The organism is Microbacterium sediminicola (assembly GCF_039531125.1).
Lineage (GTDB): Bacteria > Actinomycetota > Actinomycetes > Actinomycetales > Microbacteriaceae > Microbacterium > Microbacterium sediminicola.
Genome location: NZ_BAAAPL010000001.1, coordinates 917182 through 974852, shown reverse-complemented (window position 1 = coordinate 974852; position 57671 = coordinate 917182). Strand labels below are relative to the sequence as shown.

Annotated in this window: 56 protein-coding genes and 2 tRNA genes (2 of these 58 only partly in view); 25 read left to right on the top strand and 33 right to left on the bottom strand. The window is 67.0% G+C overall.

Annotation, left to right across the window (positions count from 1 at the left end):
- Both serB and glgC read right to left on the bottom strand, forming a co-directional pair.
- A protein-coding gene (gene serB, locus ABD206_RS04530; protein ID WP_344069848.1) for a phosphoserine phosphatase SerB crosses the window boundary here: on the bottom strand, positions 1 to 306 show its beginning. It extends 330 nt beyond the left edge of the window; only the first 306 of its 636 coding nucleotides appear in the window; the start codon lies at positions 304 to 306; the stop codon falls past the left edge of the window.
- 35 nt (positions 307 to 341) lie between these two features.
- Entirely contained in the window at positions 342 to 1583 is a 1242-nt protein-coding gene (glgC, locus tag ABD206_RS04525; RefSeq protein WP_344069846.1) for a glucose-1-phosphate adenylyltransferase, read from the bottom strand.
- A gap of 46 nt (positions 1584 to 1629) precedes the next feature.
- On the opposite strand from glgC, the gene glgA reads away from it, so the two are divergent.
- The 4 genes from glgA (at position 1630) to ABD206_RS04505 (ending at position 4884) form a co-directional block, all read left to right on the top strand.
- Positions 1630 to 2853: a glycogen synthase gene (gene glgA, locus ABD206_RS04520; protein WP_344069844.1), complete on the top strand. Its 1224-nt coding sequence runs from the start codon at positions 1630 to 1632 to the stop codon at positions 2851 to 2853.
- A 10-nt stretch (positions 2854 to 2863) separates the two neighbouring features.
- Positions 2864 to 3652, top strand: coding sequence for an ABC transporter ATP-binding protein (locus ABD206_RS04515; protein WP_344069842.1), 789 nt, complete (start codon positions 2864 to 2866; stop codon positions 3650 to 3652).
- An 82-nt stretch (positions 3653 to 3734) separates the two neighbouring features.
- A complete protein-coding gene (locus tag ABD206_RS04510; RefSeq protein WP_344069840.1) occupies positions 3735 to 3992 on the top strand; it encodes a type B 50S ribosomal protein L31 in 258 nt (85 codons plus the stop codon).
- 10 nt (positions 3993 to 4002) lie between these two features.
- A complete protein-coding gene (locus ABD206_RS04505; RefSeq protein WP_344069839.1) occupies positions 4003 to 4884 on the top strand; it encodes an alpha/beta fold hydrolase in 882 nt (293 codons plus the stop codon).
- Here the strand turns inward: ABD206_RS04505 and ABD206_RS04500 are convergent.
- The 3 genes from ABD206_RS04500 to ABD206_RS04490 form a co-directional block, all read right to left on the bottom strand.
- The gene (locus ABD206_RS04500) at positions 4881 to 5354 is read right to left on the bottom strand and encodes an Lrp/AsnC family transcriptional regulator (RefSeq protein ID WP_344069837.1); all 474 of its coding nucleotides are present in this window, start codon (positions 5352 to 5354) and stop codon (positions 4881 to 4883) included. The two genes, ABD206_RS04505 and ABD206_RS04500, sit on opposite strands and share 4 nt — an antisense overlap.
- Before the next feature lie 97 nt (positions 5355 to 5451).
- Positions 5452 to 6045, bottom strand: coding sequence for a histidine phosphatase family protein (locus tag ABD206_RS04495; protein ID WP_344069835.1), 594 nt, complete (start codon positions 6043 to 6045; stop codon positions 5452 to 5454).
- Positions 6042 to 6926, bottom strand: a complete 885-nt coding sequence (locus ABD206_RS04490) for a Sir2 family NAD-dependent protein deacetylase (RefSeq protein ID WP_344069833.1) — start codon at positions 6924 to 6926, stop codon at positions 6042 to 6044. Before ABD206_RS04490 ends, ABD206_RS04495 begins: the two co-directional genes overlap by 4 nt.
- Positions 6927 to 7045: 119 nt before the next feature.
- Here ABD206_RS04490 and ABD206_RS04485 point away from each other — a divergent pair, with 119 nt between their 5' ends.
- Positions 7046 to 7852: a TrmH family RNA methyltransferase gene (locus ABD206_RS04485; protein ID WP_344069831.1), complete on the top strand. Its 807-nt coding sequence runs from the start codon at positions 7046 to 7048 to the stop codon at positions 7850 to 7852.
- Here ABD206_RS04485 and ABD206_RS04480 read toward each other — a convergent pair whose 3' ends face one another.
- Positions 7853 to 8689: an SGNH/GDSL hydrolase family protein gene (locus tag ABD206_RS04480; protein WP_344069829.1), complete on the bottom strand. Its 837-nt coding sequence runs from the start codon at positions 8687 to 8689 to the stop codon at positions 7853 to 7855. It lies immediately after the preceding gene.
- 71 nt (positions 8690 to 8760) lie between these two features.
- On the opposite strand from ABD206_RS04480, the gene ABD206_RS04475 reads away from it, so the two are divergent.
- Positions 8761 to 10596, top strand: a complete 1836-nt coding sequence (locus ABD206_RS04475; protein ID WP_344069827.1) for a DEAD/DEAH box helicase — start codon at positions 8761 to 8763, stop codon at positions 10594 to 10596.
- A gap of 135 nt (positions 10597 to 10731) precedes the next feature.
- A complete protein-coding gene (locus ABD206_RS04470) occupies positions 10732 to 11814 on the top strand; it encodes a VIT1/CCC1 transporter family protein (protein ID WP_344069825.1) in 1083 nt (360 codons plus the stop codon).
- 202 nt (positions 11815 to 12016) lie between these two features.
- Here the strand turns inward: ABD206_RS04470 and ABD206_RS04465 are convergent.
- Positions 12017 to 12102 (bottom strand) — tRNA-Leu (locus ABD206_RS04465).
- 117 nt (positions 12103 to 12219) lie between these two features.
- Between ABD206_RS04465 and ABD206_RS04460 the strand changes: the two genes are divergently transcribed.
- Complete coding sequence (locus tag ABD206_RS04460; RefSeq protein ID WP_344069823.1) at positions 12220 to 13521, top strand: M20/M25/M40 family metallo-hydrolase; 1302 nt, start codon at positions 12220 to 12222, stop codon at positions 13519 to 13521.
- A gap of 14 nt (positions 13522 to 13535) precedes the next feature.
- Entirely contained in the window at positions 13536 to 14360 is an 825-nt protein-coding gene (locus ABD206_RS04455; protein ID WP_344069821.1) for an undecaprenyl-diphosphate phosphatase, read from the top strand.
- 22 nt (positions 14361 to 14382) lie between these two features.
- On the opposite strand, the gene ABD206_RS04450 is transcribed toward ABD206_RS04455, so the two are convergent.
- Positions 14383 to 15243 (bottom strand): PAC2 family protein, encoded by an 861-nt coding sequence (locus ABD206_RS04450; protein ID WP_344069819.1) that lies wholly within the window; start codon positions 15241 to 15243, stop codon positions 14383 to 14385.
- 94 nt (positions 15244 to 15337) lie between these two features.
- On the opposite strand from ABD206_RS04450, the gene ABD206_RS04445 reads away from it, so the two are divergent.
- The 9 genes from ABD206_RS04445 (at position 15338) to lnt (ending at position 25278) form a co-directional block, all read left to right on the top strand.
- A complete protein-coding gene (locus tag ABD206_RS04445; RefSeq protein ID WP_344069817.1) occupies positions 15338 to 16018 on the top strand; it encodes an HAD family hydrolase in 681 nt (226 codons plus the stop codon).
- Positions 16015 to 17031, top strand: coding sequence for a tRNA (adenine-N1)-methyltransferase (locus tag ABD206_RS04440; protein ID WP_344069815.1), 1017 nt, complete (start codon positions 16015 to 16017; stop codon positions 17029 to 17031). The genes ABD206_RS04445 and ABD206_RS04440 overlap by 4 nt, the downstream gene beginning before the upstream one ends.
- Before the next feature lie 60 nt (positions 17032 to 17091).
- A complete protein-coding gene (locus tag ABD206_RS04435) occupies positions 17092 to 18051 on the top strand; it encodes an FKBP-type peptidyl-prolyl cis-trans isomerase (protein ID WP_344069813.1) in 960 nt (319 codons plus the stop codon).
- 35 nt (positions 18052 to 18086) lie between these two features.
- Positions 18087 to 19091 (top strand): helix-turn-helix transcriptional regulator, encoded by a 1005-nt coding sequence (locus ABD206_RS04430; RefSeq protein WP_344069812.1) that lies wholly within the window; start codon positions 18087 to 18089, stop codon positions 19089 to 19091.
- Positions 19088 to 20056 (top strand): helix-turn-helix transcriptional regulator, encoded by a 969-nt coding sequence (locus ABD206_RS04425; RefSeq protein WP_344069810.1) that lies wholly within the window; start codon positions 19088 to 19090, stop codon positions 20054 to 20056. Before ABD206_RS04430 ends, ABD206_RS04425 begins: the two co-directional genes overlap by 4 nt.
- Positions 20057 to 20122: 66 nt before the next feature.
- The gene (gene tatA / locus ABD206_RS04420) at positions 20123 to 20389 is read left to right on the top strand and encodes a twin-arginine translocase TatA/TatE family subunit (RefSeq protein ID WP_344069808.1); all 267 of its coding nucleotides are present in this window, start codon (positions 20123 to 20125) and stop codon (positions 20387 to 20389) included.
- Positions 20390 to 20458: 69 nt separating this feature from the next.
- Positions 20459 to 21220: a twin-arginine translocase subunit TatC gene (tatC, locus tag ABD206_RS04415; protein WP_344071418.1), complete on the top strand. Its 762-nt coding sequence runs from the start codon at positions 20459 to 20461 to the stop codon at positions 21218 to 21220.
- Positions 21217 to 23679, top strand: a complete 2463-nt coding sequence (locus ABD206_RS04410) for a DEAD/DEAH box helicase (RefSeq protein ID WP_344069806.1) — start codon at positions 21217 to 21219, stop codon at positions 23677 to 23679. Before tatC ends, ABD206_RS04410 begins: the two co-directional genes overlap by 4 nt.
- Positions 23680 to 23703: 24 nt before the next feature.
- Positions 23704 to 25278, top strand: coding sequence for an apolipoprotein N-acyltransferase (gene lnt, locus ABD206_RS04405; RefSeq protein ID WP_344069804.1), 1575 nt, complete (start codon positions 23704 to 23706; stop codon positions 25276 to 25278).
- Here the strand turns inward: lnt and ABD206_RS04400 are convergent, their stop codons facing one another.
- The 4 genes from ABD206_RS04400 to ABD206_RS04385 form a co-directional block, all read right to left on the bottom strand.
- Entirely contained in the window at positions 25279 to 25656 is a 378-nt protein-coding gene (locus ABD206_RS04400) for an RNA polymerase-binding protein RbpA (protein ID WP_344069802.1), read from the bottom strand.
- Between the two features lie 94 nt (positions 25657 to 25750).
- On the bottom strand, positions 25751 to 26524 hold the full coding sequence (locus tag ABD206_RS04395; protein ID WP_344069799.1) for a glycerophosphodiester phosphodiesterase family protein: 774 nt from the start codon (positions 26522 to 26524) through the stop codon (positions 25751 to 25753).
- Positions 26521 to 27438 carry an SPFH domain-containing protein gene (locus tag ABD206_RS04390; protein ID WP_344069796.1) on the bottom strand — a complete coding sequence of 306 codons (918 nt, stop codon included), beginning with the start codon at positions 27436 to 27438 and terminating at the stop codon, positions 26521 to 26523. Before ABD206_RS04390 ends, ABD206_RS04395 begins: the two co-directional genes overlap by 4 nt.
- Before the next feature lie 2 nt (positions 27439 to 27440).
- Positions 27441 to 27929 (bottom strand): NfeD family protein, encoded by a 489-nt coding sequence (locus tag ABD206_RS04385; RefSeq protein ID WP_344069794.1) that lies wholly within the window; start codon positions 27927 to 27929, stop codon positions 27441 to 27443.
- Positions 27930 to 28077: 148 nt separating this feature from the next.
- On the opposite strand from ABD206_RS04385, the gene ABD206_RS04380 reads away from it, so the two are divergent.
- Positions 28078 to 28845 carry an SDR family oxidoreductase gene (locus tag ABD206_RS04380; RefSeq protein WP_344071415.1) on the top strand — a complete coding sequence of 256 codons (768 nt, stop codon included), beginning with the start codon at positions 28078 to 28080 and terminating at the stop codon, positions 28843 to 28845.
- 70 nt (positions 28846 to 28915) lie between these two features.
- Here ABD206_RS04380 and ABD206_RS04375 read toward each other — a convergent pair whose 3' ends face one another.
- The 3 genes from ABD206_RS04375 to ABD206_RS04365 form a co-directional block, all read right to left on the bottom strand.
- Positions 28916 to 29476, bottom strand: coding sequence for an HdeD family acid-resistance protein (locus ABD206_RS04375; protein ID WP_344069792.1), 561 nt, complete (start codon positions 29474 to 29476; stop codon positions 28916 to 28918).
- Between the two features lie 79 nt (positions 29477 to 29555).
- Positions 29556 to 30476 carry an AEC family transporter gene (locus ABD206_RS04370; RefSeq protein ID WP_344069789.1) on the bottom strand — a complete coding sequence of 307 codons (921 nt, stop codon included), beginning with the start codon at positions 30474 to 30476 and terminating at the stop codon, positions 29556 to 29558.
- A 36-nt stretch (positions 30477 to 30512) separates the two neighbouring features.
- Positions 30513 to 32063, bottom strand: a complete 1551-nt coding sequence (locus ABD206_RS04365; RefSeq protein ID WP_425561156.1) for an amino acid permease — start codon at positions 32061 to 32063, stop codon at positions 30513 to 30515.
- A gap of 51 nt (positions 32064 to 32114) precedes the next feature.
- On the opposite strand from ABD206_RS04365, the gene ABD206_RS04360 reads away from it, so the two are divergent.
- Positions 32115 to 32522 (top strand): hypothetical protein, encoded by a 408-nt coding sequence (locus ABD206_RS04360; protein WP_344069786.1) that lies wholly within the window; start codon positions 32115 to 32117, stop codon positions 32520 to 32522.
- Between the two features lie 17 nt (positions 32523 to 32539).
- On the opposite strand, the gene ABD206_RS04355 is transcribed toward ABD206_RS04360, so the two are convergent.
- Together ABD206_RS04355 and ABD206_RS04350 are read right to left on the bottom strand one after the other, a co-directional pair.
- Positions 32540 to 33064 (bottom strand): hypothetical protein, encoded by a 525-nt coding sequence (locus ABD206_RS04355; RefSeq protein WP_344069783.1) that lies wholly within the window; start codon positions 33062 to 33064, stop codon positions 32540 to 32542.
- Positions 33065 to 33372: 308 nt separating this feature from the next.
- Positions 33373 to 33684: a hypothetical protein gene (locus ABD206_RS04350; protein ID WP_344069780.1), complete on the bottom strand. Its 312-nt coding sequence runs from the start codon at positions 33682 to 33684 to the stop codon at positions 33373 to 33375.
- Between the two features lie 355 nt (positions 33685 to 34039).
- On the opposite strand from ABD206_RS04350, the gene ABD206_RS04345 reads away from it, so the two are divergent.
- The 3 genes from ABD206_RS04345 (at position 34040) to ABD206_RS04335 (ending at position 36781) form a co-directional block, all read left to right on the top strand.
- A complete protein-coding gene (locus tag ABD206_RS04345) occupies positions 34040 to 34342 on the top strand; it encodes a hypothetical protein (protein WP_344069777.1) in 303 nt (100 codons plus the stop codon).
- Positions 34343 to 34423: 81 nt separating this feature from the next.
- A complete protein-coding gene (locus tag ABD206_RS04340) occupies positions 34424 to 35356 on the top strand; it encodes a rep family protein (RefSeq protein ID WP_344069774.1) in 933 nt (310 codons plus the stop codon).
- 72 nt (positions 35357 to 35428) lie between these two features.
- A complete protein-coding gene (locus tag ABD206_RS04335) occupies positions 35429 to 36781 on the top strand; it encodes a D-alanyl-D-alanine carboxypeptidase family protein (RefSeq protein WP_344069771.1) in 1353 nt (450 codons plus the stop codon).
- 8 nt (positions 36782 to 36789) lie between these two features.
- On the opposite strand, the gene ABD206_RS04330 is transcribed toward ABD206_RS04335, so the two are convergent.
- The 4 genes from ABD206_RS04330 to polA form a co-directional block, all read right to left on the bottom strand.
- Entirely contained in the window at positions 36790 to 37542 is a 753-nt protein-coding gene (locus ABD206_RS04330; protein WP_425561174.1) for an SGNH/GDSL hydrolase family protein, read from the bottom strand.
- An 18-nt stretch (positions 37543 to 37560) separates the two neighbouring features.
- On the bottom strand, positions 37561 to 38583 hold the full coding sequence (locus tag ABD206_RS04325) for an LLM class flavin-dependent oxidoreductase (protein ID WP_344069765.1): 1023 nt from the start codon (positions 38581 to 38583) through the stop codon (positions 37561 to 37563).
- 80 nt (positions 38584 to 38663) lie between these two features.
- Positions 38664 to 40337, bottom strand: coding sequence for a DUF885 domain-containing protein (locus ABD206_RS04320; RefSeq protein WP_344069762.1), 1674 nt, complete (start codon positions 40335 to 40337; stop codon positions 38664 to 38666).
- A gap of 32 nt (positions 40338 to 40369) precedes the next feature.
- Positions 40370 to 43018, bottom strand: coding sequence for a DNA polymerase I (polA, locus tag ABD206_RS04315; protein ID WP_344069759.1), 2649 nt, complete (start codon positions 43016 to 43018; stop codon positions 40370 to 40372).
- Positions 43019 to 43068: 50 nt separating this feature from the next.
- On the opposite strand from polA, the gene ABD206_RS04310 reads away from it, so the two are divergent.
- Positions 43069 to 43512: a hotdog fold thioesterase gene (locus ABD206_RS04310; protein ID WP_344069756.1), complete on the top strand. Its 444-nt coding sequence runs from the start codon at positions 43069 to 43071 to the stop codon at positions 43510 to 43512.
- A gap of 14 nt (positions 43513 to 43526) precedes the next feature.
- On the opposite strand, the gene ABD206_RS04305 is transcribed toward ABD206_RS04310, so the two are convergent.
- Positions 43527 to 44147 carry an ANTAR domain-containing response regulator gene (locus ABD206_RS04305; RefSeq protein WP_344069753.1) on the bottom strand — a complete coding sequence of 207 codons (621 nt, stop codon included), beginning with the start codon at positions 44145 to 44147 and terminating at the stop codon, positions 43527 to 43529.
- 37 nt (positions 44148 to 44184) lie between these two features.
- On the opposite strand from ABD206_RS04305, the gene ABD206_RS04300 reads away from it, so the two are divergent.
- Positions 44185 to 44267: transfer RNA gene (locus ABD206_RS04300), tRNA-Leu, on the top strand.
- Positions 44268 to 44323: 56 nt separating this feature from the next.
- Here ABD206_RS04300 and pyk read toward each other — a convergent pair.
- The 11 genes from pyk to hisF all read right to left on the bottom strand — a co-directional run.
- Positions 44324 to 45772: a pyruvate kinase gene (gene pyk / locus ABD206_RS04295; protein ID WP_344069750.1), complete on the bottom strand. Its 1449-nt coding sequence runs from the start codon at positions 45770 to 45772 to the stop codon at positions 44324 to 44326.
- 72 nt (positions 45773 to 45844) lie between these two features.
- Complete coding sequence (locus ABD206_RS04290; protein ID WP_344069747.1) at positions 45845 to 47311, bottom strand: glutamate synthase subunit beta; 1467 nt, start codon at positions 47309 to 47311, stop codon at positions 45845 to 45847.
- A complete protein-coding gene (gene gltB / locus ABD206_RS04285) occupies positions 47304 to 51884 on the bottom strand; it encodes a glutamate synthase large subunit (protein ID WP_344069744.1) in 4581 nt (1526 codons plus the stop codon). Before gltB ends, ABD206_RS04290 begins: the two co-directional genes overlap by 8 nt.
- A 60-nt stretch (positions 51885 to 51944) precedes the next feature.
- A complete protein-coding gene (gene lgt, locus ABD206_RS04280) occupies positions 51945 to 52946 on the bottom strand; it encodes a prolipoprotein diacylglyceryl transferase (protein ID WP_344069741.1) in 1002 nt (333 codons plus the stop codon).
- Positions 52947 to 53020: 74 nt separating this feature from the next.
- On the bottom strand, positions 53021 to 53809 hold the full coding sequence (gene trpA / locus ABD206_RS04275; RefSeq protein WP_344069739.1) for a tryptophan synthase subunit alpha: 789 nt from the start codon (positions 53807 to 53809) through the stop codon (positions 53021 to 53023).
- Positions 53806 to 55014, bottom strand: coding sequence for a tryptophan synthase subunit beta (gene trpB, locus ABD206_RS04270; protein ID WP_344069736.1), 1209 nt, complete (start codon positions 55012 to 55014; stop codon positions 53806 to 53808). The genes trpA and trpB overlap by 4 nt, the downstream gene beginning before the upstream one ends.
- Entirely contained in the window at positions 55011 to 55787 is a 777-nt protein-coding gene (trpC, locus tag ABD206_RS04265) for an indole-3-glycerol phosphate synthase TrpC (RefSeq protein WP_344069733.1), read from the bottom strand. The genes trpB and trpC overlap by 4 nt, the downstream gene beginning before the upstream one ends.
- Before the next feature lie 2 nt (positions 55788 to 55789).
- Complete coding sequence (locus tag ABD206_RS04260; protein WP_344069730.1) at positions 55790 to 56020, bottom strand: DUF6704 family protein; 231 nt, start codon at positions 56018 to 56020, stop codon at positions 55790 to 55792.
- Positions 56021 to 56051: 31 nt separating this feature from the next.
- Complete coding sequence (locus ABD206_RS04255) at positions 56052 to 56645, bottom strand: Trp biosynthesis-associated membrane protein (RefSeq protein ID WP_344071412.1); 594 nt, start codon at positions 56643 to 56645, stop codon at positions 56052 to 56054.
- Positions 56645 to 57004, bottom strand: coding sequence for a phosphoribosyl-AMP cyclohydrolase (gene hisI / locus ABD206_RS04250; protein WP_344069727.1), 360 nt, complete (start codon positions 57002 to 57004; stop codon positions 56645 to 56647). The genes ABD206_RS04255 and hisI overlap by 1 nt, the downstream gene beginning before the upstream one ends.
- On the bottom strand, positions 57001 to 57671 hold the 3' portion of the coding sequence (hisF, locus tag ABD206_RS04245) for an imidazole glycerol phosphate synthase subunit HisF (RefSeq protein WP_344069725.1). 94 nt of this gene lie beyond the right edge of the window; the window shows 671 of its 765 coding nt (coding positions 95-765); its start codon lies beyond the right edge, outside the window; its stop codon occupies positions 57001 to 57003. The genes hisI and hisF overlap by 4 nt, the downstream gene beginning before the upstream one ends.

The window sequence follows — 57671 nt, the reverse complement described above, 5'->3', positions numbered from 1 at the left end:
AAAACCGCCTGAGACGACACCGGCCACGCCGCCGCGGGCGTGGACCCCGGCAAGGAACTCGGCCGCACCGGGCGTCGGCTCCACGCGCGCACGCACCCGTTCGAATGCCTCGAGGGGCACGCCTTCAAGTGCGGCCACGCGTGTGCGCAGACTCGTGGCGAAGTCCACCTCCCCACGCATCGCCGCCTCGGTCGCCGCAGCCACTTCGGCGCCGCGTCCCGCCTCGTCGGCGATCAGCTCAATGACTTCGTTGCGGAGCAGGGTCGAGTCGGCGTCGAGGACGACGAGGAAGCGCGGTTGTGGCACGCGACCACGCTACCGGCAGAGGACGAGCGCGCTGATCACGCCTCGACGACGGTGTTCTTGCCGACGACGGTGATGCCCGAGTCGGTGACAGTGAAACCGCGTTCGAGGTCGCGCTCCCGGTCGATGCCCACTGTCGCGCCCTCGGCGAGGACGACGTTCTTGTCGATGATCGCCCGCCTGATGCGCGCACCCGGTCCCACCCGCACATAGTCGAAGAGGACGGCATCCGAAATCATGGAGCCACCCGCTGCCAGGGTCCAGGGACCGACGACGCTGCGCTCGAGATGGGTGCCGGAGAGCACCGACCCGAGCGAAACGATCGAGTCGATGGCCGGGCCGATGCGCCCTGCGGCATCCCGCACGAACTTCGCGGGCGGCGAGTTCACGGTCTGCGAGTGAATCGGCCAGTCGGTGTTGTACAGGTTGAACACGGGCAGCGTCGAGATCAGGTCCATGTGCGCGTCGAAGAACGAGTCGATCGTTCCGACATCGCGCCAGTAGGCGCGGTCGCGCGCCGTGGCGCCGGGGACCTCGTTGAGCTTCATGTCGTAGACGGCGGCCTCACCGCGACCCACGAAGTAGGGGACGATGTCGCCGCCCATGTCGTGATTGGAGGTGGGCAGCTCGCCGTCGGCCTCGACCGCTTCGATCAGAGCGTCCGCGTCGAACACGTAGTTGCCCATCGAGGCGAGCACTTCGTGCGGCGCGTCGGGAAGGCCGGCAGGGTTCTGGGGCTTTTCGAGGAAGTCTTTGATCCGCACTCCATCCGACTCGACGTCGATGACGCCGAACTGGTTGGCCAGTCCGATGGGCTGGCGAATGCCCGCGACGGTCGCCCGTGCACCCGAGGCGATATGCGCGTCGATCATCTGCCGGAAGTCCATGCGGTAGACGTGATCGGCGCCGATGACCACGACGATGTCGGGCTGCTCATCCAGGATGAGGTTCATCGACTGGAGGATGGCGTCGGCGGATCCTGTGAACCACCGTTTGCCGAGGCGCTGCTGCGCCGGCACCGAGGTCACGTACGAGTCGAGCATCGGTGACATGCGCCACGTGCGCGTGATGTGGCGGTCCAGGCTGTGTGACTTGTACTGGGTCAACACCACGATCTGGTGCAGGTCCGAGTTGATGAGATTCGAGATCGCGAAGTCGATCAGGCGGTACTGCCCACCGAAGGGCACCGCGGGCTTCGCTCGATCCGCCGTGAGCGGCATCAAACGCTTGCCCTCGCCACCGGCGAGGACGATTCCGAAGACCTTGGGCGGGGTGCGCATACCCCCACACTATGACGCTCCGGCACCCTGTACTAGCGTTCGAATCATGCGCGTCGACATCGTCACCAAGGAGTACCCGCCCGAGATCTACGGCGGGGCGGGAGTACACGTCGCCGAGATCGTCTCGGCGTTGCGCGAACTGGCGCCGCAGGATGCCCCGGACGGTCTTCGGATGACGGTCAAAGTGCACGCTTTCGGGGCGCACCGTGACGCGCACGACACCGAGTCGTATTCGACGCCGGCGGGCCTCGTCGACGCGAACGCGGCCATCCAGACGCTCGGTGTCGATCTGGCGATCGTGGGGGATGTCGCGGGCGCGGATGTCGTTCATTCCCACACCTGGTACGCCAATTTCGCCGGTCATCTTGCGAGCCTGCTCCACGGTGTCTCTCACGTGATCACCGCCCACAGTCTGGAGCCCCTACGGCCGTGGAAGGCGGAGCAACTCGGCGGCGGGTATGCCGTCTCGAGCTTCATCGAGAAGACGGCCTACGAGGCGGCGGCCGCGATCGTGGCGGTGAGCGAGGGCATGCGGGCGGACATCCTGCGCAGCTACCCGAGCCTCGATCCCGGCAAGGTGCGGGTCATCTACAACGGGATCGACGTCGACCAGTGGTATCCCGAGGAGAACCCCGAGACATTGGCTGACCTCGGCATCGATCCGGCGCTGCCCGCGGTCGTGTTCGTCGGCAGGATCACACGCCAGAAGGGTCTGCCGTACCTGCTGCGGGCAGCCCAACTGTTGGATCCCGGTGTGCAGCTGATCCTCTGCGCGGGCGCGCCCGACACCCCGCAGATCCTCGAAGAGGTGCGCGGGCTCGTCGCAGGCCTGCAGGCGACGCGCGAGGGTGTCGTGTGGATCGACCGCCATCTCTCCCGGCACGAGCTGCGCGTGGCGCTGACGGCGGCGACGACGTTCGTGTGCCCCTCGATCTACGAGCCGCTGGGAATCGTGAACCTCGAGGCGATGGCGTGCGGCGCCGCTGTCGTCGGTACGGCGACGGGCGGCATCCCCGAGGTGGTCGTCGACGGTACCACCGGCCGACTGGTGCCGATCGAGCAGGTTCAGGACGGCACCGGCACGCCGTTGGACCCCGACCGATTCGTCTCGGATCTGGCTGCGACCCTCAACGAGGTCGTCCGGGATCCGGGCCGCGCGCGGGCGTACGGCGACGCCGGCCGGGAACGGGCGGCAACGGAATTCAGCTGGGCGCGGATCGCCGAGCAGACCGCCGCGTTGTACGCCGAGCTCGGCGGCGCGTCCCGATAGGCTGGAGCACATGGGTCACGTGCTCGAGTTCTCCGATGTCGTTGTCCGCCGAAGCGCTCGGGACATCGTCGATCACGTCGACTGGACCGTCGCGGAGGACGAGCGCTGGGTGGTGCTCGGGCCGAACGGCGCGGGCAAGACCACGATGCTGGAGCTTGCCGCCTCGCTGCTTCACCCGACGTCGGGTCGGGTCACGGTGCTGGGGGAGCGGCTGGGACGTACGGATGTCTTCGAGCTACGTCCGCGCGTCGGCTTCGCCTCCACCTCGATGGCACGTCGCATTCCGCCCGAGGAGACGGTGCTGGATGTCGTCATGACGGCCGCCTACGCCGTCATGGGACGGTGGCGCGAAGAGTACGACCAGATCGATGTCCGCCGGGCCATGCGTGTGCTCACCGAGTGGAAGCTCGACGGTCTGGCCTCGCGCACCTTCGGGACGCTCTCGGACGGCGAGCAGAAGCGCGTGCAGATCGCGCGCTCGGTGATGACAGACCCCGAACTCCTGCTGCTGGACGAGCCGACCGCAAGCCTGGATCTCGGCTCCCGCGAAGAGCTTCTGGGCCTGCTCGGCAGCTACGCCCAGGAGCCGACCACGCCGGCGATGATCATGGTGACCCACCACGTGGAGGAGATCCCGATCGGTTTCACCCATGTGCTGCTGCTGCGGGACGGGGCCGTTGTCGCCGCGGGACCGCTTTCCACGGCGTTGACGGAAGGGTCGCTCTCGACCGCTTTCGGCATGCCGATCTCGCTGTCCGAGTCCGACGGTCGTTACGCGGCACGCGCGCGGACCGCCTGATCGGCGTTTCTGCTCCCACCTGATAAGATTGACCCTTGGTGCCAACGCGCCCACGACTTTTCACCCTTCGCGAGGAATCCCCATGAAGACTGACATCCACCCCGAGTACCGCGCCGTTGTTTTCCGCGACCTCGGTTCCGGTGAGACCTTCCTGACCCGTTCGACGGTCTCCAGCGACAAGACGATCGAGCTCGACGGCGTCGAGTACCCCGTCATCGACGTCGAGATCTCGTCGGCATCGCACCCCTTCTACACGGGCAAGCAGCGCATCATGGACTCGGCCGGCCGTGTCGAGAAGTTCAACAAGCGATTCAAGGGCTTCGGCGGCTCGAGCAAGTAATCTTCCTCGAGTGAGCGCCCCGCACCCCTACGCTGAGCGCCTCTCGACGATTCGCACCGCCCGGCGAGAGGTCGCCGTGGGCGGCGGCGTCACCGCCTATTGGGAATACGGTGAACCGACGGCGACGACGACGATCGTTGCCGTCCATGGTTTCCGCGGCGAGCATCATGGCCTCGAGCCGGTGCTGGCGTATCTCCCTGACTATCGGGTGATTTCCCCCGACCTTCCGGGGTTCGGTGAAACCCCGCCCGTTCCCGGGCGCAGACACGACCTGGAGACCTACGCGCGCTGGCTGAGGGAGTTCGTGGCCGCTGTGGCGCCGGGAGCGATCATCCTGGGGCACTCGTTCGGATCGATTGTTGTCGCGGCGGCCGTGGCGGAGGGGCTGTCGACGCCGCGCGTGATCCTGGTCAACCCGATCGGCGCGCCGGCGCTGGAGGGCCCGCGCGGCATCCTGACCCGCCTCGCGGTGTTCTACTACTGGGCGGGGGCTCGGCTGCCGCAGCGTGTCGGCACGGCGCTGCTGCGCAACGGTCTCATCGTGAGGGTCATGAGCGTGTCGATGGCGAAGACTCGGGACCGAGAGCTGCGCGCATTCATCCACGACCAGCACGACACGTACTTCTCGCGGTTCGCCGATCGGGACGTGCTGCACGATGCCTTTGTGGCATCCGTCTCGCACGATGTGCGCGAGTTCGCCCCGCAGATCTCACAGCCGACGCTGTTGATCGCCGCCGACCGTGATGACATCACTCCGATCGAGCGAGAGCGCGAGCTCGCGGCACTGTTGCCCGACGCGCGGCTGGTGGAGATTCCGGATGTCGGGCATCTCATCCACTACGAGACCCCGGAGCCCGCGGCGGCGGCGATCAGGGAGTTTCTTGACCGCTAGCGATCCGATCGTGCCAGTTCCATGAGGGGACGGGTGCGGTATCCGATCACCTCACCCATCACGATCGAGGTCTCGGTGCGCTCGACGCCCTCCACCGAGAGGATGCGTGCGTCGACTTCGAACAGGTGTGCGGCATCCCGGCAGGCGACACGGACCAACAGGTCGACGGGTCCGCTGAGGCCGTGCACCTGCACGATCTCAGGGATGGTGAGAAGACTCTCGGTGATGCCCGGAAGCTGCTGTTGGTGCACGGTCACTGCGAGGTACGCCTCGATCGGGAACCCCAGTGTACGGGGCGACAGCGCCCGCTCGTACGCAGGCAGCGCGCCGGCACGCTCAAGCTTCGCCATGCGCGTCTGCACCGTATTGCGCGAGAGACCGAGCTCCTCGGAGAGCGACACCACGGTCGCGCGACCGTCGCGTGCCAGAGCGGAGATGAGGTCGAGATCTTGGGGGTCGAGAGCTGTCATCATGCGCGACGCTAGCAGATTCGACGCCGGCGCCCTTCCACATTGCGCAATAAGACGTGAGCATCCTGTGCGAGTTGCCACATCTGGACGGAGACGCTCAGCGGGGCAGACCCGATGCCGCGTAGTCCACGACGCGCCAGCCATCCAACTGTGCTTCCAGGGTGTGGGCGGACCCATTCTCCAGCCGCTCGCCCGGTGCGGGCACCGTCCCTTCGCTGGCGTGCTCGAGCACGGCGCGAATCAGCGCGCCGTGCGAGACGGCGAAGATCCGCCCCCGGTCCGGTGCCTGCGCGATGATCTGGTCGAACGCAGCGAACGCTCGTGCCCGCAGCTCGGCGCGGGACTCGGCCCCGGGAACGGCCTCGTCGTCGTGGCTCCAGCGGGCGGTGAACTCATCGATCGAGAGTCCCTCGGCCTGGCCGTATGAGCGCTCGCGGATCCCGGAGTGGACCATGGGTGCTTCTGCGCCCCACACCGCGGAGAGGATCTGTGCGGTCTCACGCGCGCGCGAGAGATCGCTGCATACGATGTGGGCGCCGCTGAGGTCTCCGAGTTCGGCTGAGAGACGCTCGGCGGCATCGCGGGCCTGCAGTCGCCCGACCTCATTGAGCGCGATGTCAGTGGTGCCCTGGATCCTGCGATCCCTGTTCCAGTCGGTCTGTCCGTGCCGGATGAGGGTCAGAAGAGTCACCTCTCGAGACTACTTGCCAATTCCCGGGAGTCGGTGCGGGGCACAAGCGCATCGGCGATGGCGACGAGCGCCTCAGATGCACCGCCGTCGATCTTGACGGTGGCACGGCCGTCCGCGCGCGTCGCACCGCGGTTGATGATGACGACCGGCAGCTTGCGGCGTCGCGCGCGCTCCAGCAGACGAATCCCAGAGTTGACGACGAGGGAGGATCCGGCGATCACGAGCGCCTCGCTACTCATGACCAGCTGCTCAGCCTCGCGGAACTTCTCGGCGGGGATGTACTCCCCGAAGAACACGACATCCGGCTTGAGCGTTCCCTGGCACACGGTGCAGGTGGGAACCACGAAACCGTCGCTGCTCTCCGGCGCGACATCACCGTCGGGGCCGAGCGGGATCTCCGCGGGCACAGCCAGCCAGGGATTCTCGCGCTCGACTCGCTCGGCCAGATCGCGGCGATCGAACACCTGTCCGCAGTGAAGGCACGACACCCGCCGCATCGTGCCGTGCAGCTCGACGACGCGGCGACTGCCGGCACGCACGTGGAGCCCGTCGACATTCTGGGTGATCACACCCGAAGCCAGGCCGTGCGCTTCCCACGTCGCCAGAGCGGTGTGGCCGGCGTTGGGCTGCGCTCCGGCGAAGGTCTTCCATCCGAGGTGGCTGCCGATCCAGTAGCGTCGGCGCGCGAGGTCGGACCCGAGGAACTGCTCGACCGTCATCGGCTTGCGCGTCGGCGCCCCCTGTCCTCGGTAGTCGGGTATGCCGGAATCGGTCGAGACACCGGCGCCGGTGAGGATGGCCATCTGACGACCTTCGAGAACCGAAATAGCGCGCGCCAGGGCCTCGTCGGAAGACACGTTGGTCGAGTCAACGAGAGACATCCGTACGCCCCTTTCGGACGAGCGTGCCGCGCGGCGGCCGTGTTCCCGATTGTAGGCGGGCGCGTTTTCGGGGATGTTACGGACAGCGGGGCGCCCGCCGGGAGTGCGAGGATCGAGACATGAACCTGGTCGAGATCACGGACCCCGCCGACCCTCGACTCGCGGACTACCGAGACCTCACAGATGTCGCGCTGCGTCGTCGGGCCGAGCCCGAGCGGGGCCTCTACATCGCTGAGTCGGCCAAGGTCATCTCCCGGGCGCTCCGCGCCGGTCACGAGCCGCGGTCGGTGCTGATCCAGGACAAGTGGCGGGCGGATGTCGCCGCACTGCTGGTCGACCATCCCGATGCGATCGTCTACCTGGTCAGTGCCGAGCTCGCCGAGACGCTCACCGGCTATGCCGTGCACAGGGGCGCGCTGGCTGCCATGCAGCGACCCGAAATGGTCGACCCCGCCGCCGTACTCGCAGCGGCTTCGCGCGTCGTCATCCTCGAAGACATCGTCGACCACACCAACGTCGGGGCGATCTTCCGCGCATGCGCGGGGCTGGGTGCCGATGCGGTGCTGATCACACCGCGCTGCGCAGATCCGCTGTACCGCCGCAGTGTCAGGGTCAGCATGGGAACCGTGTTCCAGGTGCCGTGGACCCGGCTGCCGGAGTGGTCACAAGCGCGAGAGTTGCTGCACGCGTACGGATACCAGATTGCCGCCCTCGCGCTGAGCGAGGAAGCGGTGCCCCTGGAGAGGTTCGCGCCGGCATCCAAGGTGGCACTGGTCCTCGGCGCTGAGGGCGACGGCCTGTCGGCGGCGGCGCTGAGTGCCGCGGACACCGTCGTGACCATCCCTATGGACGGCGGTGTCGACTCGCTCAATGTCGCTGCGGCGAGCGCCGTCGCGCTCTGGGCGCTCCGCTCCGCTGCCGGGTGATCAGCCGCCGGCAGAGGTGGTCTGGTCGCGGATGGGGGTCGGCGCCGGTCGCTTCGCGGTCACGTTGTCGCCGGAGGACTGGTGACGCAAGCGTCGCAGCACCCAAGGGACGAGGTGTTCGCGCGCCCACACCAGGTCGCCGGTCCGAGCTTTCCGCCACGTTCGCGCAGGATACGGCGCGGGCTGCATCGGAACGAGGGTGTTCGGCACATTGAGTGAGCGCAGCACCATGCGCGCGACCTCATGGTGTCCGAGCGCGTTCAGATGCAGGCGGTCGTCGTCGAAGAAGCGGGAGTCCTGGATCTCCTTGAGGGCCCACTGATCGGCGACGATGCAGTCGTAACGGTCGGCGATCGCGCGGATGTTCTCGTTGTAGATGGCCACCTTGCCTCGGAAGGTGCGCAGGACCGGCGCGAAACTCGTGTCGATCCCGGTGAAGACCACGACAGTGGCACCCGTGCTGCTCAAGCGCACGACGGCGTCCTCGAACGCCAGCGCGATCTCGTCGGGATCGGTGCCCGGGCGGATCACATCATTGCCACCGGCGCAGAAGGTGATGAGGTCGGGTTGGAGCGCGAGCGCGGGTTCGATCTGGTCGGCGATGATCTGGTCGATGAGCTTTCCGCGCACCGCGAGGTTCGCGTACGCGAAGTCGGGCGCGCTCTCACCGAGCACCTCTGCGACGCGATCTGCCCACCCGCGGTGATAGCCCGGGTTCGCCGGATCGGGGTCGCCGATGCCCTCGGTGAAGGAATCGCCCAGCGCGACGAAGCGGCGCCATGGGTGGGGCTGCGTGTTCTCGATGAAAGGACTGCGGTGGCTATCGCGCGTTGACATTGGCACTCCTTCTCGTCGTCTATCGTAGTCGGGCGGTCGGTGACGGGCGCGGAACGACGAGGCGGGGTGACGTGCAGGAATCGGCAGGGACGGCGGAGCCGCATCGGGGCAGTTTCGCCGCCGAGCACCTCTCGCCCTCCTACCCGCAGCGTGCCCCCTGGGGTACGGCGCAGCGGCTGCGGGCGTGGCAGGCCGAGGCTCTCGACCAGTACTTCGAGGCCGATGGGCCCGATGGTCCGGGATCAGGACCCCGCGACTTCCTCGCCGCGGCGACGCCCGGTGCCGGGAAGACGACCTTCGCGCTCCGGCTGGCCACCGAGCTGCTGCGGCGCGACGTGGTGGACCGGATCGTGGTGGTCGCGCCCACCGAGCACCTGAAGACCCAGTGGGCGGATGCCGCGGCACGCGTCTCGCTGCGACTGGACCCGCACTTCTCGAACCGTCACGGGCGTCCGGCTCGGCACTACCAGGGCGTCGCCGTGACCTACGCGCAGGTCGCCACGAAGGCATCCGTCCACAAGGACGTGACCGAGACAGCGCGCACCCTCGTCATCCTCGATGAGGTGCACCACGGCGGCGACGCGCTGAGCTGGGGAGACGCACTGCGTGAGGCGTACGGCCGCGCGACGCGGCGTCTGCTGCTGTCGGGGACCCCGTTCCGCAGCGACATCGCCCCGATCCCGTTCGTCGAGTACCACCCGACGGTCGAAGGCATCCGGATCTCACGCACCGACTACGACTACGGATATCGCCGCGCCCTCGAAGACGGCGTCGTGCGCCCGGTCATGTTCCTGGTCTACGCCGGACAGATGCGCTGGCGCACGCGCGCCGGTGACGAGATGGAGGCTCAGCTCGGGCAGGACAACACCAAGGACATCACGGCACAGGCGTGGCGCACGGCCCTCGACCCCTCGGGTGAGTGGATTCCGGCGGTGCTGCGCTCGGCCGATCGGCGCCTGAGCGAGGTGCGTGAGCATATCCCCGACGCCGGTGGACTTGTCATCGCGACGGATCAGACAGCGGCGCGCGCCTATGCCGAGATCCTCCAGGCCGTCACGGGGGAAGAACCCACTGTCGTCCTCTCGGATGAGGCCGCGGCATCCGCGCGTATCGAGGAATTCTCGGCATCCACGAGACGCTGGATGGTCGCCGTGCGCATGGTCTCCGAGGGGGTCGATGTGCCGCGACTGTCGGTGGGTGTCTACGCGACGTCCGCCTCGACCCCGCTGTTCTTCGCGCAGGCGATCGGGCGCTTCGTGCGTGCGCGTCGGCGGGGAGAGACCGCGAGCATCTTCCTGCCGCATGTTCCGCAGCTCATGGGTCTCGCCGGAGAACTCGAGCGCCAGCGCGACCACGCGCTGGACCGCAGCAGCGAGGACGACGACTGGAACGCCGAGGAAGATCTCCTGACCGCCGCGAACCGCGAGGAGTCGGGATCGGACGAGCTCACCGACGAGTTCGAGTACGCGGCGCTCGGGGCTGTCGCCCACTTCGACCGCGTCCTGTACGACGGCAAAGAGTTCGGTCAGCTCGCTACGCCCGGCACTCCCGAAGAAGAAGAGTTCCTCGGCCTTCCGGGACTGCTCGAGCCTGAGCACGTCCATGAGCTCCTGATGCAGCGTCAGGCGCGCCAGGGACGACATCGTGAGGCGCGCGAGGCCCGGGACGGGCAATCCACAGATGTCGCGGCGGCCAATGCGCCCCCCGCTCCGCTGCACCGTACGTTGAAGGAGCAGCGTCAGCTGCTGAACAGCCTTGTCGGCTTGTATGCGCGTCAGTCCGGCGAAGCGCACGGTCTCGTGCATGCGGAGCTGCGGCGACTTTGCGGAGGCCCCGCGGTCTCGCACGCCACGGTGGCCCAGTTGCAGGCACGCATCGAGCTGCTGCGCGCGCGCGTCCGGGCTTAGGGCGGGGTTCGGAGACCCGAAAAGCTGGCAAATGCGGTCTTCCGGCGGCTTTCGGAACGCCGAATCGCCTAGCGTTGCCGACGACGAGGACGAGTCGTTGACAAGGGTGTTGGCGCACACGACGAGGGAGAGCCAATGACCACGCAGCCGAGCGCGCGCGACCGCCGCGCGTGGGCGCAGTACCTCGTCGACGAGCGTGCGGAAGCGCAGGTCTACCGTGAACTCGCGGCTCGCCGCGCGGGCGAGGAGCGGGAGATCCTGCTGGCCTTGGCCGAAGCCGAGCGCCGCCACGAAGCGCACTGGCTCGCCCTGCTGGGCGGAGAGCCAGAGAAGCTGCCACACCCGAAGGCCTCCACACGACTTCTGGCATGGATGGCCCGTCACTTCGGCTCGATCTTCGTGCTCGCACTCGCCCAAAATGCGGAGGGCCGCTCACCGTACGACTCGGACCCGTCGGCGACCCCGCAGATGGTCGCCGACGAGAAGGTGCACCACGAGGTGGTGCGCGGACTCGCCGCGCGAGGTCGACGACGATTGTCGGGGACGTTCCGCGCCGCCGTCTTCGGCGCGAACGACGGGCTCGTCTCCAACCTGGCGCTGGTCATGGGCATCGGCGCGACCGGTGTCGCACCGCAGTTCGTGCTCTTCAGTGGGCTTGCCGGCCTGCTGGCGGGCGCGTTGTCGATGGGGGCGGGGGAGTTCGTCTCGGTGCGTTCCCAACGAGAGCTCCTGGATGCCACGCAGCCCAACAACTACGCGGACGAGGTGCTTGGCGATCTCGACCTGGACGCGAACGAGCTGGCGCTCGTCTATCGCACGCGAGGGATTCCGCATGCCGAGGCTCTCGAGCGCGCGCGGGCGATCATCGCCACGGCGCAGGCCGCGGATCGCTCGGTGCCGTATCGCCGCGCACCCGAGGCCATCGGTGATCATGAGGTCGTCGGCGGGGCCTGGGGGGCGGCCGGGTCGAGCTTCCTGTTCTTCGCCTCTGGTGCGATCATTCCGGTGCTGCCGTGGATTCTCGGCCTGTCGGGCGTTGCCGCCATCGTCACGGCGCTCGTTCTCGTCGGTATCGCACTGATGAGCACCGGAGCCATGGTGGGGCTGCTCTCGGGGGGGCCGCCGCTGCGGCGGGCGCTGCGTCAGCTCGCGATCGGCTTCGGTGCCGCCGCCGTCACCTACGGTCTTGGGCTCGCCTTCGGCATCTCCCTCGGCTGACCCCGGGGCGGCACCCGCCGCAGCACCCGCCGCAGCGTTGGCCGTGCACGTCGCCGAAGTAGGAGAAATCGCCGAGGTAGGACGGACACGCCGTACGTGGTCCTACTCTCCCGATATCTCCTACCCGCACGTGGAGGCGTCGCGGTGACAACGCCACGGACAAAACGAAAAAGGGCCCCTTTCGGGACCCAGTTTCGTTCTGTGCGCGAGGGGGGACTTGAACCCCCACGCCCTAATACGGGCACTAGCACCTCAAGCTAGCGCGTCTACCTATTCCGCCACCCGCGCAAAGTGGTTTCGGTTTCGCAACCGAGGATCGACACTATCACGTCCGGGGGCCTCTGGATAATCGGTCCGGAGGCGCTGGAAACATCCACGCCATCGGATGCGAGTAGGTTGGTCGGCGTGCTCGACCCGAACCGCGAACTCTCCGAGGTGGCATCGCTCGCGCGCGATCTCATCCGGTTCGACACGACCAATTGGGGTGGCGGCAAGGCTCGCGGCGAGCGCGAGGCGGCAGAGTACGTCGGGGCGTATCTGAGCGACCTCGGTCTGCGCCCGCAGTTCTACGAGCCCATCGAGCGGCGCACCAACGTCTGCGCCCGGGTACCGGGGAAGAATCGCGACAAGCCGGCGCTGGTGGTGCACGGCCACCTCGATGTCGTCCCTGCCGTCGCTGCGGACTGGAGCGTCGATCCCTTCGCCGGTGAGGTGCGCGACGGCATGCTCTGGGGGCGGGGCGCCGTGGACATGAAAGACATGGATGCCATGATCCTCGCGGCCGTGGCGGACATTCTGCGCGGCGGTGATCAGCCTGAGCGCGACCTCATCCTCACCTTCTTCGCCGACGAGGAGAACGGGGGAGTCGAAGGCTCCGCCCTCGTCGTGCGGGATCATCCGGAGTGGTTCGAGGGCGCAACCGAGGCCATCAGCGAGGTCGGCGGCTACTCGATCGACCTCGCGGGTCGCCGCGCCTACCTGCTCCAGGTCGGCGAGAAGGCACTCGTGTGGATTCGCCTGGTGGCGCGCGGGGTCGCCGCTCACGGGAGTGCGTTCCACCGCGACAATGCGGTGACGCGCCTGGCTGAGGCGGTGGCGACGCTCGGCCGCACCACCTGGCCCGTCGAGATGACGGCGACGACCACCGCGCTCACACAGCGCATCGCGGAACTCTGCGGAACCTCCGACACCGATCCGGATGCGGTGACGGCGGCCGCCGGTCCCGCCTCACGCTTCCTGCGGTCGACGATCCGAACGACGGCCAACCCCACCGGCTTCGGTGCGGGCTACAAACACAACGTCATCCCCGACGCCGCCGAGGCGCTGATCGATGTGCGCACGCTTCCCGGCGGCGAGGAGCGGGCGCTCGAACAGATCCAAGAGCTCGTGGGGGAGGACATCGAAATCCAGATCGTCCACCGCGACATCGGGCTCGAGGTCCCCTTCGAGGGGGACCTCGTCACCGCGATGGTCGACGCGCTCGGTCGCCACGATCCGGGCGTTCCGGTGCTGCCCTATCTGATGAGCGGCGGGACCGACAACAAGTCCCTGGCCGCGCTCGGTATCAGCGGGTACGGCTTCGCGCCGCTCAAGCTCACCGGCGACCTGGATTTCACTGCGATGTTCCACGGTGTGGACGAGCGTGTCCCCCTGGATGCCCTCGACTTCGGGCAGCGGGTCCTCGGTGACCTGCTGCGCACCTACTGATCGAAAGGTTCGCCTTGCTGCTGGAAGCACTGATTCTCGGGCTGGTCCAGGGGCTCACCGAGTTCCTCCCCGTCTCTTCGAGCGCCCACCTGCGCATCCTGGGCGAGTTTCTGCCCAGCGCGGGTGACCCGGGCGCGGCATTCACCGCCATCACCCAGATCGGCACCGAGGCGGCTGTGGTCGTCTTCTTCTGGCGCGACATCGTGCGCATCGTCACGCGATGGTTCCAGGCCCTGTTCCGCCGGATCCCCGCCAACGACCCCGACGCACGTCTGGGATGGCTCATCATCATCGGCTCCATTCCCATCGTCGTCCTGGGCCTCCTCTTCCAGGATGAGATCGAGACGACCTTGCGGTCACTGTGGCTGGTGGCCGGGATGCTCATCTTCTTCGGAGTGCTCCTGGGTATCGCCGACATGGTGGGCGCCAAACGCCGCAAACTCAAGGACATGACCGTCGGCAACGGCGTGATCTACGGTTTCGCGCAAGCACTGGCGTTGATCCCCGGAGTATCGCGCTCGGGCGGCACGATCACTGCCGGGCTCTTCATGGGATACGAGCGTGCCGCGGCTGCCCGCTACGCATTCCTGCTCGCAATTCCGGCGGTCTTCGGCAGTGGCTTCTATCAACTCTTCAAGAGCTTCGACGAGCAGGGGCCGTTCACTCCCCTCGAGACCGGCGCGGCCACGATCGTCGCATTCCTGGTGGCGCTGGGCGTGATCGCGTTCTTCATGAACTGGATCTCCAAGCGCAGCTTCCTGCCCTTCGTGATCTACCGCGTGGCGCTGGGCTCAACCGTCCTCGTGCTGCTGAGCATGGGTGTCATCCAGCCGTATTGACGCCTCCCAGCGGTGACCCTGATCAGGACCGACGCGGGTCGTCGCGGCCGGGCTTGCCGTCACCGCCGCGTCGCAGGTACTTCTCGAACTCCTGCGCGATCGCATCGCCCGAGGCCTCGGGGGAGTCCCACGTGTCTCGGGTCTTCTCGAGCTGGCGGATATAGTCCGTCATCTCCTCGTCGTCGGCGGCGGCCGCGTCGATGGATGCTTCCCACACCTGCGCCTGGGTCGCGAGGTCACCGCGATCGACCTTCGCTCCGGTGAGGTCCTCCAGCCGGTCCAGCAACGCGAGGCTCGCCTTCGGCGAGGGGGTGTGGCCGGCGACATAGTGCGGGACGCTCGCCCACATCTGGGCGGAGGGGATACCCGCGGCATCCGCCACATGGGACAGGACGCTCAGGATGCCGACAGGCCCCTCGTAGGTGCTGCGCTCCAGTTCCAGCCCCGCCCGGACCCTGTCGTTGTCGCTTCCGGCGAACACCGAGATGGGGCGAGTGTGAGGGACATCGGACATCATCGAGCCCATGACGACGAGCCCTGTGATGTCTTCGCGAAGCGCGACATCCACGAGCTCGGCGGCGAAAGCCTGCCACGCGCGCGCGGGCTCGACGCCGGTCAGCAGCCAAAGCTGGGTGCCGCGAGTGGGCCTGGCGGGACGAAGGATCGTCGCCTCGGGCCACTCCAGCTCGCGGCGCCCGTCGGCGGTCGTTTTCAGCTGGGGCCTCGTGTACTGGTAGTCGAAGTAGAGTTCCGGGTCCACCGAGTAGACCGGCTCGTAGCTCCTCGATTCGCGCACGTGGCCGAGCGCCGAGGTCGCTGCCTCGCCCGCGTCGTTCCATCCGTCGAATGCTGCGACCAGAACGCGTCGTCCCAGAGCCTCCACATGACCTCCTCATCGGGGGTGAGTCCTCCCAGGATAGGCGTGCCCGTGACATTCGGGGCCGGTCGCGCAGCCGGTGCGTCGTTAGGCTGGTGCAGTGAGTGCACCATCGCTGGCCGCCGTTCTCTGGGATATGGACGGCACCCTCGTCGACACCGACCCCTACTGGATGGCGGCAGAGACCCCGCTCGTCGAGAGCTTCGGCGGCGTGTGGAACCACGAGAAGTCGCTCGCTCTCGTCGGGCTCGGGCTCGATGACGCGGCACGAGTGCTGCAGGAGGCGGGCGTGCGCATGGCGGTCCACGACATCGTCGATCACCTCACGAGCGAGGTGATGCGCCGCATCGCGGAAGACGGCGTGCCGTTTCGACCGGGTGCACGTGAGCTGCTCGCCGATCTCAAGGCCAGCGGCACCAAGACCGCCCTGGTGACGATGTCGCTGCGACGGATGGCGACCCACGTCGTGGAGATGATCGACTTCGAAGCCTTCAACGTCGTTGTTGCAGGTGACGACGTGACACGCCCGAAGCCGTACCCGGACCCGTACCTGCGCGCCTGCGAGCTGCTGGATGTCGAGCCCACCGAGACCGTGGCCATCGAGGACTCCCCGAACGGTCTTCGCTCGGCGGTGGCTGCCGGCTCCGTCGCGATCGGTGTGACGTCCATCGTGTCGCTCGAGGGCACCGGCGCGCACGCGGTGTGGCCGACGCTGTCCGGGGTCACGGCATCCGACCTGTCAGAACTGCACCGTGTGCAGAGCGAGAAGAGACGCACATGAGCATCGACCGACCAACCGGGCCCTTCCGCGAAGGCGATCGCGTCCAGCTCACCGGTCCCAAGGGCAAGCTGCACACGATCACGCTGCGTGCCGACGGTGAGTTGCACACCCACCACGGCGTGCTGCGCCATGGCGAGCTGATCGGCCGGCCCGACGGATCCGTGGTGACAAACAGCGCCGGCCATGAATACCTCGCGCTGCGCCCGCTGCTGCGCGATTTCGTCATGTCGATGCCGCGGGGGGCGGCGATCGTCTACCCGAAGGATGCCGCGCAGATTCTCGCCGAGGCGGATGTCTTCCCGGGAGCCGTCGTCGTCGAAGCCGGCGTCGGTTCGGGGGCGCTGTCGCTGTGGCTGCTGCGGGCGATCGGGGAGAACGGACGACTGGTCTCTTTTGAGCGCCGCGAGGATTTCGCAGAGGTCGCTCAGGCCAATGTCGAAACGTTCCTCGGGAAACGCCCCGCCAACTGGGACGTGAGAGTCGGGGACCTCGCCGAGGAACTGCCGAGCGCCCTTGCGCCCGCGTCGGTCGATCGCGTCGTCCTGGACATGCTCGCGCCCTGGGAGTGCGTCGATGTCGTTGCGGACGCGCTCACTCCGGGCGGCGTCGTGCTGTGTTATGTGGCCACCGCGACGCAGCTGAGCCGCGTCGCGGAGTACATCCGCGGGACGGGCCTGTTCACCGAGCCGGATGCGAACGAGACGATGGTGCGCGGCTGGCACGTCGAAGGTCTCGCGGTGCGTCCCGATCACCGCATGGTCGCGCACACCGGTTTCCTCATCTGGGCGCGGCGCCTCGCACCCGGGGCGATCCCACCCGAGCAGAAGCGGCGCGCCTCGAAGAGCAGCTACGGCGACGAGGATGTCGAACTGTGGACTCCGGGGGCGGTCGGCGACCGCGAGATCTCCGACAAGAACCTCCGCAAGCGGGTGCGGGAGGCGCAGCGCGCCGCGGACGGGGCTCGACTGGCCGCCGAAGGTCGCGGTGGCGACGATGCGGATGGTCCTGCCTGACCCACACGGGCGCCACGCCCCGAGCGGGGAGGCCGAGGGGAGAGCACCTAGACTGATCCGGTGCGAAAGACTCCTGCCCTCCTCGCCGTCCTCGGACTGTCCGCTCTCGCGCTGACCGGCTGTGCGTCGGCCGGCCTCGATTCGTGCGACCGTGTCGAGGCCGCGGGCGTCGACATGAGTTCGATCGTCACGGTGGACGGCGAGTTCGGAACGATGCCCGGGGCATCCGTGTTCGCGCCCTTCCACATCGATGAGACCTCGTGGGTCGATGTCTCCGATGGGGAGGGTGAAGGCCTCGTCACCCCCGCACAGCTGCTCGTGCTCGACGCGACCATGTACGCCGGCAGCACCGGTGAACAGCTCGCCACCAGCGCGTACGACGGCTCGTACTCCTCGGTGTACTCATGGCAGACGTGGATCAATGCGATGCCGGGTCTGGAGGATGCCTTGGCCTGCGCGACCCCCGGCACGCGTATCGTCGTCGGTCTCCCGGCCGGCGAGATCGACCCGGACTACGCGGCCACCGTGGGACTGGGCGCGGATGAGTCCGCGGTGCTGGTCGTCGACATCCAGAAGGTGTATCTGTCCAAGGCCAACGGGGCGGATCAGTTCACCGACAGCAACGGCCTGCCCTCCGTGGTCCGGGCACCCGACGGGCGTCCCGGGGTGGTCATCCCGGACATCGCCGCCCCCACCGACCTCGTCGTCCAGGTCATCAAGAAGGGCGACGGCGCCGTGGTCACCGCCGATGACGCGGTGCGTGTGCACTACACGGGACTGCTGTGGGACACCGGCGAGGTGTTCGATACGAGCTGGGACGGAGACCCGGTATCGATGACGCTCGACGGTGTGATCGACGGCTTCGCGCAGGCGCTGGACGGGCAGACCGTGGGGTCGCAGATCCTCGTCGTGATCCCGCCCGAACTCGGCTACGGCGACACGGCATCCGGCTCGATTCCCGCCGGATCCACGCTCGTGTTCGTGATCGACATCCTGGGCATCGACGGCGTCGCGTCCTGACCGGACCGGCGTCCCCCCGCCCCTAGGATGAGGGCGTGTCGACCAGAGCCTCTTCGAAGACGCCGCCCGAACAGCGGCTGGTGAACCTTGTGGTCGCGCTCGCGGGCACCGAGATCGGCCTGCGCAAGGACACGATCCTCGCAACCGTCGCGGGTTACCGTGAGCAGTCCGAGTCGGGTGTCGCCAAGGTCGCCCTCGAGAAGATGTTCGAGCGCGACAAGGAAACTCTGCGCGGACTCGGCGTGCCGATCGAGACGATCGGGGATCCCGCGGATCCCGACGATCTGCGCGAAGCGCGATACCGAGTGCCGGTGTCGGAGTATCAGCTGCCCGCAGACATCGAATTCTCGCCCGCCGAGCTGGCGCTGCTGAATCTGGCCGGGGGAGTGTGGAGTGAGAGCTCGATGTCCGAGGACGCGCGCACGGGGCTGCGCAAGATCCGGGCGCTCGGTATCGAGGTCGACAGCCCGATCGTGGGGTACGCACCGCGCGTCAATGTCCGCGAGGCGGCGTTCGTACCGTTGCAGACCGCGATCGACCAGTCGCGCACGGTGGTGTTCACCTACCTGCGTCCCGGTGGTAGTGAGGCCAGACGACGTCGGATGCAGCCGTATGCCCTCGTCGAATACGAAGCACGCTGGCATGTCTACGGGCACGACCTGGACCTCGGCGAGGAGCGCACTTTCCTGCTCTCTCGCATTGCGGGGGAGGTCGAGCTCGGCGCCGCCGTCGATCCCGATCCCCGTGCGAGCGGGGCGGGGACGCGTGCGCTGGCGCAGCTCGAACAGCTTGCTGCGCAACAGCGCGCGCTGGTCGAGATCACACCGGGAACAGAGGCGGCGCTGCGGCTCGCCCGGCGGGCCGATCCTGCGGCTCAGGGCCATTGGGTGCCGTACGTCGACGTTCACATCTTCGCCGATGAGCTGGCGTCCTACGGGCCGGAGGTGCGCGTCGTCGAGCCGGCGTCGCTGCGAGAGCAGGTCATCGACCGGCTGACCCGAGCCATCGCCGCGCACACGGACACCGAGGGGGGCGCATGAGCAAGCCGACACTGACCTCGGCCTCCGACCGAGCGGCGATCCTGCTCCAGCTGGTGCCCTACCTGGTGGGCCAGGCGGAGGTCTCGGTCGCCGAAGCCGCGGCCGAATTCGGCGTGAGCGCGGATCAGATGCGCGCCATGGTCGAGTCCCTCACCGTGATGGGGCTTCCCGGCGGAATGCACAACGACCTGTACGACATCGACTGGGATCTGCTCGAGAGCGAGGATGTCATCTCGCTGACCTCCTCGGTCGGGCTCGAACGCGCTCCTCGACTGACCGCACGAGAGGCGGCCGCGTTGCTGGCAGGACTTCAGGTCGCGGCGGCGATCCCTGGGGTCGCCGAATCCGAGGTCTATGCGGGACTGCTCGCGAAGCTCGCCCGGGGCGCCGCGAGCGCGCCGCTGGAGGTCTCGATCGCGGCAGGACCCATCGACGATGCGCGCCGCGCTGTTGCCGCGGCGCTCGGCGCGGGCGTCGCAGTGAGCTTCACCTACAAGGCTCCGGACGCCGCGGCCACCACACGCACGGTCGACCCCGCGACGGTGATGATGACGAACGGGCAGTGGTATCTGCAGGGCTGGTGTCATCTGCGGCAGGCGATGCGCACCTTCCATCTGGAACGGGTGAGTGGCGTCGCGCTCACCGACATCCCGATCACCCATGCCCGCGAGACGAGCCCCGCGTGGTTCGACGATGCGAGCGGGACCCTGATCGCGGTACTGCGGTTCCCGACGTCGGTCGCGCCGCTACTCGGCGATTACCTTGAACGCGCCCAGGTACGTGAGATCGACGCGAACACGAGCGAGGCGCACATGCCGATCGGTGATGAGCTGAGCCTGAGACGGCCGGTGGTTCGCCGGGGCGGCCAGGTCGAGCTTGTCGCCCCCGTGTCGGCCCGGGCCGCGGCGCGCGCGTGGGCCGAGGCGGGACTCGCGCAGTACGCGGCGGACACGACGCATCCGTGAGTGTTCCTCGTCACCGGCACGAGGGAGCGGGGTAGACTGGCGGTACCGCAATTGTGAGGAGACCCCATGGGGAACGCGTTCGGGTGGCCGCACCTACTGATCATTCTCGCGGTGATTCTGCTGCTTTTCGGGGCGGCGAAGCTGCCCGCGCTGGCCAAGAGCCTGGGCCAGTCGGCCCGCGTCTTCAAGGGTGAGATGAAGGCCATGAAGGACGACGACGCGACAGATGCCGCGAAGCCCGACGTCGCCGCATCGGAGTCGGCGGATTCTGGGACCGCCAGCGGCACGTCGACATCTTCGTCCGGCGGCGGCAGTACCAGTACGACATCCTGACCCCCGCGCGTGGCGAAGAGTACACAGCCGCGTGTGAAGGAACCCCGCCGGCCCCGACCTGATCGTCGGATGTCGCTCGGCGAGCACCTGGTCGAGCTGCGAAAGCGGCTCATGATCGCAGCGATCGGCCTCGTCGTGGGGATGGTGATCGCGTTCATCGTCACGGAGCCCGTCATCCGGCTCATCACGATTCCGATCATCGATGTCGCCGCGCTGCGCGGAGACACCGTGGACGTGCAGGTCATGTTCACAACGGTGACCAGTCCTTTTGATCTGAGGATCAGGATCGCGCTCGCGATCGGTCTGTTGTTGTCGGCTCCCGTGTGGCTGTGGCAGGTGTGGGCGTTCATCATGCCGGGTCTGACGCGCAAGGAGATCGGCTATACGGTCGGCTTCGTCGGCGCCGCCGTCCCGCTGTTTTTTGCCGGCACAGTCGTGGGGTGGTTCGTGCTGCCCCACATCGTCGAGATCATGGCCACCTTTGCGCCCGATCAGACGGCGCTGTACTACGACGCCGTCACGTACTACGACTTCGTGTTCAAATTCTTCCTCGTGATCGGCATTGCCTTCGTGCTCCCCGTGTTCCTCGTCGCCCTCAATGTCGCCGGGGTCATCTCCGGCCGCGACATCCTGAAAGGGTGGCGGATCGCGGTTCTTGTGGCCACGATCTTCGCGGCGGTGGCCACGCCCGCGGCCGACGCGGTATCGATGCTGCTGCTGGCAGGCATCCTCGTCGTGCTCTTCTTCGCGGCCGCAGGAGTGTCGATGTTGTTCGATCGACGACGACGGCGCCGAGAGTCCGCCATTCTGCCCCCGGAGCCGGCATCGTGACGGATCTGAGCCCGGCGGACCGGTACGCGCGGGCACGTGAAGCGCGCGCCTCCCCGGTGACCGCCGCCTTCGCCGCGTCACAGCGGTTCGAGCTGGACCCGTTCCAGATCGCGGGGTGCGAGGCGCTGGAGGCCGGTCGGAGCGTCCTGGTGGCGGCGCCCACCGGCGCGGGAAAGACGATCGTCGGCGAGTTCGCGATCCACCTTGCGATGCAGACGCCGGCCGACAAGGCGTTCTACACGACGCCGATGAAGGCACTGTCGAACCAGAAGTTCCGTGAGCTCGTCGATGTCTACGGTCCCGACGACGTGGGTCTTCTCACCGGTGACACCAACATCAACGGCAATGCGCGGATCGTGGTGATGACCACGGAAGTGCTGCGCAACATGCTGTACGCCGATTCGCCCGCACTTCGCGGGCTGCGGTTCGTCGTGATGGATGAGGTCCACTACCTGGCGGACCGCTTTCGCGGAGCAGTGTGGGAAGAGGTCATCATCCACCTGCCGCAGAGTGTGCACCTGGTGTCGCTGTCGGCGACAGTGTCCAACGCGGAAGAGTTCGGCGACTGGCTCGACACGGTGCGCGGTGACACCGAGGTGATCGTCTCCGAAACCCGGCCCGTCCCCCTCGAACAGCACGTGCTGGTGCGCGGTGATCTGCTGCCGCTGTTCGACGACCGTGCGGGCGCCGCCGCCGCGCAGGTGAACCAAGAGCTCATGCGCATCCGCTCTTTCAAGGGCGGGAACGTGGAGCGCGCCACCAACCGGGGCCGGGACGGCTATCGCAGCGGAGGCGGGCGTCGGCCCGGACGCGGAGGACATCGCCCGGGAGGCATCCCGCGACTGGAGCGGATCGACCGCCCTGAGGTGATCCAGCTCCTGGGTCGGGCCAATCTGCTCCCCGCGATCTTCTTCATCTTCAGCCGCGCCGGCTGCGACGCTGCGGTCCAGCAGGTCCGACGATCCGGCATCCGCCTCACGACGACGGAGGAGCGGGTCGAGATCCGTCGGATCGTCGAGCAGCGCACGCGCACTCTCCTCGATGAAGATCTCGCCGTGCTCGGGTATTGGGAGTGGCGGGAGAACCTCGAGCGTGGCGTCGCCGCCCATCATGCGGGGCTCCTGCCGGCGTTCAAAGAGGTCGTGGAGGAGCTTTTCCAGCGCAAGCTCGTGCGCGTGGTGTTCGCGACCGAGACGCTGGCACTGGGGATCAACATGCCCGCACGCACAGTGGTTCTGGAAAAGCTCGAGAAGTTCAACGGCGAGGCCCGTGTGGCGATTACCTCGGGGGAGTACACGCAGCTCACCGGTCGGGCGGGACGTCGGGGCATCGACGTCGAGGGTCATGCCGTCGTGCAGTGGACCGAAGCGATGGATCCGCAGGCGGTCGCGGCGCTGGCATCGCGGCGCACCTACCCTCTTAACTCCAGCTTCCGGCCCACGTACAACATGGCCGTCAACCTCATCGACCAGTTCGGCCGTCCGCGCGCGCGGGAGATCCTCGAGTCGTCTTTCGCGCAGTTCCAGGCCGACCGTGCGGTCGTCGGACTCGCGAGGCAGGTGAAGGACGCCGAGGAGTCCCTTGACGGATACAAGAACGCGATGCAGTGCGATCGCGGGGACTTCGCGGGCTACGCCTCGATCCGCCGCGAGCTGAGCGATCTCGAAAAACTCAACCGCAAGGACGCGAACGCATCCCGTCAGACCCGCGATGCTCGGCAGAAGCGGATCCAGGATCTGCGTCGGCGCATGCAGCGGCACGCGTGCCACACGTGCCCCGACCGCGAGCACCACGCGCGGTGGGGCGAGCGCTACTGGAAACTCTCGCGCACCGCGGAGCGACTTCGCCAGCAGATCGAGAGCCGCACCGGCACCGTCGCGCGCATCTTCGACCGGATCGTCCGGGTGCTGGAGAGCCTCGACTACCTATCCGTCGATGAGGCCGGCGCCGTGCAGCTGACAGCGGCGGGCCGCACGATGCGGCGCATCTACGGCGAACGCGACCTGCTGGTGGCCGAGTCGCTGCGACAGCGCTTGTGGGACGAGTTGGATGCCGCATCCCTGGCATCCTTGGCATGTTGCCTGGTCTACGAACCTCGCAGGGACGAGGCAGGAGCGGGGGAGAGGGACCATCCGCGGGGCAAATTCCGCGCGGCGCTCGCCCAGACGCAGGACCTCTGGCAGCAGTTGGATGATCTGGAGCGCGAGGCGCGGCTTCCGGGCTCGGCGCCGCTTGCGCCCGGGCTCGCGCAGGCGATGTATTCGTGGGCACGGGGTCTGCCGTTAGACCGCGTCCTGCGTGAGGCAGACATGGCCGCCGGTGACTTCGTGCGTTGGGCCAAGCAGACGATCGACCTGCTCGATCAGATTTCGCTCGTCGCCGAGCCTCAGTTGGCCGCCACGGCGCGTCGGGCTCTGGACGCGGTGCGCCGCGGCATCGTCGCCTACGCCGCCGTCTGACGAACGCAACTTAGGGTGGAGAGCGTGCCAGGAGTTCGACAGGTCCGCCCGATTCTTCCGCTGTGGGCCGCCGTGCTCGTCGCCGTCGCGGCGGGCTTCATCCTGGATCTCGCCTATCCGTCGGTGGGATGGTGGCCGCTCGCTTTCCTCGGCGTCGGGCTCTCGCTGGTCGCGCTCGTCGGGCGATCCCTCTGGGGATCCGCGCTGGTCGGGTTTGTCTTCGGGATCACCTTCTACCTGATCCACATCGTGTGGCTCAACCGCTATCTGGGTGTGATCCCCTGGTTCGCTCTTGCCGGCGCCGCCACGATCTACGTCACACTCGGATCGGTGCTGATCACGCTCGCCTACCGTTGGATGCCGCGCGCATGGCCGGGACGGTGGCCGCAGCTGATCGCCACGCCACTTCTGATCGCGGCACTCTGGACGTTGCGCGAGTTCGTGACCGGATCCTGGCCCTATAGCGGCTTCCCCTGGGCCCGCGTCGCGATGAGCCAGTCCGAAAGCCCGTTGGCCCACCTGACCTCGTGGGTCGGAATCTCAGGTCTGTCGTTTCTCATGGTGGCCTTCACAGCCATGCTGATCGAGTGGCTCCGTGCGCGAGGCTGGCGCGACCTCCGCACGGCGGCGCCGTTCGCCGCACTCGGGGTCATCCTCCTGCTCGTGCCGCAGTTTCCGACGACTCCAGCAGGCACGTTCACCGTGGGCAGTGTGCAGGGCAACGGTCCTTCGGGCTACTTCGATCCGCGGGCGCGCAATGACGTGCTCAACGCTCAGGTGCTGGCCAGCAGCGAACTCTTCGGCGACGAAATGGATCTGATGCTGTGGCCTGAGGGCGGCATCGATTCGGATCCCACTGCGAATTCCACGACGGCGCAGGTGCTGGATGCGGTGTCAGACGCCGCTGGTGCGCCGCTTCTCGTCAACGCGGCCACCGAGCGCGACGGCCTCATTTTCAACACTTCGATGCTCTGGATCGGTGGGGAAGGGGTGCAGCAGTACCACGACAAGGCCCATCCTGTGCCGTTCGGGGAATATGTGCCAGATCGATGGTTCTACGAGCTGCTGGTTCCCGACCTCGTCGGGCTCATCCAGCGTGAGTATGCGCCGGGTACCAACCAGCCCTACGTCGAGGTCGATGGCGTCGGCATCGGGCTCGCGATCTGTTTCGATGTGATCTACGACGACGTCATCGAGGCCGGTGCCCGGGACGGGGCGCAGGTGTACATGTTCCAGACGAACAACGCGGATTTCCGCGGCACGGACGAGAACCTCCAGCAGCTGGCGTTCGCGCGGATGCGTGCGATCGAGACGGGGCGGTCGGTCGTGAACATCTCCACGGTCGGCACGAGTCAGGTCATCGCCCCCGATGGGACGACGATCGATGCGCTTCCGGCGGATACCGCCGGCGCGATGCTCACCGAGGTTCCGCTGCGCACCGGTCTGACACCGGCCATGCTGGTCGGCACGGTCATCACCAACGTCATCGTGCTGGCGGGCCTGGTTGGGCTGATCGCCGCCGGAATCTTTGCACGGGCCACATCCAGACGCGACGAAGCGCCGGCCTCGGGAGGGGAGGTCGGCGCTTCGTCGGGATGATCAGGCGCTGATCTTGTCAGTGGTGGCGGCGTCGCCGCGACGCGCACGAACGTAGGCGAGGCGCTCTTCGAGCAGAGCCTCGAGCTCGGGGATCGTGCGGCGCTCCAGCAGCATGTCCCAGTGGGAACGCGGCGCCTTCTCGTTCGAGTGATCCGGGGTGGCGACGGTGTCGCCGGTGCGCAACAGTGCCTCGGCGCCGCAGCTGCGGCACTCCCACGTGTCAGGGACGTCGGCGTCGGCCGCGAACGTCAGCGCGGTGTCACGTCCACAGGACGTGCAGTTGTAGATGAATTGTGCCCGCTCATGAAAAACGACGCCGTCCTCGCTCTGTAGGCTGGAGGCGCCGAGACGCATGCCGCGGAGGCTGCGGTCTGCCATTGTGTGGTCCTCTCGTCGCTCGCTCAGGTATAACGCGCGTACCTGTGCAGATCATCCGAACGGGAGCGCGCGAGCTCGAACTCCCAGCGGATCCTCAGCCTCTCGTAGGTGAGGCGAAAGTGGCCAACGCCAGGTCGGCACGATCCGTGACGATCCCCGCGACACCGAGGGCGACCAGCCGTCGCATCTCGGCGGCATCATTGACCGTCCAGACGTGGACTTCCACCGAGAGCATGCGCGCCACGTGCAGCAGTCGCGGGGTCACGATCCGGACCGCCCCACGGCGTTCGGGAAGCTGGAGCGCATCGATGCCTGCCAGGGCGGACCGCACCAGCCGGTCCGAACGCACCGCGATCCCCGCCAGCAGCTTCACGATCGTCTCCCGTCCGCCGGAGGTCGCGGGGGAGCCTCCGGCCTTGTGGGCGGCGGCCAGCGCCGCGTGCCGACGGGCATCGGAGAAGCTGGTGAGCAGGACGCGCTCGGCATGGGGCGCGACGAGGGTTCCGACGGGAACCGCCGCGGCGGGGGCCTTGACGTCAAGATTGAAGCGCGTTCGCGGAAAGTCGCGCAGGGCATCGCGCAGCGTGATGAGTTCACCGCGACCCGCCATGAGCCGGGCGAGCTCGGCGGCCGTGACCTCAGCAACGGCGCGCGGGTCGCCCGTGACCCGCCGCAGATCGCTGTCGTGAAAGAGGACCACCTCACCATCGACTGTCAGATGACAGTCGGACTCCACGTACAGTGCCCCGGCATCGCGAGCGGCCGCCACTGCGGCGTAGGAGTTCTCGAGGATCTCCTGCCCAACAGACAGGCCGCGGTGCGCCAGGATGCGCGGGGAGGGCGCGTCCTGGAAGTACGGATGCGTCACTCTGTGGGGTTCTGCGGTGGCTTGGGGCCGAAGGCGTTCGAGACGGTCTTCAGCGCCTCGGTCAGCTCGCTCGGGATGATCCACAGCTTTGATGACGGACTCTCACTGATCTTCGGCAGTGTCTGCAAGTACTGGTACGCCAGTAGCTTCTCGTCCGGATCACCGGCGTGGATGGCGTTGAAGACGGTCTGGATCGCCTCGGCCTCACCTTCCGCCCGCAGGATCTGGCCCTGTTTCTCGCCTTCTGCGCGCAGGATCTCTGCCTGTCGCGCGCCCTCAGCCTGAAGGATGGCGGACTGCTTGGTGCCCTCTGCCGTCAGGATCGCGGCACGCCGGTCGCGCTCGGCACGCATCTGCTTCTCCATCGAGTCCTGAATCGATGCGGGCGGATCGATGGCCTTCAGCTCCACGCGTGAGACACGGATGCCCCACTTGCCCGTTGCTTCGTCCAAGACCACCCTCAGCTTGCTGTTGATCTCGTCGCGGCTGGTCAGTGCCTCCTCGAGATTGAGGCCGCCCACGACGTTGCGCAGCGTGGTGGTGGTGAGCTGTTCGACCGCACCGAGGTAGTTAGAAATCTCGTAGGTGGCGGCGCGGGCGTCGGTGACCTGGAAGTACACGACGGTGTCGATCGAGACGACCAGATTGTCCTCGGTGATCACCGGCTGCGGCGGGAAAGACACCACTTGCTCGCGCATGTCGAGGAGTGGGAGCACGCGGTCGATGAAGGGCACGAGGACGTTCAATCCGGGCGAGAGGGTCTTGTGGTACCGCCCCAGCCGCTCGACGATGCCCGAGTTGGCCTGCGGGATGATGCGAATCGAGCGGAAGACCACCACGACCACGAAGATCGCGAGGACCAGCAGCAGGATGAGGACGAAGATCTGGCCGACGAAGGGCCCGATGTCAATCACCGTCAGGAGTCCTTTCCAGGGGGAGGAGGTGCCGATGCGGCCGGCTCCACGTCCACCGACGCGCCACGGACGGCGACAACGGTGACTGCGGCGCCGACGGCGAGGTCGCCGAGGCCAGGTCGCACACGCGCGCTCCAGGTTTCGCCGTTGTCGAGCTTGACCTCGCCCGCGCCGTCGACGAAGACCACGACGGCGCGGCCCGGCATCCCGACGATCGCATCGACGTTCGTGAGCGTCACGGGGGAGGAGCGCTTGAGTGCGCGCAGCAGAAGTGGGCGGATCGTGAAGAGCAACAGTGCGCTGATCGCTGCGGCCAGACCGATCTGCAACCACCACGGTCCACCGAGCAGGTTCGCCCCGAGGCCGCCGATGAGGGTCCCCGCAGCGAGCATCAGGAAGGTGAACTCGAGGGTCAGCAGCTCGATGATGACGAACACGAACACCAATGCCAGCCAGAGGATCCACAGGTACTGCGTGAGATCAGGCAGCATCGCGGCTCCTTTCCGCCGGCTCTTGAGTTGAATCTACCAACGTCGGGCCCGGCTGGGCAGGTTGATAGTGTCGTAGGGTCCGCCCGGATGGGCGCCATACCCGTGCGGCCGTGGCCGCAGCAGTTTCAGGAGCACTTCCGTGACCGATATCTCCCCCCCGATCGCCCCCGGTACCCTGACCGGAAAGACCGCACTCGTCACCGGCTCTTCGCGGGGTATCGGCGCCGACACCGTGCGCTATCTCGCTGCCGCCGGCGCGAACGTCGTCATCAACTTCCGCAACAAGGCTCCCCGCGCGGAAAAGCTCGCCGCTGAAGTCCGCGAGCTCGGCGTGGAGGCACTCGTGGTCGGCGCAGACCTCACCGACGGCGACTCTGTTGCAGCCATGTTCGACGCGGTGAGCGACGCCTTCGGTGGCCTCGACATCCTCGTCCTCAACGCCTCGGGCGGGATGGAGGGCGGCATGGCAGCGGACTATGCCCTGCAGTTGAACCGCGATGCCCAGGTCCGCGTCCTCGAGACCGCGCTCCCGCTGCTGCGGGGTGATGCCCGCGTCGTGTTCGTGACGAGCCACCAGGCCCACTTCATCCGCACGACGGCGACGATGCCGGAATACGAGCCGGTCGCACTGTCCAAGCGTGCCGGCGAAGACGCGCTGCGTGAGCGGATTCCCGCCCTCGCCGAGCGCGGTATCGGTTTCGTCGTGGTCTCGGGGGACATGATCGAGGGCACGATCACCGCGACTCTCCTCGAGCGCGCGAACCCTGGCGCGATCGCCTCTCGCCGCGAGTCGGCCGGCAAGCTCTACAACGTGTCGGAATTCGCCGCCGAGGTCGCGCAGGCGGCCGTAGACCCGGTCCCCGCCGACAACACGCGCCTCGTCGGCGATATCAGCTCGTTCGCTCCGGAGGCCTGAGACTCCCACCGCACACGAAGTGAGGGGCATCGCGAACTGATCGCGGTGCCCCTCACTTCCGTGGTTGGTGTCAGGCGATGCCCTTGCCGAAGGTGAAGGCGCGGATGACCTGGATGAGCCCGAGCACAACGAGCGAGATGCCCAGCAGCCACCAGAGCACGATGGCTCCCCACAACGGCGAGAAGAGCAGGATGATACCTGCGACCAGGCTCAGGATGGCGAAGAAGATCGTCCATCCCTTGGACGCGGAATCACCGACGGTCGTGAGTGAGACGATGCCCTCGACGATCCACATGACACCGACCAGGATGCCCAGGAAGATCGCGAACCAGCCGGTGGTGTCGGCAAGGTTGAAGAAGGCGAAGATACCCGCCGCGATGAAGATCACGCCCAGGACGATGTGACCGACGCGGGCCCACCCTCCCATCGACTTGGAGAAGATGCCGAGGCCGCCGTAGACGAGACCGCCCACGATGGCGTAGATGGCGATGATCGCGGTGACGACCATCGCGGTGCGGCCGGGCCACACCAAGATGAGGATGCCGACGATGAGCGAGAGGACACCGGCGATGCCGAGTGCGGTGCGGACGCCGTTGACGGCCTCCTTGGTGACGGAGCTTTCCGTAGACATGATTCCCTTTCTGGGAGTCTGCTGAGAACGATTCACCGCCAGCGTAGCGCTGCGTGCATCCGTTGTGGGGGAGAAGCGCTCAGCCGAGGAGAACTGTGACGATGAGAAGCAGTGGGATGCACAGGATCGTGGTCAGCAGGATGGTGTCGCGCGCGATGATCTGACCCACCCCGAAGCGCTGGGCGTAGTTGTAGACGTTCTGCGCCGACGGCAGGCTGGCGAGGACCACCACGATGAGCACATCGTGGGCACCGAGGCCGAAGACGAACTCTGCCAGGACCCACGCGAGCAGTGGCATCGCGACGAGCTTGAGGGCTGTTCCCAGGATGATGTCGGGACGGCTCTCGGCGGCGCCGAGTACGCGTTGACCGTGCAGCGACATGCCGTAGCGGATGAGGAGGAGCGGCACACACGCCGCGGCCAGGAAGCCGAGTGGTTCGGAAACGACGGCGGGCAGCTCGATGTCCGAGACGGATGCTAGCACTCCCAGCAGCGACCCCACCACGATCGGGTTGGTGATGGTGCGTACCGCGATGCGTCGTGCCGAGGCGCCCCCGGCGGTTGTCGCTTCGAAGATCGCCATCGAGATCGGGGTGAGGAAAAGCAGCTGGAAGAGGATGACCGGCGCGGGGTACGCGGCGGAGCCGAGAATGTACAGCGACAGCGGGATGCCGATGTTGTTGGAGTTGACCTGGCCTGCCGCGAGCGCTCCGATGAGGGTGTCGGCGGTCGAACGGCGCCACACGAAGCGCGCGATGGCGGCGTAGCCGAGAATAATGACCGTCGCGGTTATGGCCGACACGGGCAGGAGCGCTGAGAAGAGGGTGTGCACGTCCGCGTCGGCGAGCACCACGAACAGCAGCACGGGGGAGAGCACGAAGTAGACGAGGCGGCCGAGCACAGCACCGCCGGTCTCTCCGAGCAGATTGATCCTACCGATGACGTAGCCGACGACGATCGCCACCCCGACCACGGCGAAGCCGGTGACCGCGTCAAGCATCGGGGGAGTACCTCACCCCGCCACGCTACCGGGATCTCACCGCTCGTCCGAGGGACCCGTGTCGTGGCTGCCCGGATGCGGAACCGGCGCGGCGACAGGGTACTCACCCGTGATGCTTTCCCGGGCGCGGGCGGCCTCCAGAATGCGCCCGCGGAAGAAGAACCAGCCGACGATCAGCAACGGAATGATGATCACGAGAGACCCCACCGTGAAGGTGCCGACGGGGTAGTCGAACGCCATCAGCACGAGCACGACCGCCAGGAAGATCAGCGTCGCGTAGGACGTGTAGGGCGCGCCGAACAGTCGGAATGCGGGGCGCGTGACACGGCCGCGCTTGGACCAGCGGACGAGTTGGATCTGGCTGAGCATGATCGTCGCCCAGCTGGCGAGGATTCCCAGCGAGGCCATGTTCAGGACGATCTCGAAGGCTGCCTGCGGCACGATGGCGTTCAAACCCACGCCCACCAGAGCGAAGCACGTCGTGACGAGCACGCCGCCGTAGGGCACGCCTTGCTTGCTCATCCGTGACGTGAACTTGGGCGCGGCGCCGTTCATGGACATGGAGTGCAGCACACGACCTGTCGAGTACAGACCCGCGTTGAGGCTGGAGAGGGCGGCGGTGAGGACGACCATGTTCATGAGCGAGCCGGCGATCTGGCCCGCCTCGGGAGAGCCGATGTGCGAGAAGAACGTCACGAACGGGCTCTGGCCTCCGCTGTAGACCGTGTAGGGGAGCAGTAGCGACAGCAGAAGGACCGAGCCGACGTAGAACACGGCGACGCGGAAGATCACCGAATTGATCGCCTTCGGCATGACCTTCTCGGGATTCTTCGTCTCACCCGCCGCGGTACCGACCAGCTCGATGCCGGCGTAGGCGAACACGACGCCTTGGGTCATGATGATCGCCGGCAGGATGCCGTTGGGGAAGAATCCGCCGTTGTCGGCGATCATCGCGATGCCGGTCTGCCCGGCGTCGGTGGGCCACCCCGCCACGAGGAATACGGTGCCGATGACGAGGAACGCGATGAGCGCAGTCACCTTGATGAGGGCGAACCAGAACTCGAGTTCGCCGAACACCTTCACCGACAGCAGGTTGACTGTCACGACGATGCCCAGGGCGATGAGCGCGAGCAGCCACTGTGGCACCGTCGTGAAGGCACTCCAGTACTGCACGTAGAGGGCCGCGGCGGTGGCATCCACGATGCCGGTCATCGCCCAGTTCATGAAGTACAGCCAGCCGGCGACGAACGCGGCCTTCTCGCCGAGGAACTCCCGCGCGTAGGACACGAACGAGCCCGACGATGGGCGGTGCAGCACGAGCTCACCCAGCGCCCTCAGGATCAGGAACGCGAAGAATCCGCAGACGAGGAAGATCAAGGCGACGGACGGGCCAGCCTGATGTAGTCGGTCGCCGGTGCCCATGAACAGGCCGGTCCCGATCGCGCCGCCGATGGCGATCATCTGCAGCTGGCGCGAGGACAATGACTTGTGGAAGCCGGATTGCTCGGCGGCATACCCGGCCTCGGAGGGCCGCGACTCACCGGCGGGTGACTCAAGTTCTTCGGGTGAGAGATGTTCCTCGGACACTGCGTGAGCCTTCCGTCGGTGCACAGAGGTCGGGCGCCGTTGCCAGACCGAGTGACCGAGAGCCTAGAAGTTCGACGTTTCGCTGGTGTAACGGTAGCGGTGACGGTGTGGACTGTTGCTGTCGCGCTCTCACGGCGCGTCGCTGTGAACGCCGATAATGCACATGAAGTGTCAGTAGCGCAGTATCGCCATCTGGAAAAGCACACCTTCAGGAAGCGGCAGATGTCCTGGTCGCGTTCGATCCGTGCGGCGGCGGGCATCGTGACCGAGCGTACGGACGAAGAAGTTGCGTCAGCGGCGGAAGGTCGGATCCTCGCGTTGCTCACTCCGGTGGGATGGGAGCAGATAAGAACTCAGCGCCTCGGGCTGGTGTCGCTTGAAATGCTCGAGCGTGCGGGGTGGGAGGCCGTCTCTACGCTGTGGGAGGAGCGAGGCATTGAACACGCGTTGCACGACTAGCGTCTCGCGCGTCTGAGCTACACGCCGAAGTTAGGTGACGGTGTCCGAAACTCGGTGATCAAGGTGGCGGGATCTGGCGCGATCAACCAGACGGCGTAGTTCATTCCGTCATACGCGGGATCGTCTGGATCGGCGGGCACCTCGCCGATACGAATGTCGAGACGTTCCGGATAGCCGGAGACGGTAATCCTTGAGGAATTGTCCGGGAAGCGTGCTTCCAGTTCTGGCGCACTGTCGCCCACCCGCACACCATCTACTGTGAGAATCGAGACACCGTTCACTGATGCGGTCGTGACAGCCACCCAGTATTCGGGCCTCCACGGCCACTCAGCATTCGAATCTGGGTCGAGCAACTCGAGACCGTTCCAGTCGTAGAGAGTTCCCGGCCACGCCTCGGCGCCTCCCTCATACGAACTGACAGATGGTGCCCCGAGTGCATCGGTGAGCCAAGCAACTGCCGCCGATGTGGAGTCGAAGTACGTCAGTGAATCAATCTCGTCACCGTCCGCGTTCAGGAAGTCGATCGATTCGGCCGTGAACACGACAGCTCCGACTTCTAGCGGCTGCTGGGTGGGTGTTGCACTGGCGGAAGGTGAGGGAGCTGCCCAGGCGGATGCGTCGGAGGTAGTCGGAGACGAAGCTGCGGGAGAACCCGAAGCGCAACCAGCTAGGGCGAGACCGAGAACGAGCAAGACCAGCGACGACTGCTTCCTCATGTGAGAGAGCCTATCTCCACGGCCGAAGAGCGACGGGTCGAAGGTTTGCGTCGGCCGGGCAGGGGGACCGGAGAGCGCAGGCGGGGCCCCAGCGGGGCCGCCGAGCGCTCCGGCCGCCTCCCGACCGGCGCCGTCTACGGCACCGAGATGCCCGCCTGGCGCAGGAGCTCCTCGAGGAGGAGGCTGCGGTGCTGGAGTTCGATCACCTTGGCGCGCAGCTCCTCGAGCATTGGGTTGCCGATCACGTCCCAGCGATCGCGGAGCAGGCTCCGGGATAGCCCATTGCTCGTGGCGGTGACGGTGACGTACGTCTGACGGACGAATTGCTTTAGTGCGCTGGTCGCGAGGTCTTCCATGCGGCGAGTGACTTCGTCGGAGTCCAAGGCGTGCATCATCCGCTGCGACCAGCTGGGGCGCAGATCAATGGTGATGACGACCTCGGGCATGCTCGCCGCTAGCCCTGCGCAACTCGCGCGTTCATCTGTGGGAGCCTCTCGCGTTCGATCCGTGCCGGATGGCCTTGGCCATTCGGCACCCTTGCCGCCCAGTAAGTGGACGGCGACGGGTCAAGTCCCGACCTGCGAGAGCGCAGCGCAAGGTGCGGAGCATCATCACGCGGGAGGGCTGGGGCTGGATGGACTTGAGGCGGCGCCGGGAGCGAACTACCCGCAAACGCAACTCGCGCGCGCAAACCCACACGCTGGGTGCGCGATAGGTGCTTGCTTTTCTGCGGGGGAGTGCCACACTTGGAAACTAGAGGCACACAGAGCAAACGGTGTGCCACCTAGGAGAGGTAGGGCAATGCCAACCGACAAACCCCGGTTGAACGTCACCTTTGACCCGTATACGTATGCACTTATCTCGCGCATGCACGAGCTCGACGGCACGCCGAAAGCGCGCATCGTGACCGAGATCGTCGAAGCGGCCCGTCCGTACCTTGAAGCGATCATCAAGGCGGCCGAAGAGTTCCAGTCCGCCAACGAAGAGAGCAAGGCAGCGATGCTGGCGGCGGTCGAGGCGGCAGAGAAGAACATGATGCCGGACGTTCGGCGTCTTCAAGCCCAAACGCTCGCGGCGTTCGATATCGGAGCCCACAAGCGATGACTTCACAGAATGCAGAAGCCGGGGCGTTCGCACCGCCCCGGCTTCCTGGAGATGACATATCCCTGGCCTGGGAGGTCTGTCGTGGCTGACGCTACCAGAGCGACCCCGGAACGGGGTCGCCTAGACAAATACGCGGTTAATGTTTCCAGCCCAGGTCAGGAGCACTTTTCTGAGCCGTCTCATCTCACCCTTCGCCAGCAGCGCTGGAACGCCCGCGAAGCCGCGCAACGCCTCACGCACCGCTCCAACCTGAGGAAGTGCGGCCGCGTCAGGATTCGCACCTTCGTTGAGCTGCGAATGGGGGATGACCGCGCCTCGTACGGCGGTCTAGTGACCTGCGGCTCCGTCTGGCTGTGCGCTGTCTGCAACGCGAAGATTGCCGCCCACCGCGCCCTGGAAGTCGCTGCCGTCACCGAGTGGGCTCACGCGGAGGGGCTGGGCATGTACTTCGGGGCACTGACTGTCCAGCACGGTCCTACCGACGCGCTCTCGACATCGCTCGACACACTCCGTGCGGCGTGGCGTCGCATGACGCAAGGGCGCGGCTGGCGAGACATCGTGGACTCCGCCGGCGGCGATATTCGATTCGTACGCGCACTGGAAATCAACATCGGTGACAACGGTTGGCACCCGCACATGCACCCGCTCGTCGTGCTCCCGAACGCTGGCGCTTCATCCGATGCTGTTGCGGCGCAGATCACTCGACGCTGGCGCCAATCGGTCGAGGCGTGCGGCGGGCACGCCTCCGAAGCGGCGCAGAACCTCCAGCGCGTCGAACGAATCAGCGACGTCGGTTCTTACATAACGGATCAGACGTACGGCGGGAAAGGAACTCGTGTCGACCTGGAGATGACCTCGTCCCAGACAAAGCGCGGATTCACGCGGGCAAAGGGCACCCGGTCACATTGGAGCATCCTGGAATCACTCACGACCAATAACGCCGATAATGCACATTATGTCAGTCCATTCACGTGGAACGAATATGCCCCCCTCCCTCACCACAGACGGCGCTGAGTGAGTAGCCTGGCTGCAGCGACGAGGATTCGGGGGAATGGCGAGCGCGACAGTGCTTGTCATGTGAGGACAATGACGGGTTCGCTGGAGGATTCGCAGGCGTATGGCGAGTTGGCCGCACTGGTCGACACCGCGCCGACAGATGACACCAGCGCGCCCGTCACCCGCGGGCCGCGCCGAGGTGCGCGGATCGCACTGATCGTCGCGGGCGTGATCGTCGTCGCGCTGGCTGCCTCGATGGGTGGATACTGCGTCTGGGCGTTGTCTGCGGCACTTCCCGCGCCGACCGTGAGCTGGGATGACCCGGGCGGCGTCAGCGCGGAGCCCGCCGTGCTGGCGGTGCCTGACTTTGGAGCTTCCGCCCTCAGCGTCTCCGGCGCAGAGGACTATCTCGGACCTGACGCACACGGGATCTGGCTCTCGGGCGGGTCCGGTGCCCCCCAATCGATCGGGAGCGTCAGCAAGATCATCACCGCGCTGGTGATTTTGGATGCCTATCCCCTGGTCGATGCCGACGATCCAGGCCCCACGATCACGTTCAGCAGTGAGGACAACGCGCTCTACGACCAGTACTACGTGCAGGGTGCGACGATCGCGCCGATGCCAACCGGCAGCACGATGTCCCTCCACGACGCGTTGGCGACCATGCTGATCCCCTCGGCGAGCAACTACGCCGATGCTCTTGCTTCGTGGGCATTCGGCTCCCACAGCGGGTTCCGTGCAGCCACGCGTGATTGGCTCGCCACACATGGGCTGTCAGGAACGACCATTCTCGAACCGACCGGCCTGAACCCCGGCAACACCAGTACGCCAACGGACATGGTCACGATCGGAAAGCTCGCGGCGGCCAATCCCACGGTGGCCGCGATCGCCTCCACCCGCTCTCTCACTTTCCCCTCCCCTGGCTTCATGTCCAACACCAATCAGCTGCTGGGCGTGGAGGGGATCTCCGGACTGAAGACCGGCAACCTCGGGTACGGCACCTACGCGCTGCTCTATACGGCGAGCATGGATGTCGGGCTTCCCGCCCCGGTGGAGCTCACCGGAGTGGTGCTGGGAGGGGCGACACGAGAATCCGTGAACGCCGACGTCATTGCGCTTCTGCGGAGTATCCGCGCAGGGTTCCACGACCTGCCGCTGATCGCAGAGGGCGACCGCATCGGTGAGTTCACCACACCGTGGGGATCGGCGGGGGCTATCGTCGCGAGCGCGGATGCGGCGCTCTTCACATGGTCGGACACTCCCGTGACACCTAAGGTGCAGCTACGCGATGACCCGTCCTATGCGGAAGGCGAGGTCGTGGGGACGATCACCTGGACGTCCGGGACCGGATCCGTGAGCGTCGACCTCATCGTCGACGGCGGCGTCCATCCGCCGACGGAATGGTGGCGTCTGACGCATCCGCGTGAGCTCGCACACGGCTGATCGCTGCCTCAGCGAGCAGGTGTGATCTGCGTCCACTCACCGAACTTCGGCGGACGCCCATCTCCTGACGACCGTCCGGTGAGACGACGCTTGACCCAGGGCCCGACATGTTCCCGGTAGTACGACAGGCCGCGCGGTCGCCCGGCGGTGTCGCCCTCCGCCAGCGACCACCATCCTTCAGGAACGTCCTGGCCGAGCGCTGCGAGAACGCGTGCGGCGACGCGATGGTGTCCCCGCGCGTTCATGTGGAGCCTGTCTGCACTCCAGTAGCCGATCTGCGAGAGTTCGGCGTCGGGCCAGTTGAGCGCCTGGATGACATCGGGTCTGTCGGAGATTCGTCCGACGACGGCGGTGGACAGCTCGTCTCCGCGCTTCTGGATGAGCGAGCTCATGGGCAGGTGTGCCGACGGGTTTGCGCCTGACAGCAGAATCAGTCGTACGCCCTCCTCGTCGCAGCGGCGAAGCACCGTGCTGAAGGCATCCGCGATGCTTGCAATCGTCGTGCGCGGGCGCAGCATGTCGTTGCCTCCCCCGTTGAAAGACAGATGCGTGGGGCGAAGGGCAAGGGCCGGCTCCAGCTGCTCCTGGACAATGGGCCAGGCGAGCTTGCCGCGGATGGCGAGGTTGGCATACTCGACCGGCTCCCCGACTGACTGCGCCCAGCCCTGAGCGACAAGATCGGCCCACCCGCGCACGGTGCCGTCCGCGAGCTCGTCGCCGACGCCTTCGGAGAACGAGTCGCCGATGGCGACGTACCGGATACCGCTCACTCCCCCACCCTACGGGGCCAGAAGTTCGCGGACGCGCGGGATCACAACGGTGCCGTACAGCTCGATCGAGCGCATCATCTTCGCGTGCGAGAGCGGTCCGTTCGAAAACTTGAGGTCGAACCGGGTGACGCCGAGCGTGCGCACAGTCTGGGTGATCTTCTGCGCTACCCGCTCCGGGGAGCCCGCATAGACGGCGCCCGAGCCGACCTCGTGCTGGAAACGGGCGCGGCTGTAGGCCGGCCAGCCACGCTCTGCGCCGATGGTGTTGTTGAGGGCGGCGAACGACGGATACGCGTCTTCCCAGGCGTGCTCGTCGGTGTCGGCGATGTGTCCCGGCGAGTGCACGGCGATCGGGGTGGGCTCGTGTGCGAACTCCGTCAGGGCGCGGCGGTAGAGGTCCACCAAAGGGACGAAACGCTCCGCCCCTCCCCCGATGATCGCGAGCATGAGCCCGAATCCGTAGCGAGCCGCGCGCACCACGGACTCCGGTGAGCCGCCGACGCCGACCCAGGCTGTCAGGCCCCCGGCGGTCTTCGGGAAGACATCGGCCGAGCTCAGAGCTGCCCGTGTCGTCCCGGACCAGGTGACAGCCTTCTCCTTCACGAGGCGCGAAAAGAGCTCGAGCTTCTCTTCGAAGAGCGTCTCGTAGTCCGAGAGGTCGTAGCCGAACAGTGGGAACGACTCGATGAACGAGCCCCGTCCGATCACGACCTCGGCGCGGCCGTTCGACACGGCATCCAACGTCGCGAACCGTTCGTAGACGCGCACGGGATCGTCTGAGGACAGCACGGTGACGGCCGTGCCCAGTCGGATGCGCGAGGTGCGGGCGGCGATCGCCGCGAGCACGATCTCGGGGCTGGAGACCGCGAAGTCCGGGCGGTGATGCTCCCCCACCCCGAAGAAGTCGATGCCGAGCTGATCGGCGAGCACAGCCTGCTCGACCGTGTTGCGGATCGTCTGGGCGTCGCTCAGGCGCACGCCGTCGTCATCCGCCGTGACATCACCGAACGTGTCGAGGCCGAACTCCACCATGCGGAACTCCTATCCATCCAAGTGAATAGAACAGCGAGAACTGGCCGGACTATTCCCGCAACGCGTGCACGCGATAGGCGTCAGGGAAGGAGCGCCGAGCGCAGGGTGTCGAGGCCGACGCCGCCGATGTCGAGCGCACGCTTGTGGAAGTCCTTGATGTCGAAGGCCGACCCCTGCGCGTCCGCAGCGTCGTCCCGGAGCTGCTCCCAGATACGCTGGCCGACCTTGTAGGAAGGAGCCTGTCCCGGCCAGCCGAGGTAGCGGTTCACCTCAAACTGCACGAATTCGTCTGACATGCTCACGTTCCGACGCATGAAGGCCAGCGCGTAGTCGGCGTCCCAGGTGCCCGAACCATCGGGGCGGGGCTTGCCCAGGTGTACGCCGATATCCAGCACGACACGGGCAGCCCGCATCCGCTGACCGTCGAGCATTCCCAGGCGGTCGGCGGGATCATTCAGGTAGCCGAGCTGCTGCATGAGTCGCTCGGCGTACAGCGCCCACCCTTCCGCGTGGCCCGACGTGCCGGCGAGCAGTCTTCGCCAGGAGTTGAGCTGACCCCGGTTGTACACGGCCTGAGCGATCTGCAGGTGATGTCCCGGCACGCCCTCGTGATACACGGTGGTGAGCTCACGCCACGTGTCGAACTCGGTGACCCCCTCGGGAACCGACCACCACATGCGGCCGGGCCGCGAGAAGTCGTCCGTCGGGCCGGTGTAGTAGATCCCGCCTTCGTTCGTGGGAGCGATCATGCACTCGAGACGGCGGATGGGGTCGGGGATGTCGAAGTGTGACGCGCCGAGCTGCGCAACAGCCTCATCGCTGACGCGCTGCATCCACTGCTGCAGCGCGGTCGTTCCGACCAGCTTTCGCGCCGGGTCCTGCTCGAGCAGGGCGACGGCCTCTTCAACGCTCGCGCCGGGAGCGATCTCGTTCGCGATCTCTTCCTGCTCGGCGACCATACGCGCCAATTCCTCGACACCCCACTCGTACGTCTCATCGAGGTCGACGGCCGCGCCGAGAAAACGGCGCGAGTGGAGCGCGTACAGCTCACGACCGACACCGTCGGCCTCCGATGACACCCTCGCGAGTTCGGAACCGAGGAACGCACCGAGCGCGTCGTAGGCCACGCGCGCACCGTTTGCGGCATCGGCCAGGTCGCGGGCGAGGGATGCGGGAAGGTTTCCTGTCTCGGGCGTGGCTTCTGCGGCGAACTGGGCGAAGTAGCCGTTCTCCGCGGTGTAACGCTCGATCTGCCCCATGACTTCGAGCACCTGACGTCGGGCGGGCACCACACCCTCCGCCATGCCCTGCCTGAGAGTCTCGACATAGCCGCCGATCGCTTCCGGCAGCGCTGCCAGCCGGCGGGCGATGACACTCCAGTCCTCTGTGGTCGCGGTGGGCATGAGGTCGAAAACGGAGCGGATGTCCTGCGCCGGCGACGCGATGACGTTCAGGTCGCGCAGATGCCATTTCGCGTCGTACAGCTCGAGTTCGAGTTCGAGTTCGCGCGTCAGATCGAGCTGGGTGACGCGATCAACCTCGTCGACGGGCGTGGCCACCGCCAGTGCCGCAAGCGCACTCTTGGCCGCTTCGGGCAGCGCCTCGGCGCCCGCGGGCGAGTAGTCGCCGAAGCGGTCGTTGAACTCGGCGCGCCCGATATAGGTCGCGACGGTGGGAAGCACCGCCGAGATCGTGTCCACCCAGCCGTCCGCGATCGCATCGATCTCGGTCGCTTCGCGCTCATTCGACGTCATGCTGTGCCTTCCTCGACATTCTCCTGCACCGATCAGTGGCCGGCTGCGTTCCAATCGTGACCGCGTCCGATCTGGACGTCCAGAGGCACCGACAGTTCAGCGGCATCCCCCATGCGCGCCGTGACGACCGCCTCGACGGCATCCCACTCCCCCGGCGCCACCTCCACCACGAGTTCATCGTGGATCTGGAGGAGCACACGAGACGAGAGGCTGCGGGCACGCAACTCGTCATGGATGCGCACGAGTGCGATCTTCATGATGTCGGCGGCGCTGCCCTGAATAGGGGCGTTGAGGGCTGCCCGCTGCGCGTTCTCCCGCAGGACGCGGTTCGGGCTTCCGAGGTCGGGGAAGGGTCGACGGCGTCCGAAGATCGTCGTCGTGTAGCCATCGATCCGCGCCTGTTCGACGGACCCGCGGAGATAATCCCGCACGGCACCGAAACGCGCGAAGTACTCCTGCATGAGTGCTTTGGCCTCGGACTGATCGATGCGCAGCTGCTTGGACAGACCGAAGGCGGAGAGCCCGTAGACCAGCCCGTACGACATCGCCTTCACCTTGGTGCGCATGGCGGGCGTGACCGCGCTCGGATCGACGCCGAACACGCGAGCGCCGACGAAGCGATGCAGGTCTTCCCCCGACCGGAAAGCTTCGATGAGGCCCGGGTCCTCCGACAGGTGCGCCATGATGCGCATCTCGATCTGGGAGTAGTCCGCGGTCAGTAGCGTCTCGTAGCCGTCCCCGACGGTGAAGGCGGCGCGGATACGTCGACTGTCCTCCGTACGGACGGGGATGTTCTGCAGGTTCGGGTCGATGCTCGACAGGCGCCCTGTCTGGCTTCCTGTCTGCAGGTACGTCGTGTGGATCCGGGCGTCAGGGCCGATCGCCGCGTCGAGGGACTCGACGATCTGTCGCAGCTTGGTGACCTCACGGTGCTCGAGCAACTGACCGAGGAACGGGTGGGGGTTCGTCTCCTGCAGGTCGGCGAGGACGGCGGCGTCGGTGGAGTATCCGGTCTTCGTCTTGCGCGTCTTCGGCAGACCGAGCTGATCGAACAGGACCTCCTGCAACTGCTTGGGTGAGCCGAGGTTCACCTCCCGCTCGATCGTGGCGTAGGCGGCCGATGCGATCGCTTCGGCGCGGGCGCCGAGTTCTGCCGAGAACGAGGACAGTGCCGCATGCGAAACCGCGACTCCCGCCAGCTCCATGTCGATGAGTGCCATCATCGTGGGCAGCTCGATGTCGTCGAGGACCGTCCGCAATGCTGCCGGGAGGTCTGCGGCCAGGGCATCCGCGACCCGCAGCGTGAACCAGGACAGCTGGGCGGGGGTCGCGCCCTCTGTCTCGGGAACCAGCTGCGTCGGGTCGGCCTCGGGCAGCTTCTCCCCCAGGTAGCGTGCGACCAGATCGGCAAGCGTCTTGTCGGGAAAGCTCGGACGGATGAGCCATCCGGCCAGTTCGGTGTCGAAGACGACGCCGGTCACCGCGACACCGATGCGGCGCAGACTCTTCAGCTGAGGTTTGGCGGATGCGAACACCTTGGGCCGATCGGATGCCAGCCACGGCCCGAGCGCCACACCGAGCTGGGGCGTCCAGTTCGCCTCCACTGCCTCCTCGTGCGTCGCCAGACCGATCCTCGTCGGAACCGGAGCGCCGCCCGTGGCCCCCGTCGTTGTCACGACCGTCACGCCAACCTCGCCGTTCTGGGACTCGGCCCACGCCGCGAGGGCGGCGGCATCCAGCTCTCTGGCGGCGGGGACCGCCACCTGCGGCGCCTGCTCTTCGGGCGCCGGCGCGCCGAAGGCGTCGTAGACGCGCGGGAGCAGGGTGCGGAATTCGAGCCGCGCGAAGATGTCGCGCAGGGCTTCGGCGTCGACGGGGCCGCGCGTGAGGTCGGTGACGGTGACGGGTAACTCGACATCACGCAGCAGACGATTCAGCGACCGGTTGCGACGGACGTCGTCGATGTGCTCGCGCAGGTTGTTGCCGACGACACCCTTGATCGATTCTGCGTTCTCGATGATCGCATCGAGCGACCCGAACTGTGTCAGCCACTTCACCGCGGTCTTCTCCCCCACCTTCGGAACGCCGGGGAGATTGTCACTGGTCTCGCCGACGAGAGCTGCGATGTCGGGATACTGCTCGGGCGGGACCCCATACCGCTCCTGCACGGCGCCGGGGTCGTAGCGCTTCAGCTGCGACACTCCCTGCACACTCGGGTAGAGCAGGGTCACCCGGTCGTCGACGAGCTGGATCGTGTCGCGGTCACCCGAGCACACCAGCACCGAGTAGCCGCTGTCGGCACCCTGTGTCGCGAGGGTTGCGAGGATGTCGTCGGCCTCGATGTCTTCTTTCTGGAGAACCGTGACGTTCATGGCCCGCAGGCAATCCTGGAGCAACGGGATCTGCCCCTGGAACTCCTGCGGGGTCTCGGCCCGGGTGGCCTTGTAGTCGGGGTACTGGCGCGTGCGGAACGACACCCGCGAGGTGTCGAAGGCGACGGCCACGTGCGTGGGCTGCTCCGCCTTGAGGAGGTTCACGAACATGGACAGGAATCCGTAGATCCCGTTCGTGTGCTGGCCGTCCTTGGTGGTGAAATTCTCGACGGGAAGTGCGAAGAACGCCCGGAATGCGAGCGAATGGCCGTCGACGACCAGAAGGGTAGGCTTCGTGGAGTCTGTCACCATGTCAGCCTAGTCGCGGGTGCAGACACCGCCCCAGACGAGGAGTACGCATGACCGAGGCCGAGACGACGCCGATCAATGGACTCGACTGGGTCCAGCAGCGATCGATCGGTGCCCTCGCCGAAAGGATGGGCATGGAGTTCGTCGAGTTCACCGTCGAGCGCGCCGTCGCGACGCTGCCGGTCGAGGGGAACACCCAGCCCGTCGGCCTCATGCACGGCGGGGCATATGTGGTGCTCGGCGAGTCGCTCGGCTCGATGGCCGCCAATCTCTACGCGGGCCCGGGACGTCTGGCGGTCGGCGTGGACATCAACGCCACCCACACCCGCTCGGCAACAGCCGGGACCGTGACCGGCGTCTGCACCCCGATTCACCTCGGGCGCAGCATGACGGTGCACGAGATCGTCATCTCGGACGATCAGGGCCGCCGCTGCTCGACGGTGCGCATCACGAACATGCTCCGCGACCTGCCGGCGCAGGCCCCGACGGTCTAGCTCCGGGAGCGCCCTCAGGCCTTCTTGGGAGCAAGCTGCTCGATGATCGCCTTCGCGACATCCTGCATCGTCAGGCGGCGATCCATCGAGGCCTTCTGAATCCATCGGAAGGCCTCGGGCTCGGACAGGCCCATCTTCTCGTTGAGCAGGCCCTTGGCACGGTCGACCAGCTTGCGCGTCTCAAAGCGCTCGACCATATCGGTCACCTCGGCCTCGAGCGTCAGGATCTGTTCGTGACGAGCCAGCGCGATCTCGATAGCGGGGAGGAGGTCGTTGGGCGTGAACGGCTTGACCACGTAGGCAAGCGCACCGGCCTCGCTCGCGCGCTCCACGAGCTCCTTCTGGCTGAAGGCGGTCAGGAGGACGACCGGGGCGACGTGGTTCTTGTAGAGCTTCTCCGCGGCCGAGATGCCGTCGAGCTGCGGCATCTTGACGTCCATGATCACGAGGTCGGGACGCAGCTCGGTCGCCAGCTGGACGGCGGTCTCGCCGTCGCCGGCCTCACCGACGACGTCGAACCCGTTGTCGCGCAGGATCTCGACGATGTCGAGACGGATGAGCGACTCATCCTCGGCGACGACGACGCGTCGGGGTGCGTGGGGGGCGGGGGCTGCGGCCTGGTCTTGCTCAGTCACTCTAGAATCCTACGGTATCGTCGATGCGGGCTGCCCAGCCGGTGTGGCGGAATGGCAGACGCGACCGACTCAAAATCGGTTGTCCGTGAGGGCGTGTGGGTTCGAATCCCACCACCGGCACCCCATGCATGAGGGGCTCCTCCGTTCGGAGGGGCCCCTCATCTCGTCTGATGGGCTCAGCGCGCGGCCTGGTATGCGGGCGCTTTGCCGTTGACGGCATCTCCCACGTTGTGGATGCGGATGTCGTTGGTCGTGCCCTCGATTCCGGGAGGGGAACCCGAGATGACGACGACCTTGTCGCCGACCTCAGCCAGATCGTTGGAGAGCAGGTAGTCGTCGACCTGGATGAACATCCGGTCCGTGTGGGGCACGTGCTCCACGAGGGTCGACTGGATACCCCACGTGACGGCCATTCGCCGGCGGATCGACGGGTCCGGGGCAAAGGCGATCATGGGGATGCTCGGCCGCAGACGCGAGAGACGACGGGCGGAGTTGCCGGACTCAGTGAACACGCACAGGTACTTGGCATCGACGAAGTCGGCGACCTCGTTCGCCGCGAGGGTGATGATCCCGCCCTGCGTGCGTGGAGTCGTCTGGAGCGGCAGGATGCGGTCCAGCCCGTGCTCCTCGGTGGACTGGACGATGCGCGCCATGGTCTGGACGACGATGACCGGGTAGTCGCCGACACTCGTCTCTCCCGAGAGCATCACCGCGTCGGCACCGTCGAGCACCGCGTTGGCGACATCCGAGGTCTCGGCGCGCGTGGGGACGGGGTTGTTGATCATCGACTCGAGCATCTGGGTGGCGACGATGACCGGCTTGGCCATGGCGCGGCAGAGTTCGACGGCGCGCTTCTGGACGATCGGAACGGCCTCCAGGGGCAGCTCGACGCCGAGGTCGCCGCGAGCGACCATGATGCCGTCGAAGGCGTTGATGATCTCCTCGAGGTTGTCGACCGCCTGCGGCTTCTCGATCTTGGCGATGACGGGGATCTTGCGCCCCTCTTCCGCCATGATGACGTGCACGCGCTGCACATCCTTCGCATCGCGCACGAAAGAGAGTGCGATCAGATCGGCGCCAGTCCGAAGGCCCCAGCGCAGATCCTCCTCGTCCTTCTCCGAGAGCGCGGGGACGTTCACGGCAACGCCAGGCAGGTTGATGCCCTTGTTGTTCGAGACCGGGCCACCCACGATCACCTTCGTGGTGACCACGGTGCCGTCGGTTTCGACGACCTCGACGCGCACCTTGCCATCGTCGATCAGCAGGAAGTCGCCCGGCTTGACATCGGCGGGGAGGCCCTTGAACGTCGTGGAGCACATCTCCTTGGTGCCGGGAATGTCCTCGACGGTGATCTTGAAGATGTCGCCGGCGGCGAGTTCGTGAGGTCCGTCGGCGAACTTGCCGAGGCGGATCTTCGGTCCCTGCAGGTCAACGAGCACCGCGACCGCGCGCTGGGCGTCATCGGCGGCCTTGCGCACGTTGGCGAAATTGTTCTCGTGGACCGAGTAGTCCCCGTGCGAGAGGTTGAACCGGGCGACGTCCACACCGGCGTCGATGATGGCGCGAACCATCTCGTACGTCGAGGTTGCCGGGCCCAGAGTAGCGACGATCTTCGCGCGTCTCATCCGTATGTGCTCCGTGGTAGTGAATCAGCAGAAGGGTGTCTGCAAGGAACCGGCAACGCTGCCGCGGCCAGCCTACGCGCGTGCGAGACCGATCGCGACATCCGTCGGGCGAACAGGAGACGGCAACTCGGTGTCTCCCATGAGGTAGCGGTCCACGCTCGCTGCGGCCGCGCGGCCCTCGGCGATCGCCCAGACGATGAGCGACTGCCCACGACCGGCGTCACCGGCCACGAACACGCCCTGGTGGGTGGCCTCGTAGTCATCACCGCGCGCGACATTGCCGCGGTCGGTGAACTGCGTGCCCAACTGGTCCTCGAGCAGGTCACGCTCGGGGCCCGTGAAGCCCATCGCGATCAGCACAAGGTCCGCTGGAATCTCACGCTCGGTGCCGCTCTTCGGGATGCGGCGTCCGTCGACAAACTCGGTCTCGGCGACGCGCAGCGCACGCACCTCCCCCGCCTCGTTGGCGAGGAACTCGACGGTGGACGCGAGGTACAGCCGCTCGCCACCTTCCTCGTGAGCCGAGGACACTTCGAACACCGTCGGCATCATCGGCCAGGGCTGTCCGTCAGGACGGACCGCGGGAGGCTGCTTGCCGATCGCAAGGTTGGTCACGCTCAGCGCACCCTGACGGTGGGCGGTACCGATGCAGTCCGCCCCGGTGTCACCACCGCCGATGACGATGACGTGCTTGCCCTCGGCGCTGATCTGGTTGGGGACCTTGTCACCGGCGACCACGTGGTTCGACTCGACGAGGTACTCCATCGCGAAGTGCACACCGTCAAGGTCACGGCCCGGAATCGCCAGGTCGCGGGGCACGGTGGAACCGGTGGCGACCACGACCGCGTCGTAGCGCGCGCGAAGCGCGTCCCAAGAGATATCGGTTCCGATGGTCACCCCCGCGCGGAATCGCGTTCCCTCGTCCTGCATCTGGCGCAGCCGCGCCTCGAGGTGGCGCTTTTCCATCTTGAAGTCCGGGATGCCGTAGCGCAGCAATCCGCCGATCCGGTCGTCGCGCTCGTAGACGGCGACGGTGTGGCCGGCGCGGGTGAGCTGTTGCGCCGCGGCGAGGCCTGCGGGACCGGAGCCCACGACGGCCACCGTCTTGCCGGTGAGCCGTGCCGGGGGCTTGGGCTCGACCCAGCCCTTCCCGAAGGCGTCGTCGATGATCGAGACCTCGACCTGCTTGATCGTGACGGCAGGCTGGTTGATGCCCAGCACGCACGCGCTCTCGCAGGGCGCAGGGCACAGGCGACCGGTGAACTCCGGGAAGTTGTTGGTCGCGTGCAGCCGGTCGATCGCCGCACGACCCTCCCCCCGCCAGGTGAGGTCGTTCCACTCCGGGATGAGGTTGCCCAGCGGGCAGCCCTGGTGGCAGAACGGGATGCCGCAATCCATGCAGCGCCCGGCCTGGCGACGCACCGTCGCTCCGTCGGCGGGCTCGTAGACCTCACGCCAGTCCATGATGCGCACCGGCACCGGACGGCGAGCGGGCAGCTCCCGCTCGGTCACCTTCAAAAAGCCCTTGGGATCAGCCACCTGTCACCTCCAGAATCCGGCCCCACACGATGTCTCCGTCGGGATCGAGGCCCTCCTCGACGGCTTCCTGCCGGGTGCGAAGCACGGCGGCGTAGTCACGCGGGACGACACGCACGAAGTTCGCGAGCTCATCCTCGAAGTTCGCCACGAACCCGGCGGCCAGCTCGGAGCCGGTCTCCTCGGCGTGCTGGGTGAGCAGGTCGCGCAGGATCTCCGCGTCCGCGGAGCCCATCGCGCCGAGCACGAGTTCGCCGGAGGCGAGTGACTCGCGGTTGACGAGTTCGCTCTCGAGCTTGTAGACGTAGGCCGTTCCCCCCGACATACCGGCGCCGAGGTTGCGGCCAGTGGCGCCGAGGATCACAGCCAATCCGCCTGTCATGTACTCGAGCGCGTGGTCGCCGACTCCCTCGACGACCGCGGTCGCGCCGGAGTTGCGCACCAGGAACCTCTCCCCCACGGTGCCGCGCAGGAACAGACTGCCCTGTGTGGCGCCGTAGCCGATGACATTGCCGGCGATGACGTTCTGCGATGCGTCGAAGCTGGCGCTGCGCGGCGGTCGGACGACAATACGGCCGCCCGAGAGACCCTTGCCGACATAGTCGTTCGAGTCGCCCTCGAGACGCAGGGTGATGCCGGCGGGCAGGAATGCTCCGAAGGACTGTCCGGCCGACCCGGTCAGATTGATCGTGATGGACCCGGCAGGGAGGCCATGCTGGCCCTGCGCGACCGTGACGTGATGTCCGAGCAGCGTGCCGACGGCACGCGCCGTGTTGCGCACCGGCATGTCGATCGTGATCTCTCCGCCACCGGCGATGACATCCTGTGCGCGCTCGATGATGGGGACATCGAAGTGCTCGTGCAGCTCGTGGTCCTGAGCGCGCAGATTCCGGCGAGGCTCCTCGTCCGAGAACACCGGTCCCTCGAGCACGGGGCTCAGGTCCATGCCGCTGGCCTTCCAGTGCTCGATCGCACGGTTGGTGTCGAGCATCTCGTGGTGTCCGATCGCCTCGTCGAGGCTGCGGAAGCCGAGCTCAGCGAGGTACTCGCGCACCTCCTCGGCGATGTACTCCATGAAGGTCTCGACGAACTCCGGCTTGCCGGTGAAGCGCGAACGCAGGACGGGGTTCTGCGTCGCGACGCCTACGGGGCAGGTGTCGAGGTGGCAGACGCGCATCATGATGCAGCCAGACACCACCAAGGGGGCGGTGGCGAAGCCGAACTCCTCCGCGCCGAGCAGCGCGCCGATGATGACGTCTCGACCGGTCTTCATCTGGCCGTCGACCTGGACCACGACGCGGTCGCGCATGCCGTTGAGCATGAGCGTCTGCTGGGTCTCGGCGAGTCCGAGCTCCCAGGGTGTACCCGCATGCTTGAGAGAGTTCAGCGGGCTCGCGCCGGTGCCACCATCGTGCCCGGAGACGAGGATGACGTCGGCGAGGGCCTTCGCGGTTCCCGCCGCGACCGCGCCGATGCCCGACTGACTGACCAGTTTGACGTGGACGCGGGCGGTGGGGTTGGCGCGCTTGAGGTCGAAGATCAACTGCTTGAGGTCTTCGATCGAATAGATGTCGTGGTGCGGCGGGGGCGAGATGAGGCCCACGCCGGCCGTGGCGTGGCGCGTACGTGCGACCCACGGGTAGACCTTGGTCGGCGGCAACTGACCGCCCTCGCCGGGCTTGGCACCCTGCGCGAGCTTGATCTGGATGTCGTCGGCCTCCGTGAGGTACAGGCTCGTCACGCCGAATCGGCCCGAAGCCACCTGCTTGATCGCGCTGCGGCGCTCGGGGTCGAGCAAGCGCTCGACATCCTCCCCGCCCTCACCGGTGTTCGACTTGCCGCCGAGGCGGTTCATCGCGATCGCGAGAGTCTCGTGCGCCTCCTTGGAGATGGAGCCGTAGCTCATCGCCCCCGTCGAGAAGCGCTTGACGATCGCGGAGATCGGTTCCACCTCGTCGATCGGAACGGGCTTGCGCACGCCCGTGCGCAGTCGGAACATGCCGCGCAGCGTCTTGAGCTGGTCTGCCTGGTCATCAACGAGCTTGGTGTACTCGCGGAAGATGTCGAAGCGGCGGTTGCGCGTGGAGTGCTGCAGACGGAACACCGTCTCGGGGTTGAACAAGTGCGGGGCACCGTCGCGGCGCCACTGGTACTCGCCACCGGTCCACAGGCGCTCGTGCGCGCGCTCGGCCTCGTCCTCGGGGTACGCGTAGTTGTGACGGGCGAGAGTCTCGGCCGCAATGACATCGAGACCGACGCCACCGAGCTTTGTCTCGACCCCCGTGAAGTAGGTGTCGACGAACTCCTGCGACAGTCCGACGGCCTCGAACACCTGCGCGCCGGCGTAGGACGAGACGGTGGAGATACCCATCTTGGACATGATCTTCAGCACGCCCTTGCCGAGCGCGTAGATGAGGTTCTTGACCGCCTTCTGCGGGGTGATGCCCGTGATGAATCCGGCGCGCACGAGGTACTCGACCGTCTCCATAGCCAGGTACGGGTTGACCGCCGAGGCGCCGAAACCGAGAAGGGTCGCCACGTGGTGCACCTCGCGGACGTCGCCGGCCTCGACCACGAGCCCCACGTTCATGCGCGTCTCCTGGCGGATGAGGTGGTGGTGGATGGCAGCGACCATCAGCAGCGACGGAATGGGCGCGAGATCCTTGTTCGAGTCGCGATCGCTGAGCACGATGTACTCCGCACCGTCCTCGATGGCCTGGTCCGCCTCGCTGCACATCTGCGCGATGCGCTTCTGCATGCCCTTGTGGCCGGCTTCGGCGCGGTACAGACCGCGGATGGTGACGGATGAGCGCCCCGGGACAGCGGTGTCGATGTGCTGGATCTTCGCGAGCTCGTCGTTGTCGAGCACCGGGAAGTCGAGCGTGACGGTCTTCGCGTGATCGGGGCCCCAGGCCAGCAGATTCCGCTCGGGGCCGAGCCCGAGCGACAGCGAGGTCACGACCTCCTCGCGGATCGAGTCCAGCGGCGGGTTGGTCACCTGCGCGAACTGCTGCGTGAAGTAGTCGAAGAGCAACCGCGGACGGTCGCTGAGCACGGCGACAGGAGTGTCGCTTCCCATGGCCCCCAGCGGCTCCGCGCCGTTCTGACCCATCGGGGTCAGGAGGATCTTGACTTCCTCCTCGGTGTACCCGAACGTGCGCTGGCGGCGGGTGATGGACGCGATCGGGTGGACGATGTGCTCGCGCTCCGGAAGCTCGGAGAGCCGGACACGGCCGGCGTCGAGCCACTCCTGCCACGGATGGAGGTTCGCGAGGTCGCTCTTGATCTCGTCATCCTCGATGATGCGTCCCTGCGCGGTGTCGACGACGAACATACGGCCGGGCCTCAGGCGGCCCCGGCGCTTGATGCGCTCGGGTGCGATGTCCAGGACACCGGTTTCCGATCCGATGACGACCAGGCCGTCCGTCGTCTCGGTCCAGCGCCCGGGGCGCAGTCCGTTGCGATCGAGGGTCGAACCGACGAGCGTACCGTCGGTGAAGATGAGCGCAGCCGGGCCGTCCCAGGGCTCCATCTGCACCGCGTGATACTCGTAGAACGCACGAAGCTTCGGGTCCAGACCCGCCTGCTTCTCGTACGCCTCGGGAACCATCATGAGCATGGCGTGCGGGAGGCTTCGACCGGAGAGGTTCAGCAGCTCCAGCACCTCGTCGAACGACGCCGAGTCGCTGGCGCCTTCCGTGCAGATGGGAAGGATCGGACGGATGTCGCCGATGAGCGCCGACTCGAGCTGCGACTGACGCGCGCGCATCCAGTTGCGGTTGCCGTTGACCGTGTTGATCTCACCGTTGTGGGCGAGCATCCGCAGCGGCTGGGCGAGCGGCCACGACGGGAAGGTGTTCGTGGAGTAGCGCGAGTGCACGACCGCGAGCTCCGAGGCGAAGCGCTCGTCCTGCAGGTCGGGGTAGAACGGCTCCAGCTGGAGCGTGGTGACCATGCCCTTGTAGCCGAGCGTGCGCGCCGACAGCGATACGAAATAGGCGCCGAGCTCGGTGCGGCTGCGCTTGCGAAGGCGAAACGATCGACGGTCCAGGGCGATTCCCGACAGTGCGGGCGTCTCCCCCACTGCCGGTCGCGACACGAACAGCTGCTCAAACGCGGGACGCGCGTCGAAGGCGAGCTTGCCGAGGTGCTCCTCTTCGGTGGGAACCTCGCGCCAGCCGAGCACGACGAGGTTCTCGCTCGCGGCGATCTTCTCGATGCCGGCCTTTTGCGCGGCGCGCGCCTCGTGATCGAGTGGAAGGAAGACCATGCCCGCGGCGTACTCCCCGACCGGCGGCAGGTCGAAGTCGACCACTGCGCGCAGGAACGCGTCCGGCATCTGCGTCAGGATGCCCGCGCCGTCTCCGGTTCCGGCATCCGACCCGATCGCGCCACGGTGCTCGAGGTTGCGCAGCGCCGTGAGCGCCAGATCGATGATGTCGTGTCCGGCTTCGCCGCGAAGGGTGGCGACCATCGCCAGACCACAGGCGTCGCGCTCGAAATCGGGGTTGTACATCCCCTGCTTCGGCGGAAGTCCGGCCGGGCTGGCGGTGCTGCGACGGGGGCTCAGTCCCATTCCTACCGTCCTCACAGTACTGATCAAAGATGGGACGTCATCGGCCCGACTACGGTTGGTTCACTTCGCGGCGACGCTGCTTGTGGCGGTGTCTTCTGCAACATCGTCGGTCGGTGGTGCGCTGACGTCGACGAAGTCGGGAGTGTCTTGCGATTGTACAGTCCCGTCGACCGTGCGCTCCCGACCCGGCATGTATGGCGAGGGTTCGAGGCCCGTGTGACGCTTGGTCTGGACGATCATGATGCCGAGGCCGATGAGGACGCCGAAGATCGCGGCCCACACGTTCACACGGATGCCGAGGAAGATCTCGCTGGGGTCGATGCGGATCGACTCCCACACGATGCGGCCCGCGCTGTACCAGACGAGATAGAGACCGAAGAGCTTCCCCCACTGCATCGAGGCCTTGCGTCCTGCCCACAGCAGCACGACAACACCGAGCAGGTTCCACAGCATCTCGTAGAGGAACGTGGGGTGGAAGAGCGTGCCCTCGGCCAGACCCGGCGGGAAGGCGGGGTTCGTGGACTCGATCTCCAGACCCCACGGGAGGTCGGTGGGCAGGCCGAACAGCTCGTGGTTGAACCAGTTGCCCAGGCGCCCCATTGCCTGCGCGAGCAGGAGGCCTGGCGCCAACGCATCGGCGAAAGTCCAGAAGCGGATGCCGGTCCAGCGGCAGCCGAGCCACGCGCCGACACCGCCGCCGATGAGCGCACCGTAGATGGCGATCCCGCCGTCCCAGACGTTCCAGATGGCATTCTGCACGAACGGGTTCCACCATTCGTGGCCCGCGTAGAAGTAGTCGTTCGGGTGCGTGAACACGTGGTAGAACCGCGCGACGATGATTGCGAGGGGCACCGCGATGAGCGCGATGTCGATCACGATCCACGGCTCGCCGCCGCGCCTAGTGAGTCGGTGGTTGGTCAGCAGGACCGCCACGATGATTCCCGCGATGATGCACAGCGCGTAGAAGTGGATGCGAATGGGTCCGAGATCGATGTAGCTGATCGACGGGCTGGGGATGCTCGTGAGCACGGTGCCGAGAAGAGTGGGAGCGGCGGTCGTCATGCGCAGTCGTCCTTGCAGGTCGTGTCGCCGACCGATCGGCCGACAACGGGAAGTCTAGTTCGCGGGCTGCGGCCTCACGCCCGGGCGGTGCCGGCCGCGAGCTCCCGAGCGGTGGAGGCCAGGCCTTCCAGCCCGCCGTCACGAAGCGCCTTGACCAGCGCCGTGCCGACGATGGCACCGTCGGCGTACTCGAGAACGCCGCGGACATGGTCGGCATTCGAAATGCCGATGCCGACGCAGGCGTACTCCACATCGTGGAGGCGTAGGCGCGCCACCAGCGCGCGGGCCGCCGCATCAAGAGAGGCCCGCTCCCCCGTGATCCCCATGGTCGAGACCGAATATACGAATCCGGTGCTGGAGTCGGCGATCAGACTCAGTCGCTCGTCGGTTGAGGTCGGGGCAGCGAGGAAGACACGATCGAGGCCGGTCCGCTCGCTCGCGGCGATCCACTCCGCGGCCGCATCGGGAGTGATGTCGGGCGTGATGAGCCCGTCGCCTCCGGCGGCCGCGAGGGCGTCGGCGAAGCGATCGACGCCGTACTGCACGACCGGGTTCCAGTAGGTCATGACGAGGACGGGGATCTCGACCCGTTCTCTGATGCGCTGCACAGCGGTGAACGTGTCACGGAAACGGAAACCGGCGGCCAGAGCCGCCTGTGTGGCCTCCTGGATGACCGGCCCATCCATGACCGGGTCGGAGTAGGGCGGTCCGAGCTCGAGGATGTCGACACCAGATTCCGCGAGGACGACGGCCGCCTCGATACTCGTCTCGAGATCGGGATAGCCGATCGGCAGATAGCCGACGAGGACGCCGCGCCCTTCGGCGCGGGCAGCGGCGATCGTCTCCGCTACACGGGAGGTCACGGGGTCGCTCCCTCGTCGTAGAGTCCGAACCACCGGGCGGCGGTATCCATGTCCTTGTCGCCGCGTCCGGACAGCGATATCAGCAGCACGGCGTCGGGACCGAGCTGCTGACCGACGCGCAGCGCGCCCGCGAGGGCGTGGGCCGATTCGACCGCAGGGATGATGCCCTCGGTGCGCGAGAGCAGCAGGAGAGCGTCCATCGCCTCCGTGTCGGTCGCGGGGATGTAGTTCGCGCGACCGATGTCCGACAGCCAGGAGTGTGCGGGACCGACCCCGGGGTAGTCCAGACCGGCGGAGATGGAGTGCGATTCGATCGTCTGACCGTCCTCGTCCTGGAGGACGTAGGTGCGCGCGCCGTGCAGGACGCCGGGCCGTCCCCGCTCGATGGAGGCTGCGTGCAGCGGTGTGTCCACGCCGTCGCCGGCGGCCTCGACACCGTAGAGCGCGACACTCTCGTCGTCGAGGAAAGCGTCGAACATGCCGATCGCGTTGGAGCCGCCCCCCACGCATGCGAACACCGCATCGGGAAGCGCGCCCGTCTCGGCGAGCATCTGCTCCCGCGCCTCTTCGCCGATCACCTTCTGGAAATCGCGCACCATCGAGGGGAACGGATGAGGACCTGCGGCGGTTCCGAAGATGTAGTTGGTCGTCTCGACGCTGGCGACCCAGTCGCGATAGGCCTCATTGATGGCGTCCTTGAGGGTGCGGGAGCCCGTCGTGACCGGAATGACCTCTGCGCCCAGCAGCCGCATGCGGGCGACGTTCAGCGCCTGGCGCTGGGTGTCGACTTCTCCCATGTAGATGGAGCATTCGAGTCCGAACAGCGCCGCAGCGGTCGCCGTTGCGACACCGTGCTGCCCCGCGCCGGTCTCGGCGATGACACGGGTCTTGCCGAGGCGCTTCGTGAGAAGGGCCTGACCGAGCACATTGTTGATCTTGTGGGAGCCGGTGTGGTTGAGGTCCTCGCGCTTGAGGAACACTCGTCCGCCACCGGCGTGTTGCGCGAAGCGCGGCACCTCGGTGAGCGCCGAGGGCCGTCCGGCGTACGAAGTGAGGAGCGTGGAGAACTCGGCGAGGAACTCCGGATCGACCCGAGCCTCTTCGTACACGGCGGTGAGCTCGTCGATCGCGGCGATGAGCGACTCGGGCATGTAGCGCCCGCCGTACTCGCCGAAGAACGGTCCGGTCACGTCACGCAGGGTCATGAGCCCGCCTCCAGAAAACTCGCCAGGGTCGCCACGGGGTCCCCCGTGACCAGCGCCTCGCCGATCAGGACGACATCGGCACCCGAGGCGCGGTAATGCGCGACATCCGCGGGCGCGAGCACCGCGGACTCGGCGACCTTGATCGCCCCGGCGGGGATCAAGGTCGAGACGCGCCCGAACAGGTCGCGGTCCAGCTCGAACGTCGAAAGATCGCGGGCGTTCACACCGATGAGGGACGCGCCCGCGTCAACCGCGCGGCGCACCTCGTCAGCGGAGTGGGCCTCGACGAGGGCGGTCATGCCGAGTTCGGTGATCAGCCGATGAAGGCGGATCAGCGTGTTCTGGTCCAGCGCGGCGACGATGAGCAGCACCAGATCCGCGCCGGCAGCCCTCGCTTCGAACACCTGGTACTCGGTCGCGATGAAGTCCTTGCGCAGCACCGGAAGCTCGACTGCTTCGCGCACTGCGACGAGGTCTGCCAATGACCCCTTGAAACGGCGTTCCTCGGTGAGCACCGAGATCGCGCTCGCGCCGCCCCGCTCGTAGAGAGCGGCGAGTGCTGCGGGGTCGGGGATCTCAGCCAGTGCGCCGCGTGAGGGGCTCGCGCGCTTCACCTCGGCGATGATCTTCACGCGGTCGGCCGGAGCGAGCGCCGCCAGCACATCGAGTGCGGGAGCCTTGGCGAGAGCCTCACGCTCAACGTCGGCGAGGGGACGCTCCGACTGGCGTTCCCGCGAGTCGGCGACGGAGCCGGCCGTGAGGTCGGCGAGCACGATCAGTGCGCTTTCGGCGTGTACTTGGGCCCGTTGACGCCGTAACCGGCCTTGGCCATGATCCAGCCGACGAGAGCACCCACCACAAGGAGGCCGACGCATGCCCACACGAGGATGGGCATGTTGAAGCAGAAGAAGACGGTGCCGAGCGCGACGGCCAGCAGCATGATGACCACGGCGGTCCACGCGGCCGGGGAGTGTCCGTGGCCGGGGTCTGCGATCGGGTTGCTCATGATTCTCCTCGGTTGGTGCGCGGGTCGTCGGTCAGTCTATCGGTCGGGTGGGATCCGTGCCGCGCGACAGGTCGTCCCACGAGTCAATCGCATCGAGGGGACCGTCGGTCGTGGTCGAGATGGTGCTGCCAGACCGGTATTTGCGGCCGGACTCGCCCCAGCGCGTCGCGGTGATCAGCGCCCAGATCGCCACCACGGTGAGCGCGATCGCGGAGACTGCGGTGATCCACGGCCACGGTGTCGCGGTGAGCGCGATCACCAGCGAAGCGAGGGCGGCCTCACCGGCGATCCCGGTTGCGGCGGCGACGTCCGCGGCGACCGCTGACAGCGGCGGCGTGAGGGCGAGCGGGATCACCAGCATCCCGAGTGTGACACCGATGAGCAGAGCGAGCGCAGAGAGGATGTGGCGCAGCACGCGTCCGGCCAGCGACATCGCCGCGCCGATCGCGAGTACCGCGAGGCTGAGCGGTGTCAGCAGGGGGATCGCGGAGCTGCCGGGTATTGCAAGCTGCTCGAGCGACCCGTCATCGAGTGTCACCGTTACCCACGTCTGGGTCGCTGCGATCACGCCGAGTGTCCCGGTCGTGAGCAGACCCAGGATGACGATGACCCGCGCTCGGGCCATCACGGTGCGACAGTCCCCTGCGCGGGCTCCAGGTCGACGGCGTCGAAGCAGGTGCGGGTGCCCGTGTGGCACGCCACACCGATCTGTTCGACGCTGATGAGGAGGGCGTCACCGTCGCAGTCGAGGCGGGCGCCGCGGATGTACTGCACATGTCCGGACGTGTCGCCTTTTCGCCAGTACTCCTGGCGCGAGCGCGACCAGAAGGTGACGCGACCGGTGGTCAGGGTTCTGCGTAGTGCCTCGGCATCCATCCACCCGAGCATCAGGACTTCACCCGTATCCCACTGCTGGATGATCGCGGGGGCAAGACCGTCGTCGTTGAAGACGACACCGGCGATGCGCTCCTCGACGGTGCTCATTGCCGCACCTCGATCCCCTTTGCCGCCAGGGTAGCCTTCACGTCGCCGACGGTGAGCTGGCCGGAGTGGAAGACGCTGGCTGCGAGAACGGCGTCGGCCCCGGCTTTCACGGCGGGCGCGAAGTCGGCAGCGGATCCCGCGCCGCCGGAGGCGATGACGGGCACCGACGAGATCTCGCGCATGAGGGCCGTCAGCTCCAGGTCGAAGCCGTCGCGCGTGCCGTCGGCATCGATCGAGTTGACCAGCAACTCGCCGGCTCCCCGCTCGATGGCCTCCCGTGCCCAGACGAGGGCGTCGAGCGCCGTTTCGGTGCGCCCACCGTGCGTGGTGACGACGAATCCCGACGCGGTAGCGCTGGACCGCTTCACATCGAGGGAGAGCACCAGTACTTGGGCGCCGAACCTGTCGGCGATGTCGTCGACGAGCTCGGGCCGGGCGATGGCGGCGGAGTTCACACCGACCTTGTCCGCGCCCACGCCGAGGAGGCGCGCGACATCTTCAGCCGTCCGCACCCCTCCTCCGACCGTCAGCGGGATGAAGACGTTCTCCGCAGTGCGCTGCACGACCTCATATGTCGTGGCGCGGTCGTCGACAGTGGCGGTCACGTCGAGGAAGGTGAGCTCATCGGCGCCCTGGCGGAAGTACTCCTCCGCCAGCGCAACGGGGT

Excerpts from the sequence above, each read along its gene's own strand:
- glgC (WP_344069846.1), bottom strand. The coding sequence starts at position 1,583 with ATGCGCACCCCGCCCAAGGTCTTCGGAATCGTCCTCGCCGGTGGCGAG.
- glgA (WP_344069844.1), top strand. The coding sequence starts at position 1,630 with ATGCGCGTCGACATCGTCACCAAGGAGTACCCGCCCGAGATCTACGGC.
- ABD206_RS04515 (WP_344069842.1), top strand. The coding sequence starts at position 2,864 with ATGGGTCACGTGCTCGAGTTCTCCGATGTCGTTGTCCGCCGAAGCGCT.
- ABD206_RS04510 (WP_344069840.1), top strand. The coding sequence starts at position 3,735 with ATGAAGACTGACATCCACCCCGAGTACCGCGCCGTTGTTTTCCGCGAC.
- ABD206_RS04500 (WP_344069837.1), bottom strand. The coding sequence starts at position 5,354 with ATGACAGCTCTCGACCCCCAAGATCTCGACCTCATCTCCGCTCTGGCA.
- ABD206_RS04490 (WP_344069833.1), bottom strand. The coding sequence starts at position 6,926 with ATGTCTCTCGTTGACTCGACCAACGTGTCTTCCGACGAGGCCCTGGCG.
- ABD206_RS04485 (WP_344069831.1), top strand. The coding sequence starts at position 7,046 with ATGAACCTGGTCGAGATCACGGACCCCGCCGACCCTCGACTCGCGGAC.
- ABD206_RS04480 (WP_344069829.1), bottom strand. The coding sequence starts at position 8,689 with ATGTCAACGCGCGATAGCCACCGCAGTCCTTTCATCGAGAACACGCAG.
- ABD206_RS04470 (WP_344069825.1), top strand. The coding sequence starts at position 10,732 with ATGACCACGCAGCCGAGCGCGCGCGACCGCCGCGCGTGGGCGCAGTAC.
- ABD206_RS04440 (WP_344069815.1), top strand. The coding sequence starts at position 16,015 with ATGAGCATCGACCGACCAACCGGGCCCTTCCGCGAAGGCGATCGCGTC.
- ABD206_RS04425 (WP_344069810.1), top strand. The coding sequence starts at position 19,088 with ATGAGCAAGCCGACACTGACCTCGGCCTCCGACCGAGCGGCGATCCTG.
- tatA (WP_344069808.1), top strand. The coding sequence starts at position 20,123 with ATGGGGAACGCGTTCGGGTGGCCGCACCTACTGATCATTCTCGCGGTG.
- tatC (WP_344071418.1), top strand. The coding sequence starts at position 20,459 with ATGTCGCTCGGCGAGCACCTGGTCGAGCTGCGAAAGCGGCTCATGATC.
- ABD206_RS04400 (WP_344069802.1), bottom strand. The coding sequence starts at position 25,656 with ATGGCAGACCGCAGCCTCCGCGGCATGCGTCTCGGCGCCTCCAGCCTA.
- ABD206_RS04385 (WP_344069794.1), bottom strand. The coding sequence starts at position 27,929 with ATGCTGCCTGATCTCACGCAGTACCTGTGGATCCTCTGGCTGGCATTG.
- ABD206_RS04375 (WP_344069792.1), bottom strand. The coding sequence starts at position 29,476 with ATGTCTACGGAAAGCTCCGTCACCAAGGAGGCCGTCAACGGCGTCCGC.
- ABD206_RS04370 (WP_344069789.1), bottom strand. The coding sequence starts at position 30,476 with ATGCTTGACGCGGTCACCGGCTTCGCCGTGGTCGGGGTGGCGATCGTC.
- ABD206_RS04350 (WP_344069780.1), bottom strand. The coding sequence starts at position 33,684 with ATGCCCGAGGTCGTCATCACCATTGATCTGCGCCCCAGCTGGTCGCAG.
- ABD206_RS04345 (WP_344069777.1), top strand. The coding sequence starts at position 34,040 with ATGCCAACCGACAAACCCCGGTTGAACGTCACCTTTGACCCGTATACG.
- ABD206_RS04335 (WP_344069771.1), top strand. The coding sequence starts at position 35,429 with ATGACGGGTTCGCTGGAGGATTCGCAGGCGTATGGCGAGTTGGCCGCA.
- ABD206_RS04325 (WP_344069765.1), bottom strand. The coding sequence starts at position 38,583 with ATGGTGGAGTTCGGCCTCGACACGTTCGGTGATGTCACGGCGGATGAC.
- ABD206_RS04320 (WP_344069762.1), bottom strand. The coding sequence starts at position 40,337 with ATGACGTCGAATGAGCGCGAAGCGACCGAGATCGATGCGATCGCGGAC.
- ABD206_RS04310 (WP_344069756.1), top strand. The coding sequence starts at position 43,069 with ATGACCGAGGCCGAGACGACGCCGATCAATGGACTCGACTGGGTCCAG.
- pyk (WP_344069750.1), bottom strand. The coding sequence starts at position 45,772 with ATGAGACGCGCGAAGATCGTCGCTACTCTGGGCCCGGCAACCTCGACG.
- gltB (WP_344069744.1), bottom strand. The coding sequence starts at position 51,884 with ATGGGACTGAGCCCCCGTCGCAGCACCGCCAGCCCGGCCGGACTTCCG.
- lgt (WP_344069741.1), bottom strand. The coding sequence starts at position 52,946 with ATGACGACCGCCGCTCCCACTCTTCTCGGCACCGTGCTCACGAGCATC.
- trpB (WP_344069736.1), bottom strand. The coding sequence starts at position 55,014 with ATGACCCTGCGTGACGTGACCGGACCGTTCTTCGGCGAGTACGGCGGG.
- ABD206_RS04260 (WP_344069730.1), bottom strand. The coding sequence starts at position 56,020 with ATGAGCAACCCGATCGCAGACCCCGGCCACGGACACTCCCCGGCCGCG.
- ABD206_RS04255 (WP_344071412.1), bottom strand. The coding sequence starts at position 56,645 with ATGGCCCGAGCGCGGGTCATCGTCATCCTGGGTCTGCTCACGACCGGG.
- hisI (WP_344069727.1), bottom strand. The coding sequence starts at position 57,004 with ATGAGCACCGTCGAGGAGCGCATCGCCGGTGTCGTCTTCAACGACGAC.